Raw genomic sequence first — 57,671 nt, 5'->3', positions numbered from 1 at the left:
AGCGTGCGGTGGCGATCTTGCCTTCAACACCACGGTAGCCGAAGCCGCCGGGGATCAAAATCGCATCCAGATCTTTCAGAATTTCCACGCCGCGTGTTTCAACATCCTGCGAATCAATCAGCTTGATGTTTACAGAGACGCGGTTCTTCAGACCACCGTGTTTCAGCGCTTCGATAACGGACTTATAGGCATCTGGCAGTTCGATGTACTTGCCAACCATACCGATAGTCACTTCGCCTGCCGGGTTCGCTTCTTCATAGATAACCTGTTCCCATTCAGACAGGTTAGCTTCCGGACAGTTCAAGCTGAATCGTTTACAAATATAATCGTCCAGCCCCTGAGATTTCAACAGGCCTGGAATTTTATAAATGGAATCGACATCTTTCATTGAAATAACGGCTTTTTCTGGCACGTTACAGAACAATGCAATTTTCGCACGTTCGTTCGCTGGCACCGCACGATCGGAGCGGCAAACGAGGATGTCTGGCTGAATACCGATAGAGAGCAGCTCTTTAACAGAGTGCTGGGTCGGCTTGGTTTTCACTTCACCGGCAGCCGCCATGTACGGCACCAGCGTCAGGTGCATGAACAGCGCGTGTTCACGACCGATATCCACCGCCAGTTGACGAATTGCTTCCAGGAATGGCAGGGACTCGATATCCCCTACGGTACCGCCGATTTCCACCAGCACCACGTCGTGGCCTTCGCCACCCGCGATAATGCGCTCTTTAATGGCATTGGTGATGTGCGGGATAACCTGAACGGTTGCGCCCAGATAGTCGCCACGGCGCTCTTTACGCAGAACGTCAGAATAGATACGGCCAGTGGTGAAGTTGTTGCGGCGGCTCATTTTGGTGCGAATGAAGCGCTCATAGTGACCCAGGTCCAGATCGGTTTCGGCGCCGTCTTCAGTAACGAACACTTCCCCGTGTTGGATCGGGCTCATGGTGCCAGGATCGACGTTGATGTACGGATCCAGTTTCATCATGGTCACATTGAGGCCACGGGCTTCAAGAATGGCTGCGAGGGAGGCTGCGGCAATGCCTTTACCCAGAGAGGATACGACCCCGCCGGTCACAAAAATATAGTTCGTTGTCATGCTGAACCTGAGAAGTTAGGGTGAAACGATGGAATAACCAGGACGGGAAAGTAGTATACCCGAACACGGCGAGCGCCACAAACTTTCATTCTCCGTCTCCATTCCAGGCCATGACAAACATAAGGAGTGAGAAAATAGCCCCTTTTGGGTAAATGTTTTTGACGCAAATCAAGCGCTTGTCATTTAAAAAATCACACAAATTGCGCTTGATCGCAAAAAGCCGTTAGAGATCAGATTCCTGGCGTTTTACTTCCTGCCAGACTTCTTCCATCGCATTGAGGTCAACCCCGGTCATTTCCAGGCCGCGCGCCGCAATAATGCGTTCCACTTCGCGGAAACGACGCTCAAACTTCAGGTTCGCTTTTTGCAGTGCCGTCTCGGCCTTTACCCCTAAATGGCGCGATAAATTCACCGTGGCGAAGAGCAGATCGCCAACTTCCTCTTCCAGCTTCGCCTGGTCTACGACCGCCTGGTTAGCTTCGTGCATAACTTCATCGATCTCTTCATGCACTTTGTCGAGCACCGGGCCAAGCGTGGTCCAGTCAAACCCTACCGTGGAGCAACGCTTCTGGATTTTATGGGCGCGCATCAGCGCGGGCAGGCTTAAGGGGATGTCATCAAGTGCAGAATGCTGTGATTTTTCAGCGCGTTCCGCACTTTTGATCTGTTCCCAACGGGCAAGAACCTCGCTGCTGTTTTCGGCCGTCGCGTCGCCAAAAATATGCGGATGACGGCGTTCGAGCTTGTCGCTGATGGCCGCACAGATGTCGTTAAAATCAAAACGCCCTTCTTCCTGCGCCATCTGGGCGTAAAAGACCACCTGAAACAGCAGGTCGCCCAGCTCACCGCGCAGATCGTCGAAATCTTCGCGGGAGATAGCATCCAGCACTTCGTAAGTCTCTTCCAGGGTATAAGGTGCGATGGTGGCAAAGGTCTGCTCTTTGTCCCACGGGCAGCCATTTTCCGGGTCGCGCAGGCGCTGCATGATGCCAAGCAGGCGGTCGATTTGAGTCATAATTCTGTCCTGATAAAAAAAGAGCCGGGTGAGCGAGCGCGCCCTACCCGGCTAACAAAAAAGGAGGATTAGCCGCCGTGCAGACGACGCGCGTCAATCACATCCGGCACCTGGTTCAGCTTACCGAGCACGCGGCCCAGCACCTGCAGGTTATAAATTTCGATCGTCATATCAATGGTGGCCAGCTGCTGACGCGTATCGCTGCGGCTGGCAACCCCGAGAACGTTGACCTTTTCATTCGCCAGAATGGTAGTGATATCGCGCAGCAGACCGCTGCGGTCATTGGCGGAGACCCGCACCACCAGCGAATAGCCCGCAGAGTAGCTTTCCCCCCAGACGGCATCGACGATGCGTTCCGGCGCATGGGATTGCAGCTCTGCCAGTTGATCGCAGTCCGCGCGATGAATGGAGATCCCGCGCCCCTGGGTGATAAAGCCCACAATTTCGTCGCCGGGAATAGGCTGGCAGCAGCGGGCAATGTGGTGCATCAGATTCCCCACGCCCTCAACCACCACCCGGCCATTATCCTTGCTATGGTGCTGCGGCGGCACGTAGGTTTTCTGCTGCAGTTGTTTCAGTGCTGCCGCATCCTGCTCTTCCGCGCTCGGCTTATTAAACTGGGCCTGCAGGAAGTTGACCATCTGGTTAAGACGGATGTCGCCCCCACCGATGGCGGCCAGCAGCTCATCCAGCTCGTTGAAGTTGTAGCGTGGCAGGAGGTGTTTTTCCGCCTCTTTCAGGTGAATACCTAAATGCTCCAGCTCATCGTCCAGAATCTGGCGGCCGGCGAGGATGTTTTTGTCACGATCCTGTTTACGGAACCAGGCGTGGATTTTCGACCGTCCCCGGCTGGTGGTGACATAGCCCAGGTTCGGGTTGAGCCAGTCACGGCTGGGGTTCGGCTGTTTCTGGGTGATGATTTCAATCTGATCGCCCATCTGCAGCTGATAGGTAAACGGCACGATACGGCCACCAATTTTGGCGCCGATGCAGCGATGGCCTACATCGCTGTGAATATGGTAGGCAAAATCGAGCGGGGTCGATCCTGCGGGCAGATCCACCACGTCGCCCTTCGGCGTAAAGACATAGACCCGGTCATCAAAGACCTGGCTGCGCACCTCATCCAGCATTTCGCCGGAGTCGGCCATCTCCTCCTGCCACGCAATCAGCTTACGCAGCCAGGCGATGCGATCTTCATGGCCGGAACGCGCCCCGCCTGAGGTACCCTCTTTATATTTCCAGTGCGCGGCGACGCCCAATTCGGACTCTTCGTGCATCTGTTTGGTACGGATCTGGATCTCCACCGGTTTGCCGCCCGGCCCCAGCACCACGGTGTGGATCGACTGGTAGCCGTTCGGTTTCGGGTTCGCGACGTAGTCGTCAAACTCATCCGGCATGTGGCGGTAATGGGTGTGAACAATCCCCAGCGCGGCGTAACAGTCCTGCAGGCGCTCGGCCACGATTCGCACGGCGCGCACATCAAACAGCTCATCAAAGGCGAGATGCTTTTTCTGCATTTTGCGCCAGATGCTGTAGATATGCTTCGGCCGGCCATAGACTTCGGCCTTCACGCCCTCTTCTTTCATCGACTTACGTAAGCCGCCGACAAACTCCTCGATGTAGTGTTCGCGGTCGATACGGCGTTCGTGCAACAGCTTAGCGATACGTTTGTATTCCGCCGGATGCAGGTAGCGGAAGCAGTAATCCTCCAGCTCCCATTTCAGTTGGCCGATCCCCAGACGGTTCGCCAGCGGCGCATAGATATTGGTGCACTCTTTCGCCGCCAGCACGCGTTCGTCTTCCGGCGCATCTTTGACTTCGCGCAGATGGGCCACGCGTTCGGCAAGCTTAATGACCACGCAGCGGAAGTCATCCACCATGGCCAGCAGCATACGGCGAACGTTATCGACCTGTTCGGAAGAGACGGAGTCGGTATGGGTTGCTTTAAGCTGGCGGATAGCCGCCATGTCACGTACGCCGTGTATCAGCGAGACGATCGACTTACCGACGCTTTCGCGCAGCACCTCTTCGGAGACCACCTCGGCGTCGGCCAGCGGGAAGAGCATGGCGGCGAGCAAAGTGTCAATATCCATGCTCAGCATGGAGAGGATCTCCACCATCTCTACGCCGCGCCACAGCAGCAGCTCGGCATCGGGATGCCCTTGGGTGGTGCGCAGACAATAGGCCCAGGTTTCGGTTAAGCGTTCACACGACTGCTGGCTGGAAATCCCCAGACTTGCGATCCATTTTTGTGGGTCAAACTCACCAGCTTTATTGAGATGTGCACTTCTTACCGCAACCATTGTCCTCTCCTTTTGGGACCGTGCCTGTCGAATTCGACAAGCCGAAACTAATCGATGTGCTCAAACAACGCCATGGATTCCAGGTGTCCAGTGTGCGGGAACATATCCAGCATTGCCAGACGCGTAATTTGGTAACCCGCACGCAATAATGCCTCACTATCCCGGGCAAGCGTCGCCGGATTGCAGGAGACATAAACCACGCGCGTTGGCGCGAGTTTAATAATATGCTGCATCACGCCAGGCGCGCCAGCGCGTGCCGGGTCGAGCAGGATTTTATCGAAACCGTGCTTCGCCCAGGGCTGCTGCGTGACATCCTCTTCCAGGTTCTCATGAAAGAATGTCACGTTGTTCAGCTCATTGTGACGGGCATTGTCACGCCCTTTTTCCACCAGCGCTGCCACCCCTTCGACCCCCACCACGCTCTGTGCCCGCGTGGCCAGCGGCAAGGTGAAGTTACCCATCCCACAAAACAGATCCAGTACCCGGTCGTCACGCTGAACGTCAAGCCAGGCCATTGCGGTCTCCACCATTTGCTGGTTAACCCCGTCGTTGACCTGAATAAAATCGCGTGGGCTGAACGTTAAGCGTAGCCCGTCTGAATCATACCAGGGGCTTTCACCGCTAAGCTGCTCAAGTATCTCGCTTTGCGGAGCGAGATAAAGCGCAAGCTGATGGGAATGCGAAAAGCGTTCCAGTTTTTCGCGATCTTTCGCACTGAGCGGCGCGGTATGGCGCAAGACCATCATTGGCCCGTTGTTCGCCTGCACCAGTTCTACGTGGCCGAGATGACGCACACCCTCCAGTCCGGAGAGACATTCGCGCACCGCGGGGAGCAATGCCTCAAGTTGGGGCGCAAGAACGGGGCACTGTTTGACGTCAACAATATCGCTGGAGTTGGCTTTACGAAAACCCATTTCCAGGCGTTCTGTTTTCGGCTGATAGTTAAGGCTCAGCCGCGCACGACGCCGATAACCCCAGGGCTTGTCGGCGATAATCTCGTTGACCTCATTTTTCAATAAACGCGCCAGCGCGCTGCTTTTGCTTTTCTCTTGCAGGGCAATGCTGGCATGCTGTTGCTGGCAACCGCCACAGACGCCAAAGTGCGGACAACGCGGGATTTCGCGTTCGGGGCTATCATTCAGGCGGCGTTTTACCTGGCCGCGGGCATACTGACGTTTCTCTTCCGTCAGGGTGATTTCCGCCCGTTCACCCGGTAATAAACCCGGAATAAATAACGCCTTACCGTTATGGCGCGCCACACCCTGACCGAAGGGATCAAGGTCGGTGACATCAACAGTTATGATCTGACGCGTCGTCACGCGTCGCTTTGCAGAGTAGAATTGCGCCATTGTCGGGATTTATCTCGTATGAACTTATTGACTCTAATTGTCCCATAACGGAACTCCATGACCAACTACAGCCTGCGTGCGCGCATGATGATTTTGATCCTCGCCCCGACCGTTCTCATCGGTTTGCTTCTGAGCATCTTCTTTGTTGTGCACCGCTATCATGACCTGCAGCGTCAGCTGGAAGACGCAGGAGCCAGCATTATCGAACCGCTGGCCGTCTCCAGTGAATACGGTATGAACTTGCAAAATCGCGAGTCAATCGGCCAGCTTATTAGCGTGTTACACCGGCGTCATTCGGAGATCGTGCGAGCCATTTCCGTCTATGACGAACATAACCGTCTGTTCGTGACCTCAAATTTCCACCTTGATCCTGGCACGCTAAAAATCCCGGATAACACGCCGTTTCCCCGCAGGCTGAGCGTGGTGCGCCGCGGCGATACCATGATTTTACGCACCCCGATTATCTCCGAAAGCTATTCGCCTGATGAATCCGCCGTATCGGATGCGAAAACCAGCAGTAATATGCTGGGATATGTGGCGCTGGAGTTGGATCTTAAGTCCGTGCGGCTCCAGCAGTACAAAGAAATTTTCATCTCCTCGGTGATGATGCTCTTCTGTATCGGTATCGCCCTGATCTTTGGCTGGCGCCTGATGCGCGACGTGACCAGCCCTATCCGCAACATGGTGAACACCGTTGACCGTATTCGTCGGGGTCAGCTTGATAGCCGCGTTGAAGGATTTATGCTCGGCGAGCTGGATATGTTGAAAAACGGCATTAACTCCATGGCGATGTCGCTGGCTGCCTACCACGAGGAGATGCAGCACAACGTTGACCAGGCCACCTCTGATTTACGTGAAACCCTGGAGCAGATGGAGATCCAGAACGTCGAGCTGGATCTGGCCAAAAAGCGTGCCCAGGAGGCGGCGCGCATTAAATCTGAGTTCCTGGCCAATATGTCGCACGAGCTGCGTACGCCACTGAATGGCGTGATTGGCTTTACCCGCCTGACGCTGAAAACGGAGCTTAATCCAACCCAGCGCGATCATCTGCATACCATCGAGCGTTCGGCGAATAACCTGCTGACTATCATTAACGATGTGCTCGACTTCTCGAAGCTGGAAGCGGGCAAGCTGATTCTGGAGAGCATCCCCTTCCCGCTACGTAACACGCTGGATGAAGTGGTCACGCTACTGGCCCACTCCTCCCATGACAAGGGGCTGGAGTTAACGCTGAACATCAAGAATGATGTGCCGGACAACGTGATTGGCGACCCGCTGCGCCTACAGCAGGTGATCACGAATCTGGTGGGCAATGCCATCAAATTTACCGAAAGCGGCAATATCGACGTCCTCGTGGAGAAACGCGCGCTCAGTAACACTAAAGTGCAGATTGAAGTGCAGATCCGCGACACCGGCATTGGCATTCCTGAGCGCGATCAGTCCCGGCTGTTCCAGGCATTTCGTCAGGCGGATGCCAGCATTTCGCGGCGCCATGGCGGTACCGGGCTGGGTCTGGTCATCACCCAGAAGCTGGTGAAAGAGATGGGCGGGGATATCTCCTTCCACAGTCAGCCGAACCGGGGCTCCACCTTCTGGTTCCATATCAATCTCGATCTTAACCCCAATGTGGTGACCGATGGCCCGGTCATGGACTGCCTGCGGGGCAAGCGGCTGGCTTACGTTGAGCCGAATACCGCCGCGGCTCAGAGCACGCTGGATGTGCTCAGCATCACCCCGCTGGAGGTGATTTACAGCCCGACCTTCTCGGCGCTGCCGCAAGACCATTACGATATTCTGCTGATGGGGATCCCGGTGACCATTACCGGTGAACTGACCATGCAGCAGGAGCGGCTGGCAAAAGCCGCGTCCATGACCGATTACCTGCTGTTAGCTCTCCCCTGCCACGCCCAGATTAACGCCGAAGAGCTGAAGCATGACGGCGCCGCGGCCTGTCTGTTAAAACCGCTCACCTCCACGCGCCTGTTGCCAGCACTGACTGAATATTGTCGTCTGAATCATTATGCCGTGCCGCTGGTGAACGATGAGAGCAAGCTGTCGATGACGGTGATGGCGGTGGACGATAACCCGGCAAACCTGAAGCTTATTGGCGTACTGCTGGAAGATCAGGTACAGCATATTGAACTGTGCGAAAGCGGGGCAAAAGCGGTGGAGCGCGCCCGGCAGATGCAGTTTGATCTGATTCTGATGGATATTCAGATGCCCGACATGGATGGCATCCGCGCCTGCGAACTAATTCGTCAACTGCCGCACCAGCAGCAAACGCCGGTGATTGCCGTTACGGCGCACGCGATGGCCGGACAGAAGGAGAAGCTGCTCGGCGCAGGCATGAATGACTATCTGGCCAAGCCGATCGATGAAGAGAAGCTGCATAGCCTGCTGCTGCGCTACAAGCCCGGCCCGACAACCACCAGCTGGATTGCCCCGCCTGAAAGCCCGGAGCCGGCGATAAACAATAACGCTACCTTCGACTGGCAGCTGGCATTACGCCAGGCGGCGGGGAAACCGGATCTCGCCAGGGAGATGCTGCAAATGCTGATCGCTTTCCTGCCGGAAATTCGCAACAAGGTGGAAGAACAACTGGTTGGAGAAAATCCGCCGGATCTGCTTGAAGCCATCCATAAGCTGCATGGCAGCTGCGGCTATAGCGGCGTACCGCGTCTGAAAAATCTCTGTCAGCTACTGGAACAGCAGTTACGTTCCGGCACCCCGGAAAGCGAGCTGGAGCCTGAGTTTCTGGAACTGCTGGATGAGATGGATAACGTCACGCGGGAAGCCACCAAAATCCTGGTGTTGTAACCGCCAGCGGGAGCAAAGGGAGCTCAGGCTCCCATTCCCACTTTCATTACCGCCGCAACGTTGCGGGCCGTCATGCGAACATTCTCGCTGGCGTTTTCCAGCGCCTCTTCCAGCGTGCAGATGGTATAGAGGACGCTAAAGACGGCATCCAGTCCGTGGTCATGTACTACGCCCACGTCGGCGGTCAGGCTGCCGGCGATGCCGATAACCGGCTTGTTGTAACGTTTAGCGATTTTCGCCACGCCGACGGGCACTTTGCCGTGTATGGTCTGGCTGTCGATGCGCCCTTCACCGGTGATCACCAGATCCGCATCGGCCACCTGCCGATCAAGATCTAGCGCGTCGGTCACGATCTCGATTCCCTGACGCAGGTGCGCTCCACAGAACGCGTAGAGTGCGGCACCCATCCCCCCCGCAGCCCCCCCACCTTCGAGGCTGAGTACATCAACGTCGAGATCCCGGGCGATCACCTGCGCATAGTGTTCCAGCGCCTTATCCAGCCGCGCGATCATCTCAGGGGTCGCCCCTTTTTGTGGGCCAAAGACGGCGGTAGCCCCCTCCTTGCCGGTGAGCGGATTGGTCACGTCACAGGCCACATCAATGCGGCACCCGGCCAGCCGTTTATCCAGACCGCTAATATCAATGCGTGAAATGTTCTCCAGCGCCTCGCCGCCGGGGCCAATTGGCTCACCCTGCGCGTTAAGAAGCTTCGCCCCCAGCGCCTGCACCATACCGGCACCGCCGTCGTTGGTTGCGCTGCCGCCGATGCCGATAATGATATGGTTAACGCCCGCATCCAGCGCATGGCGGATCAGCTCTCCGGTTCCCCAGGAGGTGGTTTTGAGTGGATTACGTTGAGAAGGGGCAACCAGTTCAAGGCCGCTCGCCGCAGCCATTTCAATAAAGGCGCTCTCTTTGTCACCCGAGCGGCCATAAAACCCCTCAACGCTTTCGCCCAGCGGCCCGGTTACGCGCACGTGAACAATTTCGCCCTGAGTGGCGGCCACCATTGCTTCGACGGTGCCTTCACCGCCATCAGCAACCGGCAGTTTGACGTACTCTGCCGTGGGAAAAATCTCGCAAAAACCTTGCTCAATCGCCGTTGCGACTGCCAGAGCACTCAAACTTTCTTTGTATGAGTCCGGTGCAATCACTATTTTCATAAGCCGTCCTTACGCCTGTTAACTCTCGTTAGCTTACACCCGAATAATCGGAGGAGATGCCGGCCCCGTCAGGAGCCGGCATGCGGCTTAACGCACCATGCAGGGGCGTTTGTTATCAAACGTCCAGTTTGGGATCAGATACTGCATGCCCATCGCGTCATCACGCGCGCCCAGCCCGTGCTTCTGATACAACTCGTGGGCTTTCATTACCTGATCCATATCCAGTTCAACGCCAAGACCCGGCTTCGACGGCACCTGCACCATCCCGCCCTTGATCTCAAACGGCTCTTTGGTCAGACGCTGGTTCCCCTCCTGCCAGATCCAGTGGGTATCGATAGCGGTAATCGTCCCCGGTGCCGCGGCGGCCACGTGGGTAAACATCGCCAGCGAGATATCGAAGTGGTTATTGGAGTGTGAACCCCAGGTCAGGCCGAACTCGTGACACATCTGCGCCACCCGCACGGAACCATGCATCGTCCAGAAGTGCGGATCGGCCAGCGGAATATCGACCGACTGCAGCGAGAGCGTGTGCCCCATTTGACGCCAGTCGGTAGCGATCATATTAGTAGCGGTGGGCAGGCCCGTCGCGCGGCGGAACTCCGCCATCACTTCACGGCCTGAGAAGCCCTGTTCGGCACCGCACGGATCTTCCGCGTAGGCCAGTACCCCTTTCAGCTGTTTACCAATGCGGATGGCCTCTTCCAGCGACCAGGCCCCGTTGGGATCCAGCGTCACGCGCGCCTGCGGGAAACGTTTTGCCAGTGCGGTAATGGCCTCAGCCTCTTCTTCACCAGCCAGCACGCCCCCTTTCAGTTTGAAATCGTTAAAGCCATATTTTTCATAGGCTGCCTCTGCCAGACGCACCACCGCATCCGGAGTCATCGCCTCCTCGTGACGGATGCGATACCAGTCGAGTTTCTCATCCGGCTGGCTTTGATACGGCAGCGGGGTCAGTTTGCGATTGCCCACAAAGAACAGGTAGCCCAGCATCTCCACTTCGCTGCGCTGTTGACCGTCGCCCAGCAGAGAGGCAACGTTGACGCCCAGGTGCTGACCGAGCAGATCAAGCAGCGCCGCTTCAATCCCCGTGACCACATGGATGGTCGTACGCAGGTCAAAGGTTTGTAGACCACGCCCGCCCGCATCACGATCGGCAAAGGTGCTACGTACTACGTTAAGGATGTTTTTGTATTCACCCAGCGGTTTGTCCACCACCAACGGAATCGCATCTTCCAGCGTTTTGCGGATCTTCTCACCGCCCGGAATCTCACCCACGCCAGTATGGCCAGCGTTGTCTTTAATGATCACGATGTTACGGGTGAAGAACGGGGCATGTGCGCCGCTCAGGTTCATTAACATGCTGTCATGGCCGGCGACCGGAATAACCTGCATGGAGGTGACGACAGGGGTAGAAAAAGTACTCATAGTTCAATCCTTTTAATCAGTGGCGACCAAACGCCGGGCGTTTGCGATCAAATGTCCAGCCGGGGATGAGATACTGCATCGGGCCTGCGTCATTACGCGCCCCACCAGGCAGCTTTTTATACAGCGCATTGGCTTTATGGATCTGATCCCAGTCAAGCTCTACGCCGAGACCCGGCGCATCCGGAACAGCAATCATGCCGTTCTTAATTTCCAGAGGATTTTTGGTCAGGCGCGCATCGCCCTCCTGCCAAATCCAGTGCGTATCGATGGCGGTCGGCTTACCGGGCGCGGCGGCCCCCACGTGGGTAAACATCGCCAGCGAGATATCAAAGTGGTTATTGGAGTGGCAGCCCCAGGTTAGGCCCCAGTCGTCGCACAGTTGCGCAACGCGCACTGCGCCGGAGAGGGTCCAGAAATGGGGGTCAGCCAGCGGGATATCGACCGAGTTCAGCATCACCGCATGACCCATTTCACGCCAGTTTGTCGCGATCATGTTGGTGGCCACTGGCAGTCCGGTAGCGCGGCGAAATTCCGCCATCACCTCGCGTCCGGAGAAGCCCTGCTCTGCCCCACACGGATCTTCCGCGTAGGTCAGGACATCCCCCAGCCCTTTACACAGCGCGATAGCCTCGTCCAGCAGCCAGGCACCATTAGGGTCCACGGTGATTCGCGCCTCAGGGAAACGCTTTTTCAGCGCCCGAATGCTGTCGATCTCCTGTTCGCCCGGCAGCACGCCGCCCTTCAGTTTGAAATCTTTAAAACCGTAACGATCTTGCGCCGCCTCGGCCAGGCGGACCACAGCCTCGCTGGAGAGCGCCTCCTGATGGCGCAGGTGATACCAGTCATGGCTGCCAGGCGTATGCGCCAGATAAGGCAGATCGGTTTTGTTGCGATCCCCGACATAGAACAGATAACCCAGCACCGTGACCGCATCGCGCTGTTTGCCCGGACCAAGCAGTTCGCAGACCGGCACATGCAGCGCTTTCCCCAGCAGATCAAGCAGCGCGGCCTCCAGCGCCGCCACCGCGTTGACCCGCAGTTCAAAGGTCCAGGCACCTTTGCCAAAGGTATCGAAATCTGCGGACTGATTGCCCTTATGTACCTGTTGCACCACTTTATTCAGGCGGGCGACCTCTTGCCCTACCACCAGCGAAGTGGCATCCACCAGCGTCTGATAAATAACTTCGCCGCCCGGCGCTTCACCGACACCGGTATTCCCGGCGTTATCCGTCAGCACCACGATGTTACGGGTGAAGTAAGCATGGTGCGCACCGCCGATATTCAGCAGCATACTGTCCTGGCCGGCGACAGGGATAACCTGCATATCCGTCACAATGGGGCTTGCTTGAGTGTTCATCAGGCGCGTTCTCCCACAGGTTTCAGCTCAATACGTTTAATATCTCCCACCAGCACCAGGTAGCTCAGTACGGCGACCAGAGCATGAACGCCCACATAAATCAGCGCGCCGTTAAAGGAGCCCGTGGTTCCCACGATGTAACCAATGGCAATCGGGGTAACGATACCGGAGATATTGCCGAACATGTTGAACAGACCGCCGCTCAGGCCGCTGATCTCTTTTGGCGCGGTATCGGCCATGACGGCCCATCCCAGCGCACCGATGCCCTTGCCGAAGAAGGCCATCGCCATAAAGCCGATAATCATCCACTCGGCGCTTACATAGTTGCAGAAGATCATGGTCATGGAGAGCAGCATGCCCAGTACGATGGGGGTTTTGCGCGCAATATTCAGCGAACCGGTACGACGCATCAGCCAGTCGGAAATGACCCCGCCCAGTACCCCACCAATAAAGCCGCAGACCGCCGGAACAGAGGCGACAAAACCCGCTTTCAGAATCGACATGCCGCGCGCCTGCACCAGATAGACCGGGAACCAGGTGATAAAGAAATAGGTCAGGGCGTTGATACAGTATTGACCCAGATAGATGCCGATCATCATGCGCGAGCCGATGAGCTGTTTGATCTGCCCCCATTTCTGGCTGAACGGCACTTTTACTTTCTCGTTTTTCTGATCCATGTTGATCAGCGCGCCGCCTTCAGCAATGTACTCCAGCTCTTTTTTATTCACGCCAGGGTGTTGGTTCGGCTCGTGGATCACTTTCAGCCAGATAAAGCTGATTACGATCCCCAGTCCGCCCATGAAGAAGAACACGTGCGACCAGCCCACTTCGTGAGTCAGCCAACCCATGATCGGTGCAAAAATAACCGTGGCAAAGTATTGCGCCGAGTTAAAGATCGCCACCGCCGTTCCCCTCTCCTGCGCCGGGAACCAGGCCGCCACGATTCGACTGTTTCCCGGGAACGATGGCGCTTCTGCCAGCCCGACCAGGAAGCGCAGCGTAAAGAGCGCAACGATAATGCCAAAACCGCTAAAGATATCGACGAACCCCTGCAGCAGGGTAAACATGGACCAGATAAAGATGGACCAGAAATAGACGCGTTTGGAGCCGAAGCGGTCAAGCAACCAGCCGCCGGGGATCTGGCCAATAACATAGGCCCATGAGAAAGCGGAGAAAACATAACCCATACCGACGGGATCGAGCCCGATATCTTTTGCCATCTCTGAACCGGCAATTGACAGGGTGGCGCGGTCGCCATAGTTAAAGGATGTGACGATAAACAACATCACCACTATCCAGTAGCGAGCGTTAGTGCGCTTCTCAGCGCTGCTCGCCGCGTGGCTAAATGTACTCATTGTTGCACTCCTGAATCATAGCTTTTATCGCTACGTTCATTCTGAACAGCACAACCTGTAGGGTAATCAGAATGACGTGTTAGTGTTTTGCAGTTTTTGTACTCAAGGTCATATTTGCCTTGTTGGCTGCATATTTTTTAACTGGCGAGAAAAGTATAAGAAAGGGACAACCTCTCCCTCACCGTGCAACACCACAACATTGGCGGATCGCATGCAGGTTGTTTTTGGCATAAGCCCAACCCAATGGAAGGCAGTTCACGGAAACGTGGCTGAAGTGAAAAAGTGGGGGGAAGAAAGAGAAGAATGTGAAACAGGTCGCTTGACGCAATAGAAAGCCCTCCCGGTGCGGGAGGGCCAGCCTTTAACCGAGAAGTGTGCCCCAGTGTTCAACCCAGGGGTTGGATTCGCTCTCGGGTTCAGGATGCTCGGCGGCGTCAATCATCAGCATGTCGCCCACGCGCTTAGCACTCTGCTCCTGTAACAGGGCATCGAACAGCTTACCGCCACCGCAGAAGTTGGCGTAGCTGCTGTCACCGAGCGCGATAATGCCGTAGCGCATCTCAGGCTGGTATCCCAGATCTTTAAGCCCCCGGAACAGCGGAACAATACTGTCCGGCAGATCGCCCTGCCCGGTAGTGGACGTGACGACCAGCGCAAACTGCCCCTGATACTTCTGCCAGTCGGCCAGCTCAGGATCTTCATACACCGTCGCTTTATGGCCCATCTCACCAAGGATGGTCTCGGCCTCTTCGGCGACCAGTAGCGCGTTGCCGTACATCGTGCCGACAAAAATTCCGACCTCAGCCATACATGACTCCCTACGTTGAATGCGTTTGCTGTTCATCCTGAACGTTGGCGGCAGCAAACTCAACCCTTTCATTTTCGGGGAGTTGTCCACGCCAGCCAAACTGTGACAGGGCCTGCATCCATACCTCATCCAGCCCGGCGCGGATAACCAGCGGCTCGCCGGTGAAAGGATGCGTCAGACTCAGCTGGCTGGCATGCAGCATCAGACGATTGCAGCCAAAATGTTCTGCGGCGCTGCGGTTCTGGCGCAGGTCGCCATGCTTGCTGTCGCCGATAATCGGGTGGCGGAGGTGGGCCAGATGACGACGAAGTTGATGTTTGCGCCCGGTTTTGGGCTCCAGCTCCACCAGACTGTATCGGGTAGTGGGGAATTTACTGGTAGCCACAGCCATTTCGGTGGTGGCAAAGCCGCGATAGTGCGTCACCGCAGGCTGTGGGTCTTTGTCTTCGCGCGCGTATTTATCGCCGATTTTATCCAGCTCTTCCACCAGCGGGTAATCGAGGGTCGCCGTCTCCGTTAACCAGCCGCGCACAATAGCGTGGTAACGTTTCTGGATCTGATGCTGTTCGAATTGCTGCGACAACAGGCGCCCGGCCTCGCTGGAAAGCCCCATCAGCAGGACACCAGAGGTAGGGCGATCGAGACGATGGACAGTAAATACGTGCTGCCCAATCTGGTCGCGCACGGTTTGCATCACCACCACTTTTTCATCGCGATCGAGCCAGCTGCGGTGCACAAGCCAGCCGGAGGGCTTATTCACCGCCACCAGCCACTCATCCTGATAAAGGATTTCAATCATGCTTTGCCGCCGAACAGGGCGTCGAGCGCCTCGAGTTCCGCCAGCAGCGCATCGCGTGCGGGGTGGGCGGCATCCAGCGCCATTTCGTAATAGGGTGCAACGGCAAAAGCTTGCGGCAGCGGATGACCGCTATCAAGCAGAGCGTGCAGTCGCGGGATCATTACCCACTGCAGCCACTCAAACGGTGCCAGGGTGTCCAGGCAGAATGGCTGCGTACTGGCAAACGCCTCTGGCGCTGGCGCCGCTGTTTGCCAGAGCTGCTGCGCCTGCATTAGGGCTTCGAGTGCGTGCAACTGCGCGCGCACGCTTTCGTGATGGGTCATATCACCTCCACTGAAAATCTGAACGGCGCGCAGCATAGCAAAGACCGCGCAGAAATAAAAAAAGGGAGCACTGTAAAAACAGTGCTCCCGGTTCGTTTCGCAGCAATCCAGCTACTTTTCGTGCTCCCTGCTCATCCGTGACAACTTTTCCTCTGACTCGAAGGCCTGGTCATCCGTTTACCGCTGCATCCTGCATCACACCGTCCTGGTGTGATTGTCCATCCTGAGACGTCCTGGCCTTCCTGACCCACCGGGCATCCTGACCGGCTCTCGTTCTCCTTCCTGGAGGTGTCCCTTACGCGTCCTGCGTGTTCCGCTTTGCTTCGTCCAGAAGCCTTCCTTGTAACGCCTTCCTGACGTGTCCTGCTTTAGTAACGCCATCATCCTGATGTTCGTTGCTGGTGTTGACTTCCTGTCAACGAATATAGAATCCGCCATTCCGCTTCGTCTTACAAGGCATGCTGTAAGCCTGACGAAGGCGGCGCTAAGTGAATAGCAGCGTGTGCTACCATATAAATGGTTGATTATAAGAAGATAAAAAGAATTATCTGAAAAACTATCTTAAGAAGATTCCAGCGATCTCTCACAAGCTTTGTAAGAGATCTCTTACAAGACGAGTAGTATTCCGGATTACACGACGGGCTGTAGTTGATTGAGGAAATCCGCAAGATTATTTGCGAGAACTTCACGTTGGCGGGTGCCGAGCGTCTCTCTAATCACCTCGCCGGAAAGGTTGCACAGGGAAATTACGTCCAGCTCGCTATCCAGTGTGGCAATAAAAAGCGTAGGCGATAACTTAAGGCGTTTCTGTGTGACCAGATGGCCAATCAGATTTTCCTGCACACGCTGGAAATCGGTTTCGCTCCAGCTTTGCAGCAACATCATCGTGCAATTGCCAAATCTGGCGCCCATATCCCCGGCAAACTGTGAGGTATAGAAAGCAGTAACGGCTGGTTGTACCACAATGTCCATCGCCCGTTCAATGCCTTTTACATTCTGCTCAGCCGTGAAAGGTTGCGGCTGCCAGATGACCGCGCCGTCGCAGGTGCTGATGATGCACGGAGAGGGAACCCCTACGTACTCTTCGCTTTGCGGCCAGGTGCCCTTTTGATCATGCCAGGCATCGCAATAACGTGTGGTAAAGCCCTTCAGGGCAGCTGCGATCTCTTTTTCCACCGATTTCTCTCTTCACTTAAGCCAGGATACACTCAGCCCTATAGTTTACCGTTAAAGCGACAATGAAACATGTCTTACGAAGGAAATCAGGCCCTGACGGGCTTAACATTGGGTAAAACCACCGATTATCGTGATGTCTATGACGCCAGCCTGCTCCAGGGCGTGCCGCGTAGCCTGAACCGCGATCCGCTGGGGCTGAGCGCAGATGCTCTCCCCTTCCATGGCGGTGATATCTGGACGCTGTACGAGCTTTCATGGCTCAATGCGCGCGGCCTGCCGCAAGTAGCGGTGGGCCATGTCGAACTGGACTACACCAGCGTGAATCTGGTGGAGTCCAAAAGCTTTAAGCTCTATCTCAATAGCTTTAATCAGACGCGATTCACGAGCTGGGAAGAGGTACAAGAAACCTTGCAGCGCGATTTAAGCGCCTGCGCCCAGGGTAAGGTGACGGTGGCGCTCTATCGCCTGCATGAACTGGAAGGCCAGCCCATCGCCCACCTGCACGGTACCTGTATCGACGAGCAGGCCATCGACATCGACAACTACGAATTTGACACCGCTTATCTGCAAGATGCTGCCAGCGGCGATGTAGTGGAAGAGACCCTGGTGAGCCACCTGCTGAAATCTAACTGTCTGATCACCCATCAGCCGGACTGGGGCTCTGTACAGATTCAGTACCGCGGTGGCAAAATCGATCGTGAAAAACTGCTGCGCTACCTCGTCTCTTTCCGTCATCACAACGAATTTCACGAGCAGTGCGTAGAGCGGATTTTTAATGACATTCTGCACTTCTGTCAGCCAGAGTCCCTGAGCGTGTACGCCCGCTATACCCGCCGCGGCGGCCTGGATATCAATCCTTGGCGCAGTAACAGCAATTTTGTGCCGGCCACCGGCCGCCTGGTCCGTCAGTAAAGTAAATAATTTCACAATAATGCGCGGTCTGTTCCGCGCTTTAGGTTGTGAAAGGTCATAAGCCAGGGCTATTGTAATCAACAGGGAATGACGATAAACGTCCCATAAGGAGCTCACTTGATTACACATATTAGCCCGCTTGGCTCTATGGATATGTTGTCGCAGCTGGAAGTGGACATGCTTAAAAGCACGGCCAGCAGCGATCTTTATCAACTGTTTCGCAACTGTTCACTTGCCGTTCTGAACTCCGGAAGCCTGACCGATAACAGCAAAGAGCTGCTCTCGCGCTTCGAAAGTTTTGACATTAACGTCCTGCGTCGCGAACGCGGCGTGAAGCTGGAACTGATTAATCCTCCGGAAGATGCCTTTGTGGATGGGCGCATTATTCGCTCCCTGCAGGCGAACCTCTTTGCGGTGCTGCGTGACATCCTGTTTGTTAATGGCCAAATCAGCAACGCCGGGCGATTCCAGCATCTGGATCTGGAAAGCTCGACCCACATTACTAACCTGGTCTTTTCTATTTTACGTAACGCCCGTGCCCTGCACGTGGGCGAAGCGCCGAGTATGGTCGTCTGCTGGGGTGGCCACTCCATCAACGAAACCGAATATTTATATGCCCGTCGGGTGGGAACCCAACTGGGCCTGCGTGAACTGAATATCTGCACCGGCTGCGGCCCGGGCGCTATGGAAGCGCCAATGAAAGGGGCTGCCGTAGGCCATGCCCAGCAGCGCTACAAAGAGGGGCGTTTTATCGGGATGACCGAACCCTCGATCATTGCCGCTGAGCCGCCTAACCCGCTGGTTAACGAACTGATTATCATGCCGGATATCGAAAAACGCCTTGAGGCGTTTGTCCGTATTGCGCACGGTATAATCATCTTCCCGGGCGGGGTAGGTACCGCAGAAGAGCTGCTGTACTTGCTCGGCATTCTGATGCACCCGGAGAACAAGGATCAGGTGTTGCCGCTAATCCTCACCGGCCCGAAAGAGAGCGCAGATTACTTCCGCGTGCTGGATGAATTTATTGTCCATACGCTGGGCGAAGCGGCTCGTCGTCACTATCGCATCATCATCGATGACGCGGCGGAAGTGGCGCGGCAGATGAAAAAAGCGATGCCGCTGGTCAAAGAGAACCGTCGCGAAACCGGGGATGCCTACAGCTTTAACTGGTCTATCCGTATCGCGCCGGATCTGCAGATCCCGTTTGAACCGTCGCATGAAAATATGGCGAACCTGAAACTTTACCCTGATCAGCCCGTTGAAGTTTTGGCTGCGGATCTGCGTCGTGCCTTCTCTGGCATCGTGGCGGGTAACGTGAAAGAGGTCGGGATCCGCGCCATCGAGGCGTACGGTCCTTATAAAATTCATGGCGATCCTGAAATGATGCGCCGTATGGACGACCTGCTGCAGGGCTTCGTTGCTCAGCATCGTATGAAATTACCGGGCTCTGCCTATATCCCCTGCTACGAAATCTGCGCCTAATCTGCTTTTGCCCGGTTAACATGCCGGGCAATTTTCCTCCCCTGCGCCCCTCATCATCTTGTTCATAGTCATCAGGCATATAGACACACCCCTATCATTCCTCAATCTTATAGTTTTTCGCATTCCGCTACGCGCGCAAACGTTTACCTGGAATGTGTAACCGGAAAATATCACCACTAATCAAGGTTATTTGCTGGAATATCCTGAAAATCACCATCTTTACAGCGTAAGCCACCTATCTCTCTGGTAACGCTTTCAGCCTGTATGTCGTTAATGGTAGCCTTCGCGCCCGTAAATTCGCTTTGAAGTTTTTTTAGCAGATAAATGGTCTAAAGATATGCATCTCAAAAGTGGATTATTGCAATTGGGATCAAGATCACTGAAGGATTCATAACGAAAATGTATCTTTCCGCCCGCCAATAGTTACGGGCAAAAATTATATAAAAACCGTCACTAAACGAATTTCATATTACCGTTGGGCACTTTTTTATCGGATTCGACTAAAAAACCTGACAATTCGCTTCCTCCAGGAGATACAGATGGAAACTACTCAAACCAGCACCGTTGCTTCGATTGATTCCCGAAGCGGCTGGCGCAAAACGGATACCATGTGGATGCTTGGCCTGTACGGCACAGCAATCGGCGCTGGTGTACTGTTCCTTCCAATCAACGCAGGCGTAGGCGGTCTGATCCCGCTGATCATCATGGCGATCATCGCTTTCCCGATGACCTACTTTGCCCACCGCGGTCTGACCCGTTTCGTCCTGTCCGGTAAAAACCCGGGTGAAGACATCACGGAAGTGGTTGAAGAGCACTTCGGCGTTGGCGCAGGTAAACTGATTACCCTGCTCTACTTCTTCGCGATTTACCCGATTCTGTTGGTGTACAGCGTAGCAATCACCAACACGGTTGAAAGCTTCATGACGCACCAACTGCAGATGACCCCGCCACCGCGCGCCATTCTGTCGCTGATCCTTATCGTGGGCATGATGACTATCGTCCGTTTCGGCGAGCAGATGATCGTGAAAGCGATGAGCGTGCTGGTCTTCCCGTTCGTTGCGGCGCTGATGCTGCTGGCTTGCTACCTGATCCCACAGTGGAACGGTGCAGCGCTGGAAACCCTGTCTCTGAGCAGCGCTTCCGCAACCGGCAACGGCTTGCTGTTGACCCTGTGGCTGGCAATCCCGGTGATGGTCTTCTCCTTCAACCACTCGCCGATCATCTCCTCCTTCGCAGTAGCGAAGCGTGAAGAGTACGGCGATAAAGCAGAGAAGAAATGCTCCAGCATTCTGGCACGTGCGCACATCATGATGGTGCTGACCGTTATGTTCTTCGTCTTCAGCTGCGTACTGAGCCTCTCTCCGGCGGATCTGGCTGCGGCGAAAGAGCAGAACATCTCTATTCTCTCTTACCTGGCGAACCACTTTAACGCACCGCTGATTGCCTGGATGGCGCCAATTATCGCCATTATCGCGATCACTAAATCCTTCCTGGGCCACTACCTGGGCGCACGTGAAGGCTTCAACGGTATGGTGATTAAATCTCTGCGCGGTAAAGGCAAGAGCATTGAAATCAACAAGCTGAACAAAATCACTGCGCTGTTTATGCTGCTGACCACCTGGGCGGTTGCAACCCTGAACCCAAGCATCCTGGGGATGATTGAAACCCTGGGCGGCCCGGTTATCGCGATGATTCTGTTCCTGATGCCGATGTATGCGATTCAGAAAGTGCCTGCGATGCGTAAATACAGCGGCCATATCAGCAACGTATTCGTTGTGATTATGGGCCTGATTGCCATCTCCGCTATCTTCTACTCGCTGTTCGCTTAATTCCTTTCGCGCCGTCCTCGGGCGGCGCACTCTCTCCTCTTCAGACTGAAAGCAACGGACGCATCATGATTAGCGTATTCGATATTTTCAAAATCGGTATTGGTCCCTCCAGCTCTCATACTGTTGGCCCAATGAAAGCCGGTAAACAATTCACGGACGATCTGATTTCACACGGCATTCTCCATGACACCACCCGCGTAGTCGTGGATGTCTACGGCTCCCTCTCCTTAACCGGAAAAGGTCACCATACGGATATCGCCATTATCATGGGGCTGGCGGGTAACCTGCCGGATACCGTCGATATTGATGCGATCCCGAGCTTTATCCAGGACGTGAATACCCATGGTCGTCTGCTGCTGGCGAACGGCGAACATGAGGTTGAGTTCCCGGTTGACCACTGCATGAATTTCCATGCGGATAACCTGTCGCTGCATGAAAATGGCATGCGTATTACCGCGTTAGCTGGCGATAAAGTCCTGCACAGCAAAACCTATTACTCTATCGGCGGCGGTTTTATCGTCGACGAAGAACACTTTGGGCAAAGCAGCAACGACACTGTGGCGGTGCCTTACCCGTACAAATCGGCAGCCGATCTGCAACGCCATTGTCAGGAGAGCGGTCTGTCGCTCTCTGGCCTGATGATGAAAAACGAGCTGGCGCTGCACAGCAAAGAAGAGCTCGAACAGCACTTTGCGAACGTCTGGGAAGTGATGCGTGGCGGGATCGAGCGCGGAATTACGACCGAAGGCGTATTACCGGGTAAGCTGCGCGTTCCACGTCGTGCCGCCGCGCTGCGCCGCATGCTGGTCAGCGCCGATAAGACCACCACAGACCCGATGGCGGTCGTGGACTGGATCAATATGTTCGCGCTGGCCGTGAACGAAGAGAACGCCGCTGGTGGACGTGTGGTAACGGCACCGACCAATGGCGCGTGCGGGATCGTGCCGGCAGTACTGGCTTACTACGACAAATTCATCCGCGAAGTGAACGCTAACTCACTGGCACGCTATATGCTGGTCACCAGCGCGATTGGTTCGCTCTATAAGATGAATGCGTCTATCTCCGGCGCCGAAGTGGGCTGTCAGGGTGAGGTTGGCGTGGCCTGCTCGATGGCTGCAGCAGGTCTGGCTGAGTTGCTTGGCGGTAGCCCGGCGCAAGTCTGTATTGCGGCGGAAATCGGTATGGAACACAACCTTGGCCTTACCTGCGACCCGGTTGCCGGACAGGTACAAGTCCCCTGCATTGAGCGTAACGCGATTGCCTCGGTAAAAGCGGTTAACGCTGCGCGTATGGCCCTGCGCCGCACCAGCGAGCCGCGCGTCTGCCTCGATAAGGTTATCGAAACCATGTTCGAGACCGGTAAAGACATGAACGCCAAATACCGCGAAACCTCCCGCGGCGGCCTGGCGATGAAAATCGTTGCCTGCGACTAACCTTTAGCGCCTCGTTTTTGCGAGGCGCTTTCCCGTTTCACCCACCGCGCGTAGTTTCATCCTGCCGACAGTGATACCCTTTATTCACAAGATGGAAGGAGATTATCTGTGGCTGTTCATTTGCTTATTGTCGACGCGCTTAACCTGATTCGCCGTATCCATGCAGTACAGGGTACGCCCTGTAAGGATACCTGCGTCCACGCGCTGGAGCAGTTAATCCGCCACAGCGAGCCCACGCATGTGGTGGCGGTGTTTGACGACGAAGCGCGCAATACCGGCTGGCGACATCAGCGTTTGCCCGACTACAAAGCCGGACGCGCTCCTATGCCCGACGACCTGCACAGCGAAATGCCAGCCCTGCGTACGGCATTTGAACAGCATGGCGTTCCCTGCTGGGGGGCCCAGGGCAACGAAGCCGACGATCTCGCGGCTACGCTGGCGGTCAAAGTAGCCAGCGCCGGACACCAGGCCACTATCGTCTCTACCGACAAAGGCTACTGCCAGTTGCTCTCCCCCACCATCCGCATTCGTGATTACTTTCAGAAACGCTGGCTGGATGCCCCCTTTATCGCCAGTGAATTTGGCGTGACCCCCGAGCAACTTCCCGACTACTGGGGACTGGCAGGCATTAGCAGTTCAAAGGTGCCCGGCGTGGCCGGTATCGGGCCGAAAAGCGCAGCCCAGCTCTTGAACGACTTTCACTCTCTGGAAGGTATCTATGACCGGCTGGATGAGGTGCCTGAAAAGTGGCGTAAGAAACTGGTGGAGCATAAAGAGATGGCGTTTATCTGTCGGGACGTGGCGAGATTACAGACGGATTTACAGCTCGACGGGAATTTACAGCAGTTGCGGTTAACGCGGTAATTCCCTTCAACCTAGCCCTCGCCCGGGGGAGAGGGAATCAGACCGCGCAGACTTTTCCCCCTCGCCCCTTGGGGATGAGGGGATTTCAGTGCACTATCGCTCGTCGCGGCGTCCACCGACCGCAGCCCACCAGCGACGAACATGTACCGTCACCTCTTCGCGATCGTGATACAACTGACGCGCCTGGATCACCACGTTAATACCGTTAGCATCCATCTGCTCCTGAATATAAGCCAGGTTCTGCGACACCTCTTCGTAGCGCTTCTTCATTGGCAGCTTGAGGTTGAAAATGGTTTCACGACACCAGCCATTTACCAGCCAGGAGGCCATCAGCGCAGCCACTTTCGCCGGTTTTTCCACCATATCGCATACCATCCAGGTGATGTTATTGCGGGTCGGGCGATAGCGGAAGCCATCTTCACGCAGCCAGGTCACCTGCCCGGTATCCATCAGGCTCTGCGCCATCGGGCCGTTATCAACGGAGGCAACCCACATGTTGCGCTTCACCAGCTGATAGGTCCAGCCACCAGGGCAAGCCCCCAGATCCACCGCGTGCATGCCATTAGCCAGGCGTTCGTCCCACTCATCAGCCGGAATAAAGACATGAAACGCCTCTTCCAGCTTCAACGTGGAGCGGCTCGGCGCGTCAGACGGGAACTTCAGGCGCGGGATCCCCATATAGAACGGTGAGTTATTGGTGGTCAGCGAGTAGCCTGCGTAGCAGCAGCCCGGGGCAATGAAAAAGATATGCACAACAGGACGTTTTGGCGTCTCGTAGTTGGTCAGTACGCCTGCTTCACGCAGAGCTGCACGCAGCGGTACGGTGAATTTGCGGCAGAACTTCATCAACTCTTTGCTTTCGTTGGTATCGGCGACTTCAACGCGCAGATCGCCCCCCTTCTCAACGACACCCTGCAGCATACCGACGATAGGCGTAATACGATCTTCAGGCGGGAGATCTTTGAGCAGCTCGCCTGCCACAAACATCTGGCGGGCAAAAATCAGGGAGCTAAACGGCAGCTCGCGCACCAGTTTTTCTGCGTCATCCGGCTGATAGCACTCGAATACCACATAACCCGAGTCCTCTTTGACGCGGGCAAAACCAAATACCTCGCGCTTAGCGGCTTTATCGGTGATTTCCGCAGCGCACTCTTTCTCAAAGCCCGGGCGACAATATAAAACAACTTTATTCATGAACAACGCCCTTGCGTTTCAGACGGATAGAACCAATCAACATTAAAAACCACCCCACCAGGAAGCAGACGCCGCCGACAGGGGTAACAAACGCCCAGAGGCGTAAATGTGACAGCGCCAGGCAGTAAAGGCTGCCGCTGAACAATACGGTACCGAGCGCGAGGAAAACGCTGCTCCAGTAGAACCAGATGCTAATGCGGCGCTGCATGGCAACCGCTAAACCGAATATCGCCAGGGTATGAAACGCCTGATATTCAAGGCCGGTCTGGAGCCAGCCCATCTCGACAGCACCCAACGATTTACTTAATACATGCGCACCGAAGGCGCCCAGCGCAACGAAAATAAAGCCACTTATTGCGGCGAAAATTAGCATGAAACGGCTGGTCATGTTCCTGTCCCAAAGTCATGCGTGCAGGCACGCGAAATCATTTATTGCTCATAACGAAAGCGGAATTTCTCTTGCTCACTGGCCGCTTTCGCCAGTATCCATTGCCGGAAGGCGGCTATTTTACCCAGTTCTGCCTGACTGTCATGACAAACCAGATAAAACGCATTTTTACTGACCAGAACATCATTAAATGGACAGACCAGGCGGCCTGCCTCAATTTCGGACTGCGCCATCACGTTGTTCGCCAACGCCACGCCCTGCCCGTGAATAGCAGCCTGTAACACCATCGCGCTGTGGCTGAAGATGGGCCCCTGCTGCACATTGATATGGTTCAGACCCAACTGACGGGTATAAGTTTGCCAGTCGCGGCGAGAAGCATCATGCAAAAGGGTATGTTTCGCCAGGTCGGCAGGTGTTTTCAGCGCCTTTTCACCCGTTAATAATAGCGGTGAGCAGACCGGCAGCAGATATTCTGCGTATAATTTTTCGACACGCAAGCCCGGCCAGTTACCGCGACCATAAAAAATCGCCACGTCGACATCATCCGCGAGCTTATCTTCCTGGCGGTCCACCGCCTGGATTCGAACGTCGATTCCCGGATAAGCTGAGTTAAAGCTTGTGAGCCTCGGCACCAGCCACTGGATGGCAAAACTGGGCAATAAACTGACCGTCAGGGCCCCTTTTGCACTGCGCGCTTGCAGTTTGCGGGTCGCCTCCGTCAGCTGTGAAAAAATCTCTTTGATATCCTGAAAATAGCTCTGTCCCTCTTCCGTTAATAAGAGAGAACGGTTGCGTCGACGGAACAGCTTAAGCCCCAGAAAGTCCTCAAGAGACTTGATTTGATGACTTACTGCGGCCTGCGTCACAAATAGCTCATCTGCCGCGCGAGTGAAACTCAAATGGCGGGCAGCAGCATCAAAAACACGTAATGCGTTCAGTGGTGGTAATCGCTTTGACATGGCTTTATGGCTTAGATGTTAAAGGCTTTTAACAAACAGGAAACAATAGTTAACCTATTAGTTTTTTTTATCTGAGCCATTATAATTTGTCCGTTGAGGAACTACCAGCAAATACCTATAGTGGCGGCACTTCCTGAGCCGGAACGAAGAGCTTTTTCGGAATGCGTGTTCTGAGGGGCTTTTGGCTTACGGTTGTGATGTTGTGTTGTTGTGTTTGCAATTGGTCTGCGATTCAGACCACGGTAGCAACGCTACCAATTTTTCACTTCCTGTACATTTACCCTGTCTGTCCATAGTGATTAATGTAGCACCGCCTAATTGCGGTGCTTTTTTTTATCTGCTATTCCCTTACTTGTTCAGCTCTACCATCTCTTTTACATCAGAGCGGTTGATCTGCTGCTTATTCCCGTTGGCATCCTTATAGGAAATCATACCGGTATCGTTATCGGTCTGCGGCTTCCCTTCAGACACGATGGAACGACCATCGTTGGTATGCATCACATAGTTGTTACCAGAACAGGCGCTCAGGGCAAAAGTAAACATACAGGCAGAGATGATCGCGGCAGTCTTTTTCATAATTCTTCTCCTTCAGCAATTAATGCTATTCATAGCTCGTTTTATGACAGGCTCAGACACTCACCTAACACTATTCAGCATAACGTGCTTCACGCAGGATGCCAGGATAAACAGACAATTCCGATAGAGATCAACCTCCTTGCTCTGCCGGGAATTTTGCGCGACGATCTAGCGATGACCATGAGGAGTCCCATGAACGCTTTCAGTCCTGCCCACTTTCGCGCCCAGTTTCCGGCGCTGGCTGATGCCGGCGTCTACCTTGATAGCGCCGCTACCGCCCTTAAGCCAACGGCGGTCATCGAAGCCACTAACCAGTTTTACAGCCTGAGCGCGGGCAATGTGCATCGTAGCCAGTTTGCCGAAGCCCAGCGCCTGACCGCGCGCTATGAAGCGGCTCGCGAACAGGTGGCGCGCCTGATCCATGCCGAAAGCGGCAAAAACATTGTCTGGACCCGCGGCACCACCGAAGCGATAAATATGGTGGCCCAGAGCTTTGCTCGCCCGCGTCTGCAGCCGGGTGACGAGATCATTGTCAGTGAAGCTGAGCATCACGCCAATCTTGTCCCGTGGTTGATAGTGGCAGAGCAGACCGGCGCAAAAGTCGTGAAACTGCCGCTGGGTGCCGACCTGCTGCCCGATGTTTCGTGTCTGGAGGCGTTGATTACCCCACAAAGCCGGATCCTCGCTCTCGGGCAGATGTCGAACGTCACGGGGGGCTGCCCCGATCTCGCCCAGGCGATAACCCTGGCTCACGCCCATAATATGGTGGTGATGGTGGACGGCGCTCAGGGAGTGGTGCACTTCCCGGCGGATGTACAGGCGCTGGATATTGATTTCTACGCTTTCTCAGGCCACAAGCTGTATGGTCCTACCGGCATCGGCGTCCTTTACGGAAAGGCTGAATTACTGGAGCAGATGTCGCCCTGGCTGGGCGGCGGAAAAATGATTACTGAAGTCAGTTTTGACGGATTCAAAACACAGCCGGTGCCTTATCGCCTGGAGGCCGGTACGCCGAACGTCGCGGGGGTAATAGGCCTGAGTGCTGCCCTGGAGTGGCTTGCAGACATTGACGTGGCGCAGGCCGAAAGCTGGAGCCGTGGGCTGGCGACGCTGGCTGAAGAGGCATTGAAAACGCGTCCGGGCTTCCGTTCGTTCCGTGTTCAGGACTCCAGCCTGCTGGCCTTTGATTTTGCAGGCGTACATCATAGCGATATGGTTACGCTGCTTGCCCAGTCAGGTATCGCCCTGCGTGCCGGGCAGCACTGCGCCCAGCCGCTGCTGGCAGCACTGGGCGTAAGCGGCACCCTGCGCGCGTCCTTCGCCCCTTACAATACCCAAAGCGATGTCGAGGCGCTGGTCGCCGCCGTGGATCGCGCACTTGCACTACTGGTGGATTAATGACAAGCCCTACCCTGGCCGGACACCCGTTCGGCACCGTCATCACAGAAGAGACGTTAAAAGAGACCTTCGCTCCGCTTAATCAGTGGGAAGATAAATATCGCCAGCTCATCCTGCTTGGCAAACAGCTGCCAGCGCTTTCCGATGAAATCAAAGCACAGGCCAGAGAGATCCCCGGTTGTGAAAACCGCGTCTGGCTGGGTGTCACCCGGGTAGGTGATAAGCTGCATTTTATGGGCGACAGTGAAGGGCGTATTGTGCGGGGACTGCTGGCCGTGCTGCTCACGGCTATCGAAGGCAAAAGCGCAGCGCAGCTGCTGGCCCGCGACCCGCTCACGCTGTTCGATGAGCTGGGGTTACGCGCTCAGCTCAGCGCATCCCGCAGCCAGGGGCTGAATGCGCTGAGTGAAGCGGTGCTGGAGGCAGCGCGTCAGGCCTGACGGTTCGCCTTCGCCATCATCTTCTTCAGGGCGTGAGAGACCGCAACAAAGCCAAAGGAGGCGGTCACCATGGTGGCCGCACCAAAGCCGGAGGCACAATCCATCCGTTTTGGCCCTTCCGCCGTGCTCTTCATTGCGCAGACGGTGCCATCGGCCTGCGGATAAACCAGCGCTTCCGTCGAGAAGACGCAGTCCACCCCCAGTTTACCTTTGCTGTTTTTGACCACGTTGAAATCGCTTTTCAGCCGCTCGCGTAATTTTGCCGCCAGCGGATCCTGAATGGTTTTTGCCAGATCGCTCACCTGAATCTGGGTCGGATCAATTTGCCCGCCAGCTCCCCCCGTGGTAACCAGGGGCACCTTATACCGACGGCAGTAAGCAATCAGCGCCGCTTTCGGGCGCACGCTATCAATAGCATCGATCACATAGCTATAACCGGCACTCATATACTGCGCCACGTTATCCGCTGTCACGAAATCATCGATCACCGTTACCTGGCACTCAGGGTTGATCTGGCGAATACGATCCGCCATGACTTCAGATTTGGCCAGGCCCACGCTGTCGCGCAGGGCATGGATCTGCCGGTTGGTATTGGTGACGCAGACATCATCCATATCAATAAGCGTAATGGCACCGATACCGGTTCGCGCCAGCGCTTCTGCCGCCCAGGAGCCGACGCCGCCAATCCCGACTACGCAAACATGCGCCCCGGCAAAGAGTTGCAGGGCATTTTCACCGTAAAGACGCGCTGTGCCGCCAAAACGCTGGCGCCAGGCGTCGCTGATTACCACAGACATATGACCTCAGATGTAAAAAGGGGTGAGAGTTATCCCTCACCCCGGCCCCCGTCAGAGAGCAGAAAGCATGACGTTAATGTACCACATTTAGCCGCTAAAGACGCTGCCACCCGCGCCCGGCGCCGTTTTCAGCACCCAGACGCGGCCATAGTGGTTATACCAGCCCGCGCGGTGACCCGCATCCGGGCCAATCCCCTGATAGATATCGAAGTGCTGACCCTTAATGGCGCCACCTACGTCGAGAGCGACCATCAGGCGCAGTTCATACTGACCGGAGAACTTACCGTTATTATCCAGCGTCGGTACCTCTGCTAACAGCGTGGTGCCTGGCGGGATCACCGTACGGTCAGAGGCGACGGACGCGCGGCCAATCAGCGGCACCGCGCTTGCCCCTTTCACTGGCGCAAAGTTTTGCGGTTTGAAGAAGACGAAGGAAGGGTTCTGCTCCAGCAGTTCACGGACTTCGCTTTCGCTGTGCTTCTCGCCCCACTCACGGATAGCCTGCATCGACATATCTTCGCGTTTGACTTCACCGCGGTCGATCAGGACTTTGCCGATGCTGCGATAGGCATGGCCGTTTTTACCTGAATAGCTAAAGAAGTTAAGCGGGCTGCCATCACCGAAATCGATATAGCCACTGCCCTGCACATCCATAATGAAGTTATCCATCAGCGAGTTGCTGTAGGCGAGGATATAGTTGTCACTCAGCGCCCCCGCATAGATCTCGGCGCGGGACGGCAGGCGGCCACGCTTCGGTGGCATACGGTAGATAGGATACTGGAACTCACCCTGGCGGGTATGACGCGCTTGCACTACCGGCGTGTAGTAGCCGGTAAACTGGACGTTGCCATAGTTATCGGCCCCTTCCATCTGCCAGGCATCAATACCGTACTGACGCAGCATGCGGGTATCTCCCCCGGCGCGTAACCACTCCTGAATCGCGTTATAGACGGCATTCTGAGAGCCATACAGGCGTGGAGAGGCGGTACGGATCTGGCTTACCTGCTCAGCAAAGTCACCACCGTTAATTGGCGCCCCGACGGCATCGGGCTGGTTCACTAAGGAGAAAGGCTGGGTAAATTTCCCGTCTTTATATTGCTGACCGCGATCGGTCGGTTTGGAGGAGCAGGCCGCAAGAATCGCTACCATTGCGCCCGTCATCAGATACTTCGCCCAACGTCCTTTCATTATATCTCGTCTTTTAGTTGCCCGTTTCTGCGAAATGAAGATAACAAACCGCTACAGTGATTGAAATGCGATTACATGCCCAAGGGCAAATTTTGCGCAAAAAATCGCCTTATTGTATCTAATTCGTTCAATTTACATACTATTAGGGTATTTTTACTTAAAAAGGGTTGCAACAATGAGTCAGCAGAGTATAGTGCGCATCCACGGACGCGGGGTGGAGCAGCCTGGTAGCTCGTCGGGCTCATAACCCGAAGGTCGTCGGTTCAAATCCGGCCCCCGCAACCAATTAAAATTTGATGAAGTACAAGTAGTACGGTGACGCGGGGTGGAGCAGCCTGGTAGCTCGTCGGGCTCATAACCCGAAGGTCGTCGGTTCAAATCCGGCCCCCGCAACCAATCAAAATTTAATAAAAATAGAAGCAGTACGGTGACGCGGGGTGGAGCAGCCTGGTAGCTCGTCGGGCTCATAACCCGAAGGTCGTCGGTTCAAATCCGGCCCCCGCAACCAATACTTCGAAAACATTAAACACCCATCTGGGTGTTTTTTTGTATCTGCGATTTGTGAATCGGCCGGGCGTGAACCCGGCGTGCCTCCACTACCCTCTTCTGGCCAGCGTCGCGCCATCAGAAAAGTAAGCTTTAATCCCGGCCAGAATCGACTCGGCCACTTCCTGCTGGAATTTAGCGGTTTTGAGCTTACGCTCCTCTTGAACGTTACTAATAAAAGCCGTCTCGACCAGAATCGACGGAATATCCGGTGCTTTCAGCACGGCAAAGCCGGCCTGTTCAACGCTGTTTTTATGCAGTTTGTTGATGCCGCCAAGTTTACCCAGCACCGCTTTACCAAATTTAAGGCTGTCGGTGATAGTGAGCGATTGCACCATATCAAACATCGTGTGGTCGACGTAGCGGTCGCCGCTTTTGCTCACGCCGCCAATCAAATCCGAGGCGTTCTGCGTATCGGCGAGATAGCGTGCTGCGGTACTGGTGGCCCCTTTCGTTGAGAGCGCAAAGACGGAAGACCCGCTCGGCTGACGGCTGGTAAAGGCATCCGCATGAATCGAAACAAAGAGATCCGCACGCTGCTTCTGCGCTTTGGCTACGCGCACCTTCAGCGGGATAAAGACATCTTCGTTACGCGTCATATAGGCGCGCATATTGCCTTCCCGATCGATCAATGCCTTCAGGCGACGGGCGATCTGCAGTACCACATCTTTTTCGCGCGTATGGTATTTGCCCACCGCGCCGGAGTCTTCTCCACCATGCCCCGGATCGAGCATGATCACTATCGGGCGATCGCGCCCGGCTTTTCCTGGCTGCGGGCCACTCTGGGCCGGAGGAACCTGCCGGTCAAGATCGCCTTTGTTGTAATCTTCCAGCAGGGCCAGCAGCGGATCCTGAATGTCTGTGGCATTGGCCGGATAAAGATCCATCACCATACGCTCTTTGAAACCCGCGACCGGCGCCAGCGCAAACAGCTGCGGCTTCACGTTTTGTTTCAGTTCAAACACCATGCGCACGGTATGCGGATCAAACTGCCCTACCCGCGCAGACTTGATGTAAGGATCATCGCCGCGGATCTGCGCGCTCATCCCCTTCAGGACGGAGTTAAGATTGACACCTTCAAGATCCACTACAACGCGCTCAGGGTTGCTCAGGGCAAACTGCTTATATTTCATCACCCGGTTCGATTCTACCGTGACGCGGGTATAGGTTGAGGATGGCCAGACGCGTACAGCCACGACCTGCGTGACAGCAGCAAGCCCAACCTGACTCACACTGAGTAACCACATGGCCCCGGCCCCTTGTAACAGACGGCGGCGGCTTAAAGCTGACTTGGATCCCGACATGCTTCTCCCGAGCAAAGAAATCGTATTTATACACAAAACGTCCAAATTGACCGAAAACTTTAACGAATGACGCATAAACTGTCATCTATTAAAGGGTAAACAATCCTTAGTTAATGCCTTGCTTATATAGCTATTTCTTCGTATCAGCCAAAATTTAGGCTTGCGCTCGCGGCCACGATCGAATAAAAATACATTAATTACGAATAAAAATTCATTGAGGGTTGTGCCGTGGTGAAGGAGCGTAGAATCGAACTGGTCCAGGGATTCCGCCATTCTGTTCCCTATATCAACACCCATCGTGGGAAAACCTTTGTCGTGCTGCTCGGCGGCGAAGCCATTGAACACGAAAACTTTTCCAGTATCGTCAACGACATCGGCCTGCTGCACAGTCTGGGTATTCGCCTGGTTGTGGTTTATGGTGCCCGGCCACAGATCGACGCCAATCTGGCCTCTCATCACCACGAACCTATCTACCATAAACATACCCGCGTTACCGATGCCAAAACGCTGGAACTGGTTAAGCAGGCGGCGGGCCTGCTGCAGCTGGATATCACCGCACGTCTCTCAATGAGCCTGAACAATACCCCTCTGCAGGGGGCGCATATCAACGTGGTGAGCGGCAATTTTATTATCGCCCAGCCGCTCGGCGTGGATGACGGGGTGGATTACTGCCATAGCGGCCGTATACGGCGTATCGACGAAGAGGCGATCCATCGTCAGCTGGACGGCGGCGCCATCGTACTGACGGGGCCGGTCGCCGTCTCCGTCACCGGCGAAAGCTTCAACCTCACCTCGGAAGAGATTGCCACGCAACTGGCTATCAAGCTGAAAGCCGAGAAGATGATTGGTTTCTGTTCATCGCAGGGCGTGACCAACGAGCTGGGGGATATTGTCTCTGAGCTGTTCCCTAACGAAGCGCAGGCCCGCGTAGAGTCTCTTGAAGCCCAGGGGGATTACCACTCTGGCACCGTGCGCTTCTTGCGTGGGGCGGTAAAAGCCTGCCGCAGCGGGGTGCGTCGCAGTCATTTGATTAGCTATCAGGAAGATGGCGCGCTGTTGCAGGAGCTCTTCTCGCGCGACGGCATTGGTACGCAGATCGTCATGGAGAGCGCCGAGCAGATACGTCGCGCCACCATCAACGACATCGGCGGAATTCTGGAGCTGATCCGCCCGCTGGAGCAGCAGGGGATTCTGGTGCGTCGTTCCCGCGAACAGCTGGAGATGGAGATCGACAAGTTCACCATTATTCAGCGCGACAACCTGACTATCGCCTGTGCGGCTCTCTATCCCTTCCCGGAAGAGAAGATCGGTGAGATGGCCTGTGTGGCCGTGCACCCGGATTACCGCAGTTCGTCACGCGGTGAAGTGTTGCTGGAGCGTGTTGCCGCCCAGGCGCGGCAAATTGGGCTGAATAAACTCTTCGTCCTCACTACCCGCAGCATTCACTGGTTCCAGGAGCGTGGCTTCACGCCGGTGGATATTGACTCTCTGCCTGAGAGCAAAAAAGAGATGTATAACTATCAGCGCCGTTCCAAAGTGCTGATGGCCGATCTCACCTGAACCCTCCCCTGCGGGAGGGGCAGTTACAGCGCTTCGAAAAGGGTGTTCAGGCCGCTACGCCGCTCGGTTCGCGTGGTGACAGCCTGCGTCAGGACACTCTCATCCGCATACAAGGATAAGCGGCGACGCGCACGGGTAATGGCGGTATAGACCAGCTCACGGGTGACGACGGGCGACATCTGTACCGGCAGGATCAGCGCCGCATGATCGAACTCCGACCCCTGGGATTTATGCACCGTCATGGCCCATGCGGTTTCATTTTCCGGTAAACGGCTTGGCTGAACCGATTTCACGCGGCCATCCGGCATCTGGAACCAGACACGTAACCCCTGCCCGCGATCCAGGGCAATACCGATATCCCCGTTAAATAACCCGAGCGCGCTGTCGTTGCGCGAGATCATAACCGGGCGGCCCTCATACCAACGGGAGAGGGGCTGACGGGTAATCTTGCGTTTTTGCGCCAGTACCTGCTCCAGCTTCTCGTTCAACCCTGCCACACCGAAGGGCCCTTCTCGCAGCGCACACAGCAGCTGGAACTCGCCAAAGGCGGCGATGACTGCCTCCGGGGAGGCTTGCTGCTGAACGGCCTGCAGGAAGCGCTGATACCCTTCCAGAGCATCGTCGAGCATGCTCAGATACTCTTCACCGCTTTGTAGCGCCTTTTTCTCAATATCGCTGAAACGACCATCAAAGACGGTACTTAAGGCCTGGCGATCGCCGCGATTGACCGCCGCCGCCAGCTGACCAATGCCGGAGTCGCTACCAAATCGATAGCTCTTTTGCAGCAGGCACAGGCTGTCGCGCAGCGCCCCTGCCACCTGGCTGGCATTACCTTCGAGCGCGTAGCCCGTCAGGCCAGCAAGCTCCTGCGCGCGCTGGGCAGTGAATCCCGCGCTGGCCCAGGTGCAGATATCACCCAGCACCGCGCCGGCCTCTACCGAAGCCAGCTGATCGCGATCCCCTAAGAAGATCACGCGCGCATGCGCAGGCAGCGCATCGATCAGGCGCGACATCATCGTCAGGTCAATCATGGACGCTTCGTCTACCACCAGCACATCCAGATGCAGTGGATTACCTACGTGGTAACGCAGATTCTGGCTACCCGGCTGCGCCCCCAGCAGGCGATGCAGCGTGCTGGCCTCGCTCGGGAAGAGCTTGCGCTGCGCCTCTGTCAGAGGCAGTTTTTGCACTGCGCCACCCAATGACTCCGTCAGGCGTGCCGCCGCTTTGCCCGTCGGTGCGGCCAGGCGGATACGGCATTTTGTCTTGCCGGCCATCTGAATCAGCGCGGCCAGCAGGCGCGCCACGGTGGTGGTTTTACCGGTACCCGGCCCGCCGGAAATGACCGAGATTCGGCGTGTCAATGCGACTGCCGCGGCCACTTTTTGCCAATTCACGTCGCCCTCGACGCTAAACAGGTCGTTGAGCGTCTTCTGCATCTCTGCTTCATTGTGCGTTAAAGGCTGGTTCGCTTCCGTGAAGAAACGCGCCACGGCCTGCTCGTAACGCCACATCCGGTTCAGATAGAGCCGATCGTCAACCAGGATCAGCGGAGTAGGTTTCGCGCCATCGCTCACCGCCGGAGAGTCCATTAACGCTCCCCGCCAGTCGGGATCATCCCCCAACAGATTAAAGCAGGCCAGCAGCGGGGCTGGCGTTTTCGCGTCGGGCTTCAGGCGCGATAATGGCAGGCAGACATGCCCTTCCCCGGCATCATAACTGAGTAAAGCGGCAGCCAGCATCAACGTCGGGTGGTCGTTATCTGCCACCATCATGGCAAATTGCACATCCAGACGACGCAACAGACGCTGCTCAACCGCCTCAAGTAAGCACTCCTGCATCGTCATTGCGCTACCTCCTCTGTGGTGCCAGCAAACAGGCTATCCATCTGGTTAATCAGGGCTTCGTCAGGACGCGTGCAGAAAATCCCCGATCCCGGCGCGCTGCCGTCGACGCCACGTAAAAACAGATAAATCACGCCGCCAAAATGGCGCTCATAAGTGTAATCCGCAATGCGATGGCGCAAATAGCGGTGTAACGCCAGGGTATAGAGCTGGTACTGCAGATCATAGCGATGCATCTGCATCGCCCGCGCCATCGCCTCCTGGGTGTAAGCATCACGGTTCTCGCCCAGCCAGTTAGATTTGTAATCCAGCAGGTAATAACGGCCGTTATGGCGAAATACCAGGTCGATAAAGCCTTTCAGCATGCCGCGCACCTGACGAAAGTCGAGAGGTGGGCAGCCCTGCGACAGGGGATCATATCGACGAATTAGCGCGTCCAGCGCCGTAGCGGTAAGCGGGCCAGCAATAGGCAGATAAAACTCCATCTCAACCTGTTTCTCTTTCGCCGTTAACTGACTCAGAGAGATGCCTTCATCGTTCAGCGGCGCCTGTAAAATACGGGTAATCCAGGCTGTCAGCACTGGTTGCCAGCGTACGTCGTACCCCCCTTTTTGCAGCACATCCGCTACCCAGGTTTCTGATACCGGCTGGGTAAAGTCGAGTGTTTCAAACAGGCTATGCAGAAAGGTCCCAGGGGACGCACCACGTGGAAACTGGTGCGGCGTCAGCTCCGGCTCCTGCGCGACTTCTCCAACGCCTGCGGCATCGACATCCAGCCGCGGCATCAGATCCTGTGCCAGCGCCTGGCCGTGCTGCTGCAAACCGGAGTAGCTGGTGACCCGCCAGTCATCCGCCAGCGCGCGGGCGATTTGTCGCGCCTGCAGCTCAGGAGATAACGATTCAGGCATTTGCCAGCGGTCGCTGTCTGCCACGCCGGCCGTGTGCAGCGAGATATGTTCATTGCAGAGCGCCTCCAGACACTGGCGCAGCCCGACGGCGTCTTTCGCTTCGCCTTTCTGCACCAGTCGTCCCAGCGCGCTGAGGTGGAAATCGCTCTCGCCGGATTTATCGCCACGACGGCGTGATAGAGGAGCCACCCCCAGGCTGCAGTGCCATACGGAACGGGTGAGCGCCACGTACAGCAAACGTAGATCTTCTGCCAGTCGCTCCGCCTCGGCAAGCTCAATACTGGCATCGGCCTTGCTGAGATCCAGCACCGCTTCGAAGGTTTTGCGATCGTGGTAGAAGGCCTGATCCTGCACCCGATAGTTAGCAATAAAGGGCAGCCAGACCAGCGGGTACTCCAGGCCTTTGGATTTGTGGATAGTCACGATCTGGACGAGGTGTTTGTCGCTTTCCAGGCGCATCTGCTGGCTGGAAGCATTGCTGTTTGGCTCGGCAATATGCTGCGCCAGCCAGCGTACCAGCGCGTGCTCGCTTTCCAGCTGCGAACCCGCCTCCTGTAACAGCTCGCTAATATGCAGGATATCCGTTAAACGCCGCTCGCCGCCGGGAGTCGCCAACATATTCTCGGCAATCTGTCGCTGCGTCATGACATCGCGCAGCATTGCCATCACGCCCCGCTTTTGCCAGCGGTCGCGATAGCGGGTGAACTCTTCTACCGCTGCATCCCAGTGGGTTTCATTATTATTCAGCGTATCGATATCCTGCGCGTTCAGCCCCAGCATGGAGCTGGCGAGCGCACTGCGCAGCACGTTTTCGCGCTCCGGCGCCAGCACCGCCTGCAGCAGCCAGAGCATCTCCTGCGCCTCCAGCGTTTCGAACACGCTGTCGCGGTTGGAGAGATAGACCGAAGGGATACTGAGCAAGGTTAGCGCGTCGCGCACCTGCGCAGCCTCCTGGCGACTGCGCACCAGCACCGTGATATCCGATGCCTGCACCGGTCGGGAATCTTTGCCTGTATGCAGCACGGCTTCATTGCGCAGCCCAGCGCTTAGCCAGTCGCGGATTTGTGCCGCGCAGTGCTGGGCCATAAAGGCCTGGTAGTCTCCTACGCCGCAGCCCTCGCCTTCCATCAGCCAGAAACGCATCGCCGGCTGCGCGTCACCCTGGTATTCGAAACGTAATCCGGCATTTCTTTCAGCCCATTTGACCGGTTGGAAGGGAATGTCTCGGAACATGAAGGCATCGTCCATCTGCGAGAAGAGCCTGTTTACGCTCTCGACCATGCCAGGCGCGGAACGCCAGTTAGTATCCAGCGTATAGTGCGCCGCCACCTCGCCACGTGCTTTCATGTAGGTGAAGATGTCGGCGCCGCGAAAAGCGTAGATCGCCTGCTTAGGGTCACCGATCAGCAGCAGCGCCGTTTCCGCTTGCTGGCGCCAGATGCGGCGAAAGATACGGTACTGTTGCGGGTCGGTATCCTGGAATTCATCGATCATCGCCACCGGGAATCGTTTACGAATCGCGGCCGCCAGCGCTTCGCCGTTTTCACTGTTAAGCGCAGCATCAAGTCGACTCAACATGTCGTCAAAGCCGAGCTCGCCCCGACGGCGTTTTTCGCGCGCTACGGCTTCGCGGATCTCCACCAGCGCACGGGTAATCATTAAATCGTTCAGGGTAAGCGACTCAGCCAGTATCGCATCAATGGCGGCGAACAGCGGATGTTCCGGTACCTGGCCGCCCGCTTTGGTGCGTTCGGTCAGGAATGTCTGAGAGAATTTTTCCAGCGCGTCAGGCAACTGATAGCTACAGGTCTCTTCTTCTGCCCAGGCGTTAATTCTCTCAATGTATTTCGCCTGATTACCCCGGTTAAGCTTGCGCCTGTCGATGCCCGAATTTTCGATGATGGCATCAATCTCACCGACCCCACTGCGCCACTGCTCTTTCATCGCGTCGATTGTCGCGATGATCTTTTCATGGCGAGAGGCCAGGGTTTCATCCGCAGGCGGCGGGGATTTAATCACCGGGGCTTCCCCCTGCAGATAACGATCGATGGAACGCAGGAGCGCTTCCGGCCCTTTCCACAGGTCGTGAACAGCCTGGGCGATATCGCGTGGCAAGGGGTAACAATGGCGACGCCAGAAATCAGCGCAGGCCTGGTAGCGCAGCTCAGATTCATCTTCGATCAGCTGTTGTTCAAAGAGCATGCCCGATTCAAAGGCATTGAGGCTGAGCATCCGCTGACAAAAACCGTGGATAGTAAAGACCGCCGCTTCGTCCATCTGCCGCTCTGCCAGCAGCAACCATTGCGCCGCCTGTTCGGTATCGCCAATCTCTTCGAGCAGGCTGGCATAGAGCGGGTTATCGGTGGCGTTTCGCAGGCAGGCGATGCGTAGTTCGTGGATGTTGGCGCGGATACGGCCACGCAACTCTTCCGTTGCGGCCTCGGTGAAAGTCACCACCAACAACTCTTCCACGCTCAGGGGGCGGCTAAAAGCAGAACTGCCGCCCAGGCCAAGCAGTAGTCGCAGGTACAGGGCGGCAATGGTGAAGGTCTTTCCGGTTCCCGCTGAGGCTTCAATCAACCTTTCGCCCTGGAGTGCTAAACGAAGGGGATTAAGAGACTCAGCGGTATCGGTCATTCTTTCTTGCTCCATGGCAGTGATTGCTGCAGCTCACTTACGCTTTTCCAGACTTTCCAGCCGTCCGGGTGGAGGTATTCGACCTTCCCGTTCTGGCTACCTGACACCTGGGAGAGGATGGCCATCCCTTTAGGATCAGCCACCGCCTGGTGGAAGAAGTCGGCCACTTTTTGCGGCGTGAGCTGCTTAATTTCGGCCACTACTTTATCACGCGAATCGAAGCGCATATTACCCCGATCGAAATCTTTGCTGATTTTTGAGGCCTCTTCGCCCAGGGTTTGTGGCGCCTGGTTGATCTGCGCAATCACTGCTTGCTGGATTTGGGCAAACTCTTCCGGCTTCATGGCGCGAAGCTTCGCCTCTGCCTGCGGGAAGAATGCCTGATAGCGTTGCCACAGATAGGCAGGCTGCTTATCGCTACTTTGCAGCAGGAAGCCGAGCCCCCACTGGCGCCCGACGTTCATCGAGAAGGCAAAGACCGCATAACCCAGCTGTTCTTCAGTACGCAGCTGGTTATAGAACCATGGCTGAACGATCTGTCCCAGCACCGCGCTGTTTGCCGAACTGGCAAACTCGTCGTATCCGGTAGGGACAAAAACGGCCGCCAGCGCAGAGTCAGAGGTGTTGCTCTCTTTATCGAAAATCACGTTCTGCTGTTTTTCGACCAGCACATCCTGATTACGACACCATTCATTACCATGAGCATCCAGCTGGTCACGGACATTTTTCGCCAGCGTTTTCGTCTGCTCTTCCGTCATATTTCCGACCACCAGGAACTCCGGACGGGCATTGGCTTTCAGCGCATCGCGATAGGCCATTACCTCTTTCAGGCTGATAGAGGGCAGCAATGCACGGCGCTCTTCACGCTGGAAGTACGGAATCTGAGACAACATTTGCACCGGCATGATCGCCTGATCAAAGGCTTTGCCTTTTTCCGCCGAATCCATCATCTGGGCATACCATGACTTCGCCTGCTCCAGCTGATCCTCGGTTGGCGTATAGCTGAAATATCCCGCCAGTAGGGCCTGGAAAAGCTGCGGCAGCCGTTGGGTATAGCCGTTGGCATTGAGCATCAGGCCATTGTTGGCATTGGTCGAGAAGCTGATCCCGCCGACGGCGGCCTGGTTGCTGAGCTCGTCCAGCGCGATCCCGGCCAGATAATCATTCAGGGCAAACATCACCTGGTTGCGGGCACTGTTCATGGCCGCAGGATTACGCAGTATCACGCTAACGTCGGCCTTCGGCTCGTTAGCAAAGTACTGGCTTGGGGTATAGACCACCCGCAGGGTTGGCTCATCGACAATCAGTTTGGGTTGAGGATAAGCCCCCTGAGGCTTGATCAGGGTGAAGTCATCAGGAATGTAAGGGTTCAGCTCCGGCAACTTGAGCGCGATGGCCGCCGATTTTTGCTGCCAGTCGGTAAAGGTTTTATCGCTAATTTTATCGACCTGATAAGGCGCATTGACGAAATAGGCTGTCTTGTTGTGCGGTTCATCCGGGCTGATATACCAGATGCGGGCATTCTGCGGCGTCATCATCTCCAGACGGGCTTTCACCGCGGCAGCATCGTATTGATCGGCGATATTGACCGCGTCAAGCGTGTGCTCAACCGGCACGCGGATCATGGTATCGGCCAGCCACTCGACGTAATCCATATCGCGGGTGATAGAGGGGTAACGGAAGTCGAGATCCAGCACGTGAGCCAGTTCGTCAAAGTAGCGCTTATCGACCCCTTTCTCGCGCAGCAGATTGAGGTAGCTGAAAATCGCCGCCACTACCTCGTCGCGATGGGCAAGGCCTTTATCGGTTAAGGTTGCGGAGATGGCGAGCACGCCACTGTTGCCGTTTACTACCGGATCGGAATCAGCGCGGATACCTTCTGCCAGCCCCTGCTTTTGCAGCCAGTCCGACAGCGTGTCGGCGCTGCGGTTGCCGATGAGGTAGTTCACCAGTTCGTCGGTTTTACTGCGGAACTGGGCGGTGTTGTCATCAATACGAAACTCGACGCGCAAGACTTTACGCGGTATCGCCGGTACGTAATGAATGATCACCCCTTTTTGTGCATCGGTCACGACCGGGACGTCAATTTGCGGTTTAGTAATGTTTTTATTCGGCACGCGGCCGTAAGTCTCAGCAGCGATTTTTGCCAGTGCTGGCAAGGGCTTATTACTGTACACCACCGCTTTCATCAGGTTGGCGGAGTAGTATTTATCGCGAAACGCATGCAGGGCATCCAGCACCGGGCTGCCGGGTTTGTCGCTCAGGGTTTCGAGGTTCCCACCAGAAAAACGGGAAGCCGGGTGCGCCGGGTTGATGGTCTCGGCGCTTACCTGGGCCATACGCATCCCGTCACGGGTACGGGCCAGCGTCAGCTCTGCGTTTACGGCGTTGCGTTCGCGATCGGCATACTTTTTATCCAGTAACGGCGAGGCAATCGCATCCGCAAGACGATCTACCGCCCCTTCCAGGGCGTCATTTTCCACTTCAAGGTAGAAGGCGGTGCGATACGGCGCGGTACTGGCGTTGTGGCTGCCACCGTGCATTTTTAAAAATTCGGCGAGACTGTCGGGCTGCGGGTACTTTTTCGAGCCCATCAGGATCATATGTTCAAGATAGTGTGCAAGCCCGGGATGCGCATCGGGATCTTCCAGCGAGCCAACCGGCACCACCAGCGCCGACAGCGACTTTACCGCCTGAGGATCGGAAACCAAAAGCACAACCATCCCGTTATCAAGCCGAATAGCCTGATACTGACGGGTGTCTTTGTCGCTTTTGCGGATCGTTTCCTGAAGGGGTTGCCAACCGGTGTTCGCCTGACTGAAGGGTGCCCAGAGGGCGACAAACAAAACAAACGCTTTCAACATGGTGCTGCCTGGCATTCACTACCTCATCATCACGGACGACATCATTAACGTGTTTCGTGCCGAACGCGCCGGCATCTCTTTATCGTGGTACATCAGTCCGTGACGCGATGGGCATCATAATTCAATGCTTATGACCGCGCAATTTTTATACAGCCGCCAGGACTAATTAAATTTGAACAAAGGTAACAGATAGCGCTGCGCCTCTTCCGTGATAGCGTCAAAGTATTCCGGTTCAAGGGTGCGCCATAAACGCTGATACCAGACATCATCCCCTTCGCCGCGCACCATCATATTGCCCTCGTAGGCCTGCAGGAACTTGCTACGCGCTTTTTGCAATGTGGCCTCATCGGTTAACATGACATTGTTTGTCGCGTCGTAACAGGTTTTTACCCATGCCCCCCCACTTTCTGGCAGCAGAAGTAGCGGTTGGTTCATTCCTTGCAGATAACCGGCAACAAGCTGTTCCAGATAGTGCATAGCCTGTTCCGCCTGAAGCGGCGGGAATCGCCACTCGCCATCCTTGCGCACAAAGAGCCGGCTTTCGCCTTCACCGCCACTGGCACAGTAGACAAGATGTTCCAGCCAAAGTTGCAACCCTTGTGAAACGCTCAACATCGCCGGGCGCCAGCGCAGCAGGCCATCCGGCTGTACATGCTGTAGCCAGCCGGTGAGCGGAATACCGCTGCATTCGAGATCAATCTCCATACTGATACCCGGCTGGCGACATTCAATCACGCGGGAAGCCAGCGTCTGCATCTCCTGACACTGAGTCTCCCAGACGATTTCGCCAAAGGCGCCATAGGGTAGCTGCCCCGCAGCGCGAAAACGACGAAACAGCATGTCGGCATCTTGCTCATCGACCAGCGCATTCAACAGTTGCTGATTAAGCTGATAACGGCTTAGTCCCTCCAGGGTAAAGGGCTCCGCATCGGGGATTTCGCTCTCTTCAGAGCGGAAGTTGACCTGCAGGCGCATCTGGAAAAAAGCGCGCACAGGGTGCGCCCAGAAACGCTGTAACTGCTCGAAGGTAATGGCGGTGATGGGCAGCGCTGGCAGCGGCTGTATAAAGTCGGTATGGGCTTTGCCTTCTCTCTTCGCCGCCGGTAACCATTCGCGGGCATAGCTCTGCTGCTCGCTTTCCACGTAGTTGGCTGGATCAAATGGCATGCGGCTGTGATAGCAGGTGATATGCGCTTTCACCCGCTTCTCGCTCTCATCACAGTTACGTTCTTCATCGCCCGGCAGGTAATGGCTCTGCCCGATATAGTCCACCAACTCCTGCACCAGCACGGAGGGGAAACGTTCGCTGTTATCCTGAATGGAGCGACCGATATAGCTGATGTAAAGTTTTTGCTGAGCTGAGATCAAGGCTTCAAGGAACAGATAGCGGTCATCATCACGACGACTACGGTCGCCACGCTGGGGATTCTGGCTCATTAAATCGAAGCCGAGCGGGGCCAGCGCGCGTGGATAGACACCGTCGTTCATCCCTAACAGGCAGACCACCTTGAACGGAATGGAGCGCATTGGCATCAGAGTACAGATGTTAACCGGCCCGGCGAGGAAGCGCTGGCTGATACGCTCCTGATCCAGACGCTGGGTCAATTCGTCGCGCAGCAGGGAGAGGGGAATCGCTTCGCCATAGTGAGAATTTACCCCCTCTTCGATGATCGCCTGCCACTGCTGCTCAATCAGCGCCATTGCCGCTTCAGTCTCCTGGTCGGGCAGGAAAAAGTCGTTCAACATTTCCCGGGCGACTGGCAGCCACGCTTCCAGCTCCCGGCTCTCCATCAGCCTGCTACGCCAGCGGTTTAGCTGCATCAGCAACGAGGCAAGATGCCCAACCAGTTCGGCAATTAAGCCGCTTGATTCGTCATAAGGCAGAACGTCGTTCCACTCCCCCTGACTGCTCTCCATGGCATAGCCGAGCAGCATACGGGTCAGCCCGAATTGCCAGGTGTGCTGGCCCGTCACAGGCAGTTCAAACGCCTGCACGTTGTCGTCATCCATCCCCCAGCGCACGCCCGATTCGTTTACCCACTGGCGCAGGTAACGTAGCCCCTCTTCATCAATGTCGAAACGGGCAGCCAGCACCGGCACGTCCAGCAGCGCCAGTACGGTTTCAGGCACAAAGCGGCTGTCTGGTAGCGTAAGCAGACTGATAAAGGCCTGCAGGGCCGGATGAGACTGGCGCGCGCGACGGTCAGATACGGCATAGGGAAGATAGCGATCGCCCGTCGCGCTGCCAAACACCGCCTGAATAAAAGGACTGTAGCTATCGATATCGGCTACCATGACCACGATATCGCGTGGAGTGAGCGACGGATCGTCCTCGAGCATCGCCAGCAGTCTGTCATGCAGCACTTCTACTTCTCGCTGCGGACTATGGCAGATATTGATGGTTACGCTGCGATCCTCGGGATCAAGCAGGCGTTTTCTATCGCTGCGGGCAAACTCATCGGCAGTGATTCCCGCGACGGCACTGTTTTCCAGATCCAGAATATCCAGTTGGACGTTATGCAGCAGGCTGTCGGGCGTGATATCTACAAAGGCATCCACATCCCCTTCACCCGTTTCCGTGATCTCCGAAAGCATGTAGATATAGTCGCGTCCCAGCTTGCCCCAGGAGGCCAACAAAGGATTCGCCAGCTCATGGATCCCTTCATCGTTAAAGCGTTGCGCCGCCGTCTCGCTGTCTTTGAACAGCGGGACACTGCGCTCATCGAAAAGACGTCGCCGCTGACGGGTCAGCCTGCGTGCCAGCCAGCGGGCATCCTGAATATCACCCCAGTAGTGACGACAGGGATTGGTAAAGAGAATGTGGATATCAATGTGTTTACCCAGCGCATTAAGCGCCTTCAGGTAGACCGGAGGCAAAGCAGAAATACCGCAAATAAAGACCCTTGAAGGCAGGCCTTCTGGTGCAGAGTCTGCAGACTCCAGCATGGCGATGAAACGCTCATATAAATTGGCACGGTGCCAGCGGGGCTCCCCCAGCGCGTGCGTATGTTCCACCAGTGCCTTCCAGAGCGGGGCCTGCCAGATTTGCGCCTGATCCAGACCATCAATCAGTTCGCCCGCTTCCCAGCGGGTGAGCCATTCCGGGCGATAGACCAGATACTGGTCATAGAGATCCGCCGTCCGCGAGGCCAGCTGGAAGAGTTTTCGCTTATCCGTATCATCGTTGAGATAGTGCCGCAGCATGGCAAACTCATCGCGGGGTAACATATCGGGCAGAAGCGACATTAGCTTCCAGCTCATGCTCTGCTTATTGAACGCGCTCTGTTCTGGAATTTCTGGCAACACGCGGACGAACATATCCCAGATAAAGCTGGCGGGCAGCGGGAAATCAATATTGGCGGCGATACCAAATTTTTGCGACAGGGACATCTGCAGCCATTGGGCCATACCGGTGCTTTGAACCAGGATCATCTCGGGTTCAAAGGGATCGTCGAGCCGTTGCTGTTCGACGATGAACTCCATCAGTGCTTCCAGCACATCCAGGCGGTTTGAGTGGTAGACCCTTAACATAACTGCTCTCAACTATTTGCTGATTGGACAGTGCAGGCGTGTCATCTGCCCCTGTCGACCTTGTGGAGAAATAAGTGTGACCGAGATGCTGACACATCCGGCGTGCGTTGTCTGCCCCCGGTTTATTTGCCAGCCTTCCGGGAGAGCGCTGGCGTGGAGCTGAGACTGGTTCCAGCCATGGCGCCAGAGCTGGCGATAGTGATCGAGCATGACGAACCGGCTGGCCAGGGCACGATGATAGCCCGCCAGCATCGTGACGACCATGATCATCAGCGCCATTGCCAGTAACACCTCGACAATACTGAATCCACGCTGTCTGCTGATTATTTTGCCTGACACAGTGCGGCCTCCTTTATGGGGCAAAAGTCGCTCCAGCCGTGGCGGGAAAATACGACCTCACCGGAGGTAATGCTCCCTAACCGCCACAGCGTGCTGCCTTCGCTGCCGGCAATCAATAGACGCTCGTCATCCCCAACAGGACGCAGACACGCCCACCACGTCTGGCTGGGATGCTTTTGGCATTGCTGCGCAGCGACAGGCTGCCAGCCAAGGGTGCGCGCCCACTCCATCGCTGACTGCGCCCCGGCCTGCTGCTGTATAGCATGACGTTCAGCATTGACGATGAACAACAGCGTATTCAGTTGCTGGTTGTGCCCGGCCAGCAATAGCGAGCCCAGCATGAGAATCATCAATACCATTGCCAGCGAAGAGATCCCTTTTTGCCGCTTCACAGGTTATACCCCGTCACACTGTGATAGGCCTGGAAAACCCGCCCCTGCCGACCTGCAAACGCGGCAGAAAGTGCCAGGGTAAGCTCCGGGGCAAACCCCGCTCGCTGCATCTTTTCTACTTTAAAATGAACAACCGTGACCCTGTCCGGATCCGTTATCCGCTCCCAGCCTTTACCCCGACAGGATGTGGCCCCGCGCAGCGTCTCCAGTGCCCCGGCATTCAGACGAAATCCCGTTTGCTCCGCCGCCGTTTGTGGGGTGGTTTCCCAGCGGCCATTACTGTTTTCATCCCATTGCACAATGACGCACTCACCCTGCGCGCTAAGCTCTAACGCAGCCCCCTGACAGGTGCCGGCGCAGAAACCCGCGCGCTGCAGATGTTTCCCTATACCCGCTAATCGCAGCCCGATCTCCTCTTCAATTTCCTGCTGCGCGGTTTCCGTTTGCAGCGCCCGCTGCAGCCCCGGCAGGAAACGGACGGCACTGAGCAGCAGCAAGCTGCTGATGGCCATCGCGATCAATACTTCCGTCAGTGAAAAGCCTGTCTGTTTTAGCGGCATGCAAATTCTCCCTTTGCGCTGCACATCCTGATGCGACCCCAGGATGAGACAATCACCAGCCACTCCCCCGCCGGGCTTTGAAGGTAAATGCGCCCGGCCCAGGCCGTATCCCGAAGCCCATAAAAGCCTAGCCCGGGCGTGATCGCTTTGACGCTGATGGCTGGCCAGAGGGGGATTAGCACCCAGGGATCATGCTGCTGGCACGCGACTGCCTGTTCCCTTCGCAGGCACCACTGTTGACCGCGCTGCCCGAGTACCACCCTATGGTCGCGGTTATTACGCCAGGCGTCGTTGCGCAGCATAACCAGATAGTCACGTACCTGACGTGCGGTCTGCCAGAGTTGTTGCTGTTGCTGCCAGCTTCGCCAGCCATACAGCCCCGCCGCGCTTAGCGTCACGACAAGCGAAATAGCCACCAGCGTTTCGATGAGCGTAAAGCCCTTTGCGATTTTCATGTGCGGAGTGTGGCGCAGCGGCGAAGCGCTGGCGACAGGCAAGTCGGCGGTTTACGAGGCGGTTTCCACGCTTTTTTTGACATTGCAGCCCATTGCAAACAGGGCGGAAGCAGGGCCGCAAAGAGAGATTACAGGCAAAAAAAACCGGCGCCCTGGGGCACCGGTTGTGTCAGCATGACCGGGTCAGATCGCGACCGGGGCCTTGATGCCAGGGTGCGGGTCGTAGCCCTCGATTTCGAAGTCATCAAAACGATAATCGAAGATAGAGTCGGGCTTACGCTTGATCACCAGTTTCGGCAGGGCACGCGGCTCACGGGTGAGCTGCAGATGGGTCTGCTCCATATGGTTGCTGTACAGGTGGGTATCTCCGCCCGTCCAGACGAAGTCACCCACTTCCAGATCGCACTGCTGCGCCATCATATGTACCAGCAGCGCATAGCTGGCGATGTTAAACGGCAGGCCGAGAAACACATCGCAAGAGCGCTGGTAGAGCTGGCAAGAGAGCTTACCGTCTGCCACATAGAACTGGAAGAAGGCGTGGCATGGCGCCAGCGCCATCTTATCCAGCTCGCCGACGTTCCAGGCAGAAACGATGATCCGGCGCGAATCCGGGTCATTCTTCAGCTGGTTCATCACGGTGGTGATCTGGTCAATGTGACGGCCATCTGGCGTAGGCCAGGCGCGCCATTGCTTGCCGTATACCGGCCCCAGATCGCCGTTCTCGTCGGCCCATTCGTCCCAGATGGAGACATTGTTTTCATGCAGATACGCAACGTTGGTATCACCCTGCAGGAACCACAGCAGCTCATGGATAATCGAGCGCAAATGGCAACGCTTGGTGGTGACCAGCGGGAAGCCCTCTTGCAGATTGAAGCGCATCTGGTGGCCAAAAATGGAGAGCGTACCGGTGCCGGTGCGGTCGTTTTTCGGCGTGCCCTCATCGAGCACTTTTTGCATCAGGTCAAGATACTGTTTCATGAGACCTCAGGAAAGCTGTTGCTGTGGGCGACGACGATAAGCCCAAATCATCATGATAATACCCGCGACAATCATCGGGATGGAGAGGATCTGCCCCATGCTGATGTACTGCACCCACTCGCCGGTGAACTGCGCATCCGGTTGGCGGAAGAATTCCACGATAATACGGAACGCCCCGTAACCTATCAGGAACAGACCCGATACGGCCCCCATTGGACGCGGTTTGCGGATAAAAATGTTCAGAATGATAAACAGCACTATGCCTTCCAGCGCCATTTCATACAGCTGAGACATGTGTCGCGGCAGAACGCCGTAGGTATCGAAAATCGATTGCCATTCTGGATGCGAGGGCAGCAGCGCCATATCTTCCGCGCGGGAAGCCGGGAAGAGCATGGTGAAGGAGACGTTAGGATCAACACGTCCCCACAGCTCGCCGTTGATAAAGTTACCGAGACGACCTGCACCCAGGCCAAACGGGATCAGCGGCGCGATAAAATCTGACACCTGGAAGAAGTTACGTTTGGTGCGATAAGCGAAGATCACCATCACCAGAATGACGCCAATCAGGCCGCCGTGGAACGACATGCCGCCATCCCAGACGCGGAACAGATAGAGCGGATCGCTGAGGAACACCGGGAAGTTGTAAAACAGCACATAGCCGATACGTCCGCCGAGGAATACCCCGAGGAAGCCGGCATAGAGCAGATTTTCAACTTCGTTTTTGGTCCAGCCACTGCCGGGACGGGAGGCGCGACGGCCTGCCAGCCACATGGCAAAGATGAAACCAACCAGATACATCAGGCCGTACCAGTGAAGCGCAACGGGTCCAATTGAGAAAATGACCGGATCAAATTCCGGAAAATGCAGATAGCCACTATTCATCTGTCACCACAGGATCTTGTTATTCCGCCGAAAAGAGGTGGACAGCGGTAAAAATGCCGCCCGTGTTTATCGGGGGCTCCAGGGTTGCGAATCATAGCACAAGGGAGACGGCGACGCGGTGGTGAAGTTGTAAAAGATATGTATACCCTCTCGTCACCGGGAGGGTATCGCTTTTTAACGCCCGCCGCGGATCAGGCCACCCATCCCACGGCGCTCCATAAAGGCCGCAACCTGATGACGTACCTCTGTCGCCAGTTGGGCTTCGAGACTGCGCTGGGCCAACTGCTGCGCGTCTTCATATTCAATATGGCGTAACAGGTATTTGACGCGCGCCACGGAACGCCCGTTCATGGAGAGGTGGCGAAAGCCCAGGCCGACCAGAATCGCTACGCACATGGAATCACCGGCCATTTCGCCGCAGAGCCGCAGGTCGAGATCCTGCTGTTCTGCTTCCCGGGCAATCATCGCCAGCGCACGCAGCATGGCCGGGTGCAGGCTGTCGTAGATACTCGCCACACGGGTATTGTTACGATCGACCGCCAGCATGTACTGCGTGAGATCGTTGGTGCCCACGGAGATAAAATCGACGCGAGAAGCCAGTTGGGGCAGCATAAACACCATTGAGGGTACTTCAAGCATCACCCCGATACGCGGTTTCGGGATCGCATAGCCGATCATCTCTTCCACTTCGCGCCCGGCACGTTCGATCAGGCGTTTCGCCTCGTCGATCTCGTCGATGCTGGTAACCATTGGCAGCAGAATACTGAGATTGCCGGTCGCGGCGTTGGCTCGTAGCATGGCCCGCACCTGGATCAGGAAGATCTCAGGCTGATCGAGCGTAATCCGGATCCCACGCCAGCCGAGGCAGGGATTCTCTTCGCTGATCGGCATATACGGGAGCTGCTTGTCCGCCCCCACATCAAGGGTACGCAGCGTGACAGGTTTATCATTGAACATCTGCAGCATGCCCTGATATTGCGCGACTTGCTCCTCTTCCGACGGGAAGCCGCTTTGCAACATAAAGGGGATTTCGGTGCGATAAAGTCCAATGCCGTCGATACGGCTACCCAGCTTTTCTTCATGCTCCGGGCTTAAGCCGGCGTTGAGCATGACTTTGATTCGCTCGCCGCTTTTCAGCGCAGCGGGCAGGTTAACATCGTCTTCTGCCAGACGACTCAGCTCATTCTCTTCAACAATAAGCTTTTGATATTCTTGCAGGACTACCGGTTCAGGATCGACCAGCAGTTCTCCGCGATAGCCATCCACCACCAGCGTACGGCGATGCAGTACTGAAGGCTGGATGTCTGCCCCCATAACCGTTGGGATCCCCAGCGCGCGCACCATGATGGCAGCATGCGAGTTAGCTGCCCCGTCGCGCACGACAATCCCGGCGAGGCGATCTTGCGGCAGCTCCGCCAGTGTAGTCGCTGAAAGCTCATCGGCCACCAGCACAAAGCGCGCAGGCCAGGTATTGGGTCCCTGAATGGTGTCGTCAAGATGGAAGAGCAGGCGCTGACCCAGCGTACGCAGATCCCCTGCCCGCTCTTTCAGATAGCCGTCGGTCAGGGCCGCAAACTGCTCGGCAAATTTTTCGATGACCTTTTTGACCGCCCACTCGGCCACCGAGCCATTATCCACCTCAGCAAAAAGCTCCCGACGCAGACGCGCATCTGACAGCAGGTGGGAGTAAAGATCGAAAATGGCGGCCGTCTCTTTCTGCGCACCGGCGGCAAAGCGTTTACTGTAGCGGCGAAACTCACTGGCTGCCTCTTCCAGCGCGCCGGTTAGTCGCTCTCGCTCAAGGGCGGTGTCCAGCGTAGAGGCTTCGTAAACCTGCTCCATTAACGGCAGGGTTGCGTCCATCCAGCCTTCGGCGATGGCGACGCCCGGCGAAGCAGGCAGCGCGCGTATGCGCGTCTGGCGATATTGACCAAACAGCGCCGCGAGCTGGGACTGGGAGAGAATGGCTGCCATTTGCGTGGCCAGCGTAACGAGGAAAGACTCTTCACTTTCGTCGTACTGACGCAGTTCGCGCTGCTGAACGACCAGCACGCCAAGCAGCTGACGACGCTGAATAATGGGAACGCCCAGAAATGCCCGGAAGCGTTCTTCTTTTACGGAGGGGATATATTTAAAGCTGGGGTGTTTCTGCGCATCCGCCAGGTTGATAGGCTCAGCAAGGCGCCCAACCAACCCGACGATACCTTCATCAAATGCAAGCGCGACGGTACGGCCGCGTGGTTTTTTCAAACCTCGCGTGGCCATCAGATAATAACAACGCCGATCATGGTCGGCCAGGTAGACCGAACAGACCTCAGTTTCCATCGCAAGACAGATGTCAGTGACCAGAATATCCAGCGCCTCGTTGAGCCGTGGAGCGCTGGCCACCTTCTCGACTATTTCTCGCAGGCGGGTGAGCATAATGTGCGTAGCTTAACCTCTTTTACGTCGCCAGGCAGGTGCACTTTGCGGCTTAGGAGGGGCCTCCTGAAGCGTCATGACGGCACTTGCGAACTCTTTCATTACCCTGCGGTAAACGTCGCGTTTAAACGACACGACCTGACGGACAGGATACCAGTAGCTAACCCAGCGCCAACCGTCGAACTCCGGCGTGCTACTGCTTTGCATGTTGATATCTGCGTCGCTGCTCACCAGTTGCAGAAGAAACCATTTTTGTTTCTGGCCGATACATACCGGCTTTGTGTCCCAACGCACCAAACGTTTTGGTAATTTGTAACGCAACCAGTTGCGGGTCGAAGCAAGGATACGAACATCCTTCCGGCTTAAGCCAACTTCTTCGTACAGCTCCCGATACATCGCTTGCTCTGGGGTCTCTCCGGGGTTTATCCCACCCTGGGGAAATTGCCAGGAGTGCTGGCCATATCGGCGGGCCCACATCACCTGCCCCTGACGATTACAAATTACGATTCCGACATTCGGGCGGTAGCCATCGTCATCAATCACCGGACTACCTCAAACTAAACTTTATATAGAAATGATTGTTTCACACTCCAGTGAGGCGGTAAACCACTCTCTTACAGCCCTGCGGCCTAATAACATTTGAATAACTCACAAATTTCATCTGAGTTATAAACAGATGACCGAGCCGAAAGACGATTTTATTCACTTTTTCTGTGGATAGAGTTGTGAAGAAGTATGGAATTACCGATGGACAACCCAGATTACTCTTAATGATACGTAAAAAGCCCACTCAAACAAAAGCTTTAAATACAGGGTATTACCCTGTTAATTCACTGCATAACATCGGCTAATGTGATGCAGGTCACAAGCAAGATCATTGTATTGATGAAAGATCCACCAGCGTCGGTTTTATCCACAGATTGTGCCAATAAGTTAGGCACATTTTGTCTGATTTTTCGATTTTGACCATACGTCAAGGCTGTAAATGGAACCAGTAGTCAGGGTTATCACCACTTATCCCATTTTTCTGTGGATAACATGGTGTAAGATCCTGTTCATTGTCAGTGACCAGAATTGAACAACCTTTTCGTGCCAGAAAAATTTCGCCTAAAAAGGTTAAGAAAAGCGTTATAAATCATTGGCCTGTTTTCTTTATACAGAACGGGATAAACTCATTCCCGATCGTGTATAACAACTGCTCATTTTTTAACCAATAGGTTCGTTATGTTTTCCCTCGTACCGTTAAGCTCTCCACCTGACAGCGAAGCACAGTTAATGGCCCAGGCCCAGCGGCTGGCAGGCTATTCTTTGGGAGAGTTGGCGCGGCTTGCAGGTTTACCCATTCCGCAGGATCTGAAGCGTGATAAAGGCTGGATCGGTCTCTTGCTGGAGGTGTGGCTGGGTGCCAGCGCCGGCAGCAAGCCGGAGCAGGATTTTGCGGCGCTCGGGGTAGAGCTCAAAACCATCCCGGTGGATAGTCAGGGTAAACCGCTGGAGACGACCTTTGTCTGTGTGGCACCACTGACGGGGAATACCGGGATCACCTGGGAAACCAGCCACGTGAAGCATAAATTGAACCGCGTCCTGTGGGTGCCGGTTGAAGGGGATCGGGCTATTCCACTGGCAGAACGGCGAATCGGTTCGCCGCTGATCTGGAGCCCTGACGAAGAAGAAGATCGGCAACTGCGGCTGGACTGGGAAGAGTTGATGGATATGATTGTCCTTGGCCAGGTTGAGCGTATCACTGCGCGTCACGGAGAGGTGTTGCAATTGCGTCCTAAAGCCGCCAATAGCAAAGCCCTGACCGAGGCCATTGGTACACATGGCGAGCCCATTTTGACCCTTCCGCGCGGCTTTTACCTGAAAAAGAATTTCACCGGCGCCTTGCTGGCCCGCCATTTTTTGTTGAAAACATAGTTTTTCATGGCCATTTTCGTTATATCGCCCGCAATATGAGTATTTTTAAGATTTTACTGCTTTCGGCTTCGTAACTTCTAAGTTATTACTACACTAAGAAGAGTTTGAGCCAGTTAAAGGGGGTGGATATGAAAAAATGGGCAGTGATCATTTCAGCTGTTGGTTTAGCGTTTGCCGTTTCTGGTTGCAGTAGCGATTACGTCATGGCGACAAAGGACGGTCGGATGATTTTGACTGACGGCAAACCCGAAGTCGACGATGATACCGGTCTGGTGAGCTACCGCGATCAGCAAGGAAATTCGATGCAGATTAACCGCGATGAAGTTTCACAAATTATTGAACGATAAAGATTAAGGTCAGCGCCCGCTGGCCTTTTTGATTTTTCTCTTCCCCTTTTGCTTCCCCTCTGCCATGTTTATATTCCTTTGTCGGGAGGTTCCTGACCCATCTTATAAGTCACTATAAAGGAAGCCGGCTATGCATTATCACCGTATCCCCCATAGCTCACTGGAAATCAGTCAACTGGGGTTGGGCACCATGACATTTGGTGAACAAAATAGCGAAGCCGATGCCCATGCTCAACTCGACTACGCCATCAGCCAGGGGATAAACCTGATTGATGTGGCAGAGATGTACCCGGTGCCGCCGCGCCCCGAGACTCAGGGCTTAACGGAAACCTATGTTGGCAACTGGCTGGCAAAGCATGGCAACCGTGAGAAGCTGGTCCTCGCCTCTAAAGTCAGCGGGCCGTCACGCAACAATGACAGCGGGATCCGCCCGAATCAGATCCTTGATCGCAAGAACATTCGCGAAGCGCTGGATGCCAGCCTGAAGCGTCTGCAGACCGATTACCTTGACCTCTATCAGGTACACTGGCCGCAGCGACCAACTAACTGTTTCGGCAAGCTGGGTTACAGCTGGGCCGACAGCGCGCCGGTGGTGACCCTGCTCGAAACCCTGGAAGCGCTGACCGAGTGCCAGCGCGCCGGAAAGATCCGTTATATCGGTGTCTCTAACGAAACCGCGTTTGGCGTGATGCGCTATCTGCACCTGGCCGATAAGCATGATCTGCCGCGTATCGTCACTATCCAGAACCCCTATAGCCTGCTGAACCGCAGCTATGAAGTGGGTCTGGCGGAAGTGAGCCAGTATGAAGGGGTGGAACTGCTCGCCTACTCGTGTCTGGCCTTTGGCACCCTGACAGGTAAATACCTTAACGGCGCGAAACCTGCCGGAGCGCGTAATACCCTCTTTAGCCGCTTTACCCGCTACAGCGGCGAGCAGTCGCAAAAAGCGGTGGCGGCGTATGTCGATATCGCGAAACGTCACGGTCTGGATCCTGCCCAGATGGCGCTGGCCTTTGTTCGCCGTCAGCCGTTTGTTGCCAGCACTCTGCTGGGCGCAACCTCGCTGGAGCAGTTGAAAACCAACGTTGAAAGCCGGCATCTCGAACTGAGTGAAGAGGTGTTAGCCGAGATTGAAGCGGTGCATCAGGTTTATACCTACCCCGCCCCATAACAAAAGCAAAACGGCAACCCAGAGGTTGCCGTTTTCGTCTCTGCCCTCTCCCTTATGGAGAAGGCATCAGCCCGCACAGGTTTACCGCCGACGCTGCCAAATCCAGAGCGCCGCAATCGCCAGCGCAAATAACGCGCCAAAGCCCACACCGATACCCACCACCGGCACTCCCACCTTCACCGCCAGCGAATAAAGGCCCAGCATCAGCAGCATCGCAATATTTTCGCCCAGGTTCTGTACCGCAATCGCATTCCCCGCCCCTACGGTGTGCTTGCCGCGCTCCTGCAAGAGCGCATTGAGCGGCACCACAAAGAAACCGCCGAACATACCGATCAGCAGTAACAGCGCATAGGCGGGCAACAGCGCGTGTTGTAACGTGAAGAACAACACCGCCACACCGATGAGGATCCCCGCAGGCATACAGCGCGCCACCGTTTGCAGCGTCACCAGTTTGGCTGCCGCGCCAGCGCCCACCACAATCCCTACCGCAACCATCGCATTGAGATAGGTTGGCGTGGCGTTATCCGTGATGCCAAGCGCAACTGGCACCCAAAGAACCAGCAGAAAGCGTAGCGTAACCCCGGCCCCCCAGAACATGCTGGTTCCCAGCAGCGAAAAACGGGTTTCACCGTTATGCCACAGTACGCGCACGGCATTAAAGAAGCTGGCCGTCATTGGCGTAAAGCGCCAGGATTGCCCCGGACGGGCAACCGGCAGATGCGGAATAAAGAGGTTTGCTACCACCGCCCCGGCATAGACAACGGCACACACGCCCAGCGCCGCCAGCACGTGCCAGTCGGCCAGCACGCCTCCCGCCATCGATCCCAGCAGAATCGCGGCAATAGTGGAGGATTCCATTAAGCCGTTGGCTTTCACCAGCTTATCGCCGGTCGTCAGCTCTCCCAGAATGCCGTACTTAGCCGGCGAGTAAGCTGCCGCCCCCACGCCCACCAGCGTATAGCCAATAAAGGGATTAATGCCGAAACAGATGCTGGCTGCGCCTAGCAACTTCAGGCCGTTAGCGAACATCATCACTCTGCCTTTCGGGAAGCTGTCAGCCACCTGCCCGACAAAGGGGGCAAAAACGATGTAAGCACCCACAAACACCATCTGCAGGATCGGCTGACTCCAGTCCGGATAGAACTGCTCTTTTAGCAGCGCCAGCGTGGCAAACAGCAGCGCGTTATCGCCGAATGCAGAGAGGAACTGGGCGGCGGTCACCGCCATCATCCCTTTCGACCACAGGGAAGTGTTAGTGTGTACTGACTCACGCATGTGGTTGTTCCGCCTCTTCAACCATCCCTTTCAGGGTCACAAAATCGGGTTTCCCGCTGCCCAGCACCGGCAATTGTTTCAGGAAACGGATATCACGCGGTACCGCCAGCTCCGGAATGCCGTGCTCGCGAGCATGCTGCAGCAGTTGCTCGCGCCTGAGCTCGCTATCGGTCGTGAAAAGCACCAGCGCCTCACCTTTACTGGCATCGCTTTTTACGACAGTGGCATGAAGTTTATCGGCAGAGACAGAGAGAGCCAGCTGCTCAACCATCTCCAGCGACACCATCTCGCCGGCAATTTTGGCAAAGCGCTTCGCCCGGCCCTGGATTTGCACGTAGCCCTGTTCGTCAAAACGAACAATATCCCCGGTGTCGTACCAACCGGTCTCGACCTCGCCGTTCACGTTCTCTGCTGTCGGCGCTTCCAGTACGCCCGGGTTTTCAACCCGCAGATAACCGTTCATGACGTTCGGCCCTTTTAGCTGCAGCCGACCACCCTCTTCTATGCCCGGCACGGCCATCAGACGTGCATCCATACCCGGCAGAATACGCCCGACGGTGCCCGGCTTCGCGGCCATCGGCACATTAATCGACACGACGGGCGCACACTCGGTAACGCCGTAGCCTTCCAGAATGCGCAGGCCAAATTTATCCTGCCAAAGCTGGCGAGTGCTCTCCTGCAATTTTTCCGCCCCCGCCACCACGTAGCGAATCCGGTGGAAGTCGTACGGATTGGCGAAGCGAGCATAGTTACCCAGGAAGGTCGAGGTACCGAAAATCACCGTGCAGTTACGGTCATAGGTCAGCTCCGGCACAATGCGATAGTGCAACGGGCTCGGATAAAGGAACACTTCCGCACCGGTCAACAGTGGGGTGAAGAGCCCAACGGTCAGACCAAAAGAGTGGAACAGGGGCAGCGCAGACATAAAGCGGTCTTTTGCCGTGAAGTCGGCGATAGTTTTAATCTGCTCTACGTTTGCCAGCAGGCTTTTATGACTGTGCACCACGCCTTTTGGGTTGCCTTCAGAACCGGAGGTGAACAGGATAATCGCCGCATCTTCTGGCTGCTGCTTGACCTGCGCAAGACGCGGGGCCAGCAGGTGCGCAAAGATCCACAGCTTATCGCCGGTTGTGACATCGGCTTTTAAATCTTCCAGGAACACCCAGCGTACCTGCGTCAGCTGTTCCGGCAGATGCCAGAGCTTGCCTTTATCGAGGAACTGGCGTGAGGTAAAGATGGTTTTAATCTGGGCGGCGGTGATGGCACTGGTAAGCCCCTTCACCCCGGAGGT

Annotated in this window: 45 protein-coding genes and 3 tRNA genes (2 of these 48 cut by a window edge); 15 read left to right on the top strand and 33 right to left on the bottom strand. The window is 55.8% G+C overall.

Features of this window, described 5'->3' with window-relative positions; genetic code table 11:
* The 4 genes from pyrG to rlmD form a co-directional block, all read right to left on the bottom strand.
* Positions 1-1,099: the 5' portion of a glutamine hydrolyzing CTP synthase gene (gene pyrG / locus B2Q93_RS06655; RefSeq protein ID WP_040074244.1), read on the bottom strand. It extends 539 nt beyond the left edge of the window; only the first 1,099 of its 1,638 coding nucleotides appear in the window; it begins with the start codon at positions 1,097-1,099; the stop codon falls past the left edge of the window.
* Between the two features lie 223 nt (positions 1,100-1,322).
* Positions 1,323-2,114: a nucleoside triphosphate pyrophosphohydrolase gene (gene mazG / locus B2Q93_RS06650; RefSeq protein ID WP_040074243.1), complete on the bottom strand. Its 792-nt coding sequence runs from the start codon at positions 2,112-2,114 to the stop codon at positions 1,323-1,325.
* Between the two features lie 68 nt (positions 2,115-2,182).
* On the bottom strand, positions 2,183-4,417 hold the full coding sequence (relA, locus tag B2Q93_RS06645) for a GTP diphosphokinase (protein WP_046886160.1): 2,235 nt from the start codon (positions 4,415-4,417) through the stop codon (positions 2,183-2,185).
* Between the two features lie 47 nt (positions 4,418-4,464).
* Positions 4,465-5,766, bottom strand: coding sequence for a 23S rRNA (uracil(1939)-C(5))-methyltransferase RlmD (gene rlmD / locus B2Q93_RS06640; protein WP_046886161.1), 1,302 nt, complete (start codon positions 5,764-5,766; stop codon positions 4,465-4,467).
* A 57-nt stretch (positions 5,767-5,823) separates the two neighbouring features.
* Between rlmD and barA the strand changes: the two genes are divergently transcribed.
* A complete protein-coding gene (gene barA, locus B2Q93_RS06635) occupies positions 5,824-8,583 on the top strand; it encodes a two-component sensor histidine kinase BarA (protein ID WP_212476410.1) in 2,760 nt (919 codons plus the stop codon).
* A gap of 23 nt (positions 8,584-8,606) precedes the next feature.
* On the opposite strand, the gene B2Q93_RS06630 is transcribed toward barA, so the two are convergent.
* The 8 genes from B2Q93_RS06630 to syd form a co-directional block, all read right to left on the bottom strand.
* On the bottom strand, positions 8,607-9,746 hold the full coding sequence (locus B2Q93_RS06630) for a glycerate kinase (RefSeq protein WP_233800731.1): 1,140 nt from the start codon (positions 9,744-9,746) through the stop codon (positions 8,607-8,609).
* Between the two features lie 87 nt (positions 9,747-9,833).
* Complete coding sequence (gene gudD, locus B2Q93_RS06625) at positions 9,834-11,171, bottom strand: glucarate dehydratase (protein WP_040074238.1); 1,338 nt, start codon at positions 11,169-11,171, stop codon at positions 9,834-9,836.
* A 16-nt stretch (positions 11,172-11,187) separates the two neighbouring features.
* Positions 11,188-12,528 carry an enolase C-terminal domain-like protein gene (locus B2Q93_RS06620; RefSeq protein WP_046887065.1) on the bottom strand — a complete coding sequence of 447 codons (1,341 nt, stop codon included), beginning with the start codon at positions 12,526-12,528 and terminating at the stop codon, positions 11,188-11,190.
* On the bottom strand, positions 12,528-13,883 hold the full coding sequence (gudP, locus tag B2Q93_RS06615; protein WP_046887066.1) for a galactarate/glucarate/glycerate transporter GudP: 1,356 nt from the start codon (positions 13,881-13,883) through the stop codon (positions 12,528-12,530). Before gudP ends, B2Q93_RS06620 begins: the two co-directional genes overlap by 1 nt.
* Positions 13,884-14,244: 361 nt before the next feature.
* Entirely contained in the window at positions 14,245-14,691 is a 447-nt protein-coding gene (locus B2Q93_RS06610; RefSeq protein ID WP_046887067.1) for a flavodoxin, read from the bottom strand.
* 10 nt (positions 14,692-14,701) lie between these two features.
* Complete coding sequence (gene truC, locus B2Q93_RS06605; RefSeq protein ID WP_046887068.1) at positions 14,702-15,490, bottom strand: tRNA pseudouridine(65) synthase TruC; 789 nt, start codon at positions 15,488-15,490, stop codon at positions 14,702-14,704.
* Positions 15,487-15,813 carry a YqcC family protein gene (locus B2Q93_RS06600; protein ID WP_040074233.1) on the bottom strand — a complete coding sequence of 109 codons (327 nt, stop codon included), beginning with the start codon at positions 15,811-15,813 and terminating at the stop codon, positions 15,487-15,489. The genes truC and B2Q93_RS06600 overlap by 4 nt, the downstream gene beginning before the upstream one ends.
* Positions 15,814-16,443: 630 nt before the next feature.
* Positions 16,444-16,989, bottom strand: a complete 546-nt coding sequence (gene syd / locus B2Q93_RS06595) for a SecY-interacting protein (RefSeq protein ID WP_046887069.1) — start codon at positions 16,987-16,989, stop codon at positions 16,444-16,446.
* Positions 16,990-17,058: 69 nt separating this feature from the next.
* Between syd and queF the strand changes: the two genes are divergently transcribed.
* The 5 genes from queF (at position 17,059) to xni (ending at position 23,509) form a co-directional block, all read left to right on the top strand.
* Positions 17,059-17,901 carry an NADPH-dependent 7-cyano-7-deazaguanine reductase QueF gene (gene queF / locus B2Q93_RS06590; protein WP_046887070.1) on the top strand — a complete coding sequence of 281 codons (843 nt, stop codon included), beginning with the start codon at positions 17,059-17,061 and terminating at the stop codon, positions 17,899-17,901.
* A gap of 117 nt (positions 17,902-18,018) precedes the next feature.
* On the top strand, positions 18,019-19,383 hold the full coding sequence (gene ppnN / locus B2Q93_RS06585; protein ID WP_286932267.1) for a nucleotide 5'-monophosphate nucleosidase PpnN: 1,365 nt from the start codon (positions 18,019-18,021) through the stop codon (positions 19,381-19,383).
* 539 nt (positions 19,384-19,922) lie between these two features.
* Positions 19,923-21,212: an HAAAP family serine/threonine permease gene (locus B2Q93_RS06580; protein WP_046887072.1), complete on the top strand. Its 1,290-nt coding sequence runs from the start codon at positions 19,923-19,925 to the stop codon at positions 21,210-21,212.
* A gap of 65 nt (positions 21,213-21,277) precedes the next feature.
* Positions 21,278-22,645, top strand: coding sequence for an L-serine ammonia-lyase (locus B2Q93_RS06575; RefSeq protein ID WP_040074228.1), 1,368 nt, complete (start codon positions 21,278-21,280; stop codon positions 22,643-22,645).
* A 108-nt stretch (positions 22,646-22,753) separates the two neighbouring features.
* Positions 22,754-23,509 (top strand): flap endonuclease Xni, encoded by a 756-nt coding sequence (gene xni, locus B2Q93_RS06570; RefSeq protein ID WP_207292331.1) that lies wholly within the window; start codon positions 22,754-22,756, stop codon positions 23,507-23,509.
* A 93-nt stretch (positions 23,510-23,602) separates the two neighbouring features.
* Here the strand turns inward: xni and rlmM are convergent, their stop codons facing one another.
* The 4 genes from rlmM to B2Q93_RS06550 form a co-directional block, all read right to left on the bottom strand.
* Positions 23,603-24,703: a 23S rRNA (cytidine(2498)-2'-O)-methyltransferase RlmM gene (gene rlmM / locus B2Q93_RS06565; protein ID WP_040074225.1), complete on the bottom strand. Its 1,101-nt coding sequence runs from the start codon at positions 24,701-24,703 to the stop codon at positions 23,603-23,605.
* Complete coding sequence (locus B2Q93_RS06560) at positions 24,696-25,091, bottom strand: DUF423 domain-containing protein (protein WP_040074224.1); 396 nt, start codon at positions 25,089-25,091, stop codon at positions 24,696-24,698. The genes rlmM and B2Q93_RS06560 overlap by 8 nt, the downstream gene beginning before the upstream one ends.
* Positions 25,092-25,132: 41 nt before the next feature.
* Positions 25,133-26,050, bottom strand: a complete 918-nt coding sequence (gcvA, locus tag B2Q93_RS06555; RefSeq protein ID WP_040074222.1) for a glycine cleavage system transcriptional regulator GcvA — start codon at positions 26,048-26,050, stop codon at positions 25,133-25,135.
* Between the two features lie 348 nt (positions 26,051-26,398).
* The gene (locus B2Q93_RS06550) at positions 26,399-26,626 is read right to left on the bottom strand and encodes a YgdI/YgdR family lipoprotein (RefSeq protein ID WP_040074221.1); all 228 of its coding nucleotides are present in this window, start codon (positions 26,624-26,626) and stop codon (positions 26,399-26,401) included.
* A 192-nt stretch (positions 26,627-26,818) separates the two neighbouring features.
* Between B2Q93_RS06550 and csdA the strand changes: the two genes are divergently transcribed.
* Together csdA and csdE are read left to right on the top strand one after the other, a co-directional pair.
* Complete coding sequence (gene csdA, locus B2Q93_RS06545; RefSeq protein WP_286932266.1) at positions 26,819-28,024, top strand: cysteine desulfurase CsdA; 1,206 nt, start codon at positions 26,819-26,821, stop codon at positions 28,022-28,024.
* Positions 28,024-28,464, top strand: coding sequence for a cysteine desulfurase sulfur acceptor subunit CsdE (gene csdE / locus B2Q93_RS06540; protein ID WP_286932265.1), 441 nt, complete (start codon positions 28,024-28,026; stop codon positions 28,462-28,464). Before csdA ends, csdE begins: the two co-directional genes overlap by 1 nt.
* Here csdE and tcdA read toward each other — a convergent pair.
* Together tcdA and mltA are read right to left on the bottom strand one after the other, a co-directional pair.
* A complete protein-coding gene (gene tcdA / locus B2Q93_RS06535) occupies positions 28,455-29,261 on the bottom strand; it encodes a tRNA cyclic N6-threonylcarbamoyladenosine(37) synthase TcdA (protein WP_286808116.1) in 807 nt (268 codons plus the stop codon). The genes csdE and tcdA overlap by 10 nt on opposite strands.
* Positions 29,262-29,348: 87 nt before the next feature.
* Positions 29,349-30,449, bottom strand: a complete 1,101-nt coding sequence (mltA, locus tag B2Q93_RS06530; RefSeq protein WP_040074215.1) for a murein transglycosylase A — start codon at positions 30,447-30,449, stop codon at positions 29,349-29,351.
* A 208-nt stretch (positions 30,450-30,657) separates the two neighbouring features.
* On the opposite strand from mltA, the gene B2Q93_RS06525 reads away from it, so the two are divergent.
* From B2Q93_RS06525 to B2Q93_RS06515, 3 genes are all read left to right on the top strand, one after another.
* Positions 30,658-30,734: transfer RNA gene (locus B2Q93_RS06525), tRNA-Met, on the top strand.
* A 34-nt stretch (positions 30,735-30,768) separates the two neighbouring features.
* Positions 30,769-30,845: transfer RNA gene (locus B2Q93_RS06520), tRNA-Met, on the top strand.
* A gap of 35 nt (positions 30,846-30,880) precedes the next feature.
* A tRNA-Met gene (locus B2Q93_RS06515) sits at positions 30,881-30,957 on the top strand.
* An 88-nt stretch (positions 30,958-31,045) separates the two neighbouring features.
* Here the strand turns inward: B2Q93_RS06515 and amiC are convergent.
* Positions 31,046-32,299: an N-acetylmuramoyl-L-alanine amidase AmiC gene (gene amiC / locus B2Q93_RS06510; RefSeq protein WP_040074214.1), complete on the bottom strand. Its 1,254-nt coding sequence runs from the start codon at positions 32,297-32,299 to the stop codon at positions 31,046-31,048.
* A 228-nt stretch (positions 32,300-32,527) separates the two neighbouring features.
* On the opposite strand from amiC, the gene argA reads away from it, so the two are divergent.
* A complete protein-coding gene (argA, locus tag B2Q93_RS06505; protein WP_040074213.1) occupies positions 32,528-33,859 on the top strand; it encodes an amino-acid N-acetyltransferase in 1,332 nt (443 codons plus the stop codon).
* Between the two features lie 23 nt (positions 33,860-33,882).
* Here argA and recD read toward each other — a convergent pair whose 3' ends face one another.
* The 12 genes from recD to rppH all read right to left on the bottom strand — a co-directional run bounded on the left by recD (position 33,883) and on the right by rppH (position 52,213).
* A complete protein-coding gene (recD, locus tag B2Q93_RS06500) occupies positions 33,883-35,706 on the bottom strand; it encodes an exodeoxyribonuclease V subunit alpha (RefSeq protein WP_212476425.1) in 1,824 nt (607 codons plus the stop codon).
* Positions 35,703-39,248, bottom strand: coding sequence for an exodeoxyribonuclease V subunit beta (gene recB / locus B2Q93_RS06495; protein ID WP_286932264.1), 3,546 nt, complete (start codon positions 39,246-39,248; stop codon positions 35,703-35,705). The genes recD and recB overlap by 4 nt, the downstream gene beginning before the upstream one ends.
* On the bottom strand, positions 39,245-42,127 hold the full coding sequence (gene ptrA / locus B2Q93_RS06490) for a pitrilysin (RefSeq protein WP_286932263.1): 2,883 nt from the start codon (positions 42,125-42,127) through the stop codon (positions 39,245-39,247). The genes recB and ptrA overlap by 4 nt, the downstream gene beginning before the upstream one ends.
* Positions 42,128-42,274: 147 nt before the next feature.
* On the bottom strand, positions 42,275-45,643 hold the full coding sequence (gene recC, locus B2Q93_RS06485) for an exodeoxyribonuclease V subunit gamma (protein WP_286932262.1): 3,369 nt from the start codon (positions 45,641-45,643) through the stop codon (positions 42,275-42,277).
* Between the two features lie 12 nt (positions 45,644-45,655).
* Positions 45,656-45,982, bottom strand: coding sequence for a prepilin-type N-terminal cleavage/methylation domain-containing protein (locus tag B2Q93_RS06480; protein ID WP_263616360.1), 327 nt, complete (start codon positions 45,980-45,982; stop codon positions 45,656-45,658).
* Complete coding sequence (locus B2Q93_RS06475; RefSeq protein ID WP_286808107.1) at positions 45,967-46,374, bottom strand: DUF2509 family protein; 408 nt, start codon at positions 46,372-46,374, stop codon at positions 45,967-45,969. The genes B2Q93_RS06480 and B2Q93_RS06475 overlap by 16 nt, the downstream gene beginning before the upstream one ends.
* Positions 46,371-46,934, bottom strand: a complete 564-nt coding sequence (locus tag B2Q93_RS06470; protein WP_286808105.1) for a prepilin peptidase-dependent protein — start codon at positions 46,932-46,934, stop codon at positions 46,371-46,373. Before B2Q93_RS06470 ends, B2Q93_RS06475 begins: the two co-directional genes overlap by 4 nt.
* The gene (locus B2Q93_RS06465; RefSeq protein WP_046887161.1) at positions 46,925-47,389 is read right to left on the bottom strand and encodes a prepilin peptidase-dependent protein; all 465 of its coding nucleotides are present in this window, start codon (positions 47,387-47,389) and stop codon (positions 46,925-46,927) included. Before B2Q93_RS06465 ends, B2Q93_RS06470 begins: the two co-directional genes overlap by 10 nt.
* A 183-nt stretch (positions 47,390-47,572) precedes the next feature.
* Positions 47,573-48,367, bottom strand: coding sequence for a thymidylate synthase (thyA, locus tag B2Q93_RS06460; RefSeq protein WP_040074203.1), 795 nt, complete (start codon positions 48,365-48,367; stop codon positions 47,573-47,575).
* Positions 48,368-48,373: 6 nt separating this feature from the next.
* Positions 48,374-49,249 (bottom strand): prolipoprotein diacylglyceryl transferase, encoded by an 876-nt coding sequence (gene lgt / locus B2Q93_RS06455; protein WP_040074202.1) that lies wholly within the window; start codon positions 49,247-49,249, stop codon positions 48,374-48,376.
* A gap of 174 nt (positions 49,250-49,423) precedes the next feature.
* The gene (gene ptsP / locus B2Q93_RS06450) at positions 49,424-51,670 is read right to left on the bottom strand and encodes a phosphoenolpyruvate--protein phosphotransferase (RefSeq protein ID WP_286932261.1); all 2,247 of its coding nucleotides are present in this window, start codon (positions 51,668-51,670) and stop codon (positions 49,424-49,426) included.
* 12 nt (positions 51,671-51,682) lie between these two features.
* Entirely contained in the window at positions 51,683-52,213 is a 531-nt protein-coding gene (gene rppH / locus B2Q93_RS06445; RefSeq protein ID WP_040074200.1) for an RNA pyrophosphohydrolase, read from the bottom strand.
* A gap of 681 nt (positions 52,214-52,894) precedes the next feature.
* Between rppH and mutH the strand changes: the two genes are divergently transcribed.
* From mutH to B2Q93_RS06430, 3 genes are all read left to right on the top strand, one after another.
* Positions 52,895-53,587, top strand: a complete 693-nt coding sequence (gene mutH / locus B2Q93_RS06440; protein WP_040074199.1) for a DNA mismatch repair endonuclease MutH — start codon at positions 52,895-52,897, stop codon at positions 53,585-53,587.
* A 128-nt stretch (positions 53,588-53,715) separates the two neighbouring features.
* A complete protein-coding gene (locus B2Q93_RS06435; protein ID WP_040074197.1) occupies positions 53,716-53,934 on the top strand; it encodes a YgdI/YgdR family lipoprotein in 219 nt (72 codons plus the stop codon).
* 130 nt (positions 53,935-54,064) lie between these two features.
* Positions 54,065-55,105 carry an NADP(H)-dependent aldo-keto reductase gene (locus B2Q93_RS06430; RefSeq protein ID WP_046887087.1) on the top strand — a complete coding sequence of 347 codons (1,041 nt, stop codon included), beginning with the start codon at positions 54,065-54,067 and terminating at the stop codon, positions 55,103-55,105.
* A gap of 81 nt (positions 55,106-55,186) precedes the next feature.
* On the opposite strand, the gene lplT is transcribed toward B2Q93_RS06430, so the two are convergent.
* Together lplT and aas are read right to left on the bottom strand one after the other, a co-directional pair.
* On the bottom strand, positions 55,187-56,380 hold the full coding sequence (lplT, locus tag B2Q93_RS06425; protein WP_286932259.1) for a lysophospholipid transporter LplT: 1,194 nt from the start codon (positions 56,378-56,380) through the stop codon (positions 55,187-55,189).
* Positions 56,373-57,671 carry the 3' portion of a bifunctional acyl-ACP--phospholipid O-acyltransferase/long-chain-fatty-acid--ACP ligase gene (aas, locus tag B2Q93_RS06420; RefSeq protein WP_046887089.1) on the bottom strand. Its footprint extends 861 nt past the window's final position, so 1,299 of the gene's 2,160 nt are visible here — the last part of the coding sequence; the start codon falls outside the window, past its right edge; its stop codon occupies positions 56,373-56,375. The genes lplT and aas overlap by 8 nt, the downstream gene beginning before the upstream one ends.

Origin of the sequence: Leclercia sp. UBA5958 (genome assembly GCF_002430365.1) — a bacterium.
Classification (GTDB): domain Bacteria; phylum Pseudomonadota; class Gammaproteobacteria; order Enterobacterales; family Enterobacteriaceae; genus Enterobacter; species Enterobacter pneumoniae.
Note: the sequence above shows the minus strand (reverse complement) of the source record. Positions and strands in the feature narration are given on the sequence as shown.

What these genes read in the sequence shown, in the direction of transcription:
- gcvA (WP_040074222.1), bottom strand. Translation starts at nt 26,050, where the DNA reads ATGTCAAAGCGATTACCACCACTGAACGCATTACGTGTTTTTGATGCT.
- lplT (WP_286932259.1), bottom strand. Translation starts at nt 56,380, where the DNA reads ATGCGTGAGTCAGTACACACTAACACTTCCCTGTGGTCGAAAGGGATG.
- B2Q93_RS06430 (WP_046887087.1), top strand. Translation starts at nt 54,065, where the DNA reads ATGCATTATCACCGTATCCCCCATAGCTCACTGGAAATCAGTCAACTG.
- barA (WP_212476410.1), top strand. Translation starts at nt 5,824, where the DNA reads ATGACCAACTACAGCCTGCGTGCGCGCATGATGATTTTGATCCTCGCC.
- rlmM (WP_040074225.1), bottom strand. Translation starts at nt 24,703, where the DNA reads ATGAATAAAGTTGTTTTATATTGTCGCCCGGGCTTTGAGAAAGAGTGC.
- rlmD (WP_046886161.1), bottom strand. Translation starts at nt 5,766, where the DNA reads ATGGCGCAATTCTACTCTGCAAAGCGACGCGTGACGACGCGTCAGATC.
- queF (WP_046887070.1), top strand. Translation starts at nt 17,059, where the DNA reads ATGTCTTACGAAGGAAATCAGGCCCTGACGGGCTTAACATTGGGTAAA.
- gudD (WP_040074238.1), bottom strand. Translation starts at nt 11,171, where the DNA reads ATGAGTACTTTTTCTACCCCTGTCGTCACCTCCATGCAGGTTATTCCG.
- mazG (WP_040074243.1), bottom strand. Translation starts at nt 2,114, where the DNA reads ATGACTCAAATCGACCGCCTGCTTGGCATCATGCAGCGCCTGCGCGAC.
- thyA (WP_040074203.1), bottom strand. Translation starts at nt 48,367, where the DNA reads ATGAAACAGTATCTTGACCTGATGCAAAAAGTGCTCGATGAGGGCACG.
- mltA (WP_040074215.1), bottom strand. Translation starts at nt 30,449, where the DNA reads ATGAAAGGACGTTGGGCGAAGTATCTGATGACGGGCGCAATGGTAGCG.
- B2Q93_RS06600 (WP_040074233.1), bottom strand. Translation starts at nt 15,813, where the DNA reads ATGACCCATCACGAAAGCGTGCGCGCGCAGTTGCACGCACTCGAAGCC.
- ptsP (WP_286932261.1), bottom strand. Translation starts at nt 51,670, where the DNA reads ATGCTCACCCGCCTGCGAGAAATAGTCGAGAAGGTGGCCAGCGCTCCA.
- recC (WP_286932262.1), bottom strand. Translation starts at nt 45,643, where the DNA reads ATGTTAAGGGTCTACCACTCAAACCGCCTGGATGTGCTGGAAGCACTG.
- B2Q93_RS06620 (WP_046887065.1), bottom strand. Translation starts at nt 12,528, where the DNA reads ATGAACACTCAAGCAAGCCCCATTGTGACGGATATGCAGGTTATCCCT.
- B2Q93_RS06575 (WP_040074228.1), top strand. Translation starts at nt 21,278, where the DNA reads ATGATTAGCGTATTCGATATTTTCAAAATCGGTATTGGTCCCTCCAGC.
- B2Q93_RS06470 (WP_286808105.1), bottom strand. Translation starts at nt 46,934, where the DNA reads ATGCCGCTAAAACAGACAGGCTTTTCACTGACGGAAGTATTGATCGCG.
- amiC (WP_040074214.1), bottom strand. Translation starts at nt 32,299, where the DNA reads ATGTCGGGATCCAAGTCAGCTTTAAGCCGCCGCCGTCTGTTACAAGGG.
- tcdA (WP_286808116.1), bottom strand. Translation starts at nt 29,261, where the DNA reads ATGTCTGTGGTAATCAGCGACGCCTGGCGCCAGCGTTTTGGCGGCACA.
- relA (WP_046886160.1), bottom strand. Translation starts at nt 4,417, where the DNA reads ATGGTTGCGGTAAGAAGTGCACATCTCAATAAAGCTGGTGAGTTTGAC.
- B2Q93_RS06560 (WP_040074224.1), bottom strand. Translation starts at nt 25,091, where the DNA reads ATGACCAGCCGTTTCATGCTAATTTTCGCCGCAATAAGTGGCTTTATT.
- ptrA (WP_286932263.1), bottom strand. Translation starts at nt 42,127, where the DNA reads ATGCCAGGCAGCACCATGTTGAAAGCGTTTGTTTTGTTTGTCGCCCTC.
- B2Q93_RS06465 (WP_046887161.1), bottom strand. Translation starts at nt 47,389, where the DNA reads ATGAAAATCGCAAAGGGCTTTACGCTCATCGAAACGCTGGTGGCTATT.
- B2Q93_RS06550 (WP_040074221.1), bottom strand. Translation starts at nt 26,626, where the DNA reads ATGAAAAAGACTGCCGCGATCATCTCTGCCTGTATGTTTACTTTTGCC.
- gudP (WP_046887066.1), bottom strand. Translation starts at nt 13,883, where the DNA reads ATGAGTACATTTAGCCACGCGGCGAGCAGCGCTGAGAAGCGCACTAAC.
- recB (WP_286932264.1), bottom strand. Translation starts at nt 39,248, where the DNA reads ATGACCGATACCGCTGAGTCTCTTAATCCCCTTCGTTTAGCACTCCAG.
- lgt (WP_040074202.1), bottom strand. Translation starts at nt 49,249, where the DNA reads ATGAATAGTGGCTATCTGCATTTTCCGGAATTTGATCCGGTCATTTTC.
- recD (WP_212476425.1), bottom strand. Translation starts at nt 35,706, where the DNA reads ATGACGATGCAGGAGTGCTTACTTGAGGCGGTTGAGCAGCGTCTGTTG.
- mutH (WP_040074199.1), top strand. Translation starts at nt 52,895, where the DNA reads ATGTTTTCCCTCGTACCGTTAAGCTCTCCACCTGACAGCGAAGCACAG.
- B2Q93_RS06435 (WP_040074197.1), top strand. Translation starts at nt 53,716, where the DNA reads ATGAAAAAATGGGCAGTGATCATTTCAGCTGTTGGTTTAGCGTTTGCC.
- B2Q93_RS06580 (WP_046887072.1), top strand. Translation starts at nt 19,923, where the DNA reads ATGGAAACTACTCAAACCAGCACCGTTGCTTCGATTGATTCCCGAAGC.
- B2Q93_RS06610 (WP_046887067.1), bottom strand. Translation starts at nt 14,691, where the DNA reads ATGGCTGAGGTCGGAATTTTTGTCGGCACGATGTACGGCAACGCGCTA.
- B2Q93_RS06630 (WP_233800731.1), bottom strand. Translation starts at nt 9,746, where the DNA reads ATGAAAATAGTGATTGCACCGGACTCATACAAAGAAAGTTTGAGTGCT.
- csdA (WP_286932266.1), top strand. Translation starts at nt 26,819, where the DNA reads ATGAACGCTTTCAGTCCTGCCCACTTTCGCGCCCAGTTTCCGGCGCTG.
- csdE (WP_286932265.1), top strand. Translation starts at nt 28,024, where the DNA reads ATGACAAGCCCTACCCTGGCCGGACACCCGTTCGGCACCGTCATCACA.
- truC (WP_046887068.1), bottom strand. Translation starts at nt 15,490, where the DNA reads ATGATTGAAATCCTTTATCAGGATGAGTGGCTGGTGGCGGTGAATAAG.